Annotated in this window: 57 protein-coding genes (2 of these 57 only partly in view); 16 read left to right on the top strand and 41 right to left on the bottom strand. The window is 58.2% G+C overall.

Annotated features, from left to right (window positions below; all coding sequences use genetic code 11):
• The 3 genes in view from glpA to glpC are tightly spaced (each overlapping or abutting the next) and all read left to right on the top strand, a layout consistent with a single transcriptional unit that may run on beyond the window.
• A protein-coding gene (gene glpA, locus CWM61_RS08840) for an anaerobic glycerol-3-phosphate dehydrogenase subunit A (protein ID WP_100631087.1) crosses the window boundary here: on the top strand, positions 1 to 570 show its 3' end. It extends 1,053 nt beyond the left edge of the window; 570 of the gene's 1,623 nt are visible here — the last part of the coding sequence; the start codon falls outside the window, past its left edge; its stop codon occupies positions 568 to 570.
• Positions 560 to 1,819: a glycerol-3-phosphate dehydrogenase subunit GlpB gene (gene glpB / locus CWM61_RS08835; RefSeq protein ID WP_100631086.1), complete on the top strand. Its 1,260-nt coding sequence runs from the start codon at positions 560 to 562 to the stop codon at positions 1,817 to 1,819. The genes glpA and glpB overlap by 11 nt, the downstream gene beginning before the upstream one ends.
• Positions 1,816 to 2,994, top strand: coding sequence for an anaerobic glycerol-3-phosphate dehydrogenase subunit GlpC (glpC, locus tag CWM61_RS08830; protein ID WP_100631085.1), 1,179 nt, complete (start codon positions 1,816 to 1,818; stop codon positions 2,992 to 2,994). The genes glpB and glpC overlap by 4 nt, the downstream gene beginning before the upstream one ends.
• Positions 2,995 to 3,022: 28 nt before the next feature.
• On the opposite strand, the gene yfaU is transcribed toward glpC, so the two are convergent.
• The 7 genes from yfaU to CWM61_RS08795 form a co-directional block, all read right to left on the bottom strand.
• The gene (yfaU, locus tag CWM61_RS08825; protein WP_074387959.1) at positions 3,023 to 3,826 is read right to left on the bottom strand and encodes a 2-keto-3-deoxy-L-rhamnonate aldolase; all 804 of its coding nucleotides are present in this window, start codon (positions 3,824 to 3,826) and stop codon (positions 3,023 to 3,025) included.
• Between the two features lie 14 nt (positions 3,827 to 3,840).
• Positions 3,841 to 5,130 carry an MFS transporter gene (locus tag CWM61_RS08820; protein WP_074387958.1) on the bottom strand — a complete coding sequence of 430 codons (1,290 nt, stop codon included), beginning with the start codon at positions 5,128 to 5,130 and terminating at the stop codon, positions 3,841 to 3,843.
• A 42-nt stretch (positions 5,131 to 5,172) separates the two neighbouring features.
• Complete coding sequence (gene rhmD, locus CWM61_RS08815) at positions 5,173 to 6,378, bottom strand: L-rhamnonate dehydratase (RefSeq protein ID WP_074387957.1); 1,206 nt, start codon at positions 6,376 to 6,378, stop codon at positions 5,173 to 5,175.
• Between the two features lie 10 nt (positions 6,379 to 6,388).
• Entirely contained in the window at positions 6,389 to 7,174 is a 786-nt protein-coding gene (locus CWM61_RS08810) for an IclR family transcriptional regulator (protein ID WP_008803963.1), read from the bottom strand.
• A gap of 205 nt (positions 7,175 to 7,379) precedes the next feature.
• Complete coding sequence (locus CWM61_RS08805) at positions 7,380 to 8,576, bottom strand: nicotinamide mononucleotide deamidase-related protein YfaY (RefSeq protein WP_100631084.1); 1,197 nt, start codon at positions 8,574 to 8,576, stop codon at positions 7,380 to 7,382.
• 102 nt (positions 8,577 to 8,678) lie between these two features.
• A complete protein-coding gene (locus CWM61_RS08800) occupies positions 8,679 to 9,221 on the bottom strand; it encodes a YfaZ family outer membrane protein (protein WP_074387954.1) in 543 nt (180 codons plus the stop codon).
• 278 nt (positions 9,222 to 9,499) lie between these two features.
• Positions 9,500 to 10,441 (bottom strand): Rpn family recombination-promoting nuclease/putative transposase, encoded by a 942-nt coding sequence (locus CWM61_RS08795; RefSeq protein WP_100631083.1) that lies wholly within the window; start codon positions 10,439 to 10,441, stop codon positions 9,500 to 9,502.
• Between the two features lie 137 nt (positions 10,442 to 10,578).
• Here CWM61_RS08795 and nudI point away from each other — a divergent pair, with 137 nt between their 5' ends.
• Positions 10,579 to 11,004, top strand: coding sequence for a nucleoside triphosphatase NudI (nudI, locus tag CWM61_RS08790; RefSeq protein WP_074387952.1), 426 nt, complete (start codon positions 10,579 to 10,581; stop codon positions 11,002 to 11,004).
• A gap of 59 nt (positions 11,005 to 11,063) precedes the next feature.
• On the opposite strand, the gene menE is transcribed toward nudI, so the two are convergent.
• The 7 genes from menE to CWM61_RS08755 all read right to left on the bottom strand — a co-directional run bounded on the left by menE (position 11,064) and on the right by CWM61_RS08755 (position 18,668).
• Complete coding sequence (gene menE / locus CWM61_RS08785; RefSeq protein ID WP_100631082.1) at positions 11,064 to 12,440, bottom strand: o-succinylbenzoate--CoA ligase; 1,377 nt, start codon at positions 12,438 to 12,440, stop codon at positions 11,064 to 11,066.
• The gene (menC, locus tag CWM61_RS08780; protein WP_100631081.1) at positions 12,437 to 13,402 is read right to left on the bottom strand and encodes an o-succinylbenzoate synthase; all 966 of its coding nucleotides are present in this window, start codon (positions 13,400 to 13,402) and stop codon (positions 12,437 to 12,439) included. The genes menE and menC overlap by 4 nt, the downstream gene beginning before the upstream one ends.
• A complete protein-coding gene (gene menB, locus CWM61_RS08775) occupies positions 13,402 to 14,259 on the bottom strand; it encodes a 1,4-dihydroxy-2-naphthoyl-CoA synthase (RefSeq protein WP_032733386.1) in 858 nt (285 codons plus the stop codon). The genes menC and menB overlap by 1 nt, the downstream gene beginning before the upstream one ends.
• A gap of 14 nt (positions 14,260 to 14,273) precedes the next feature.
• Entirely contained in the window at positions 14,274 to 15,032 is a 759-nt protein-coding gene (menH, locus tag CWM61_RS08770; protein WP_100631080.1) for a 2-succinyl-6-hydroxy-2,4-cyclohexadiene-1-carboxylate synthase, read from the bottom strand.
• A complete protein-coding gene (gene menD, locus CWM61_RS08765) occupies positions 15,029 to 16,699 on the bottom strand; it encodes a 2-succinyl-5-enolpyruvyl-6-hydroxy-3-cyclohexene-1-carboxylic-acid synthase (protein WP_100631079.1) in 1,671 nt (556 codons plus the stop codon). Before menD ends, menH begins: the two co-directional genes overlap by 4 nt.
• Before the next feature lie 82 nt (positions 16,700 to 16,781).
• Complete coding sequence (gene menF / locus CWM61_RS08760; protein ID WP_100631078.1) at positions 16,782 to 18,071, bottom strand: isochorismate synthase MenF; 1,290 nt, start codon at positions 18,069 to 18,071, stop codon at positions 16,782 to 16,784.
• A gap of 135 nt (positions 18,072 to 18,206) precedes the next feature.
• Positions 18,207 to 18,668 carry a GNAT family N-acetyltransferase gene (locus CWM61_RS08755; RefSeq protein ID WP_100631077.1) on the bottom strand — a complete coding sequence of 154 codons (462 nt, stop codon included), beginning with the start codon at positions 18,666 to 18,668 and terminating at the stop codon, positions 18,207 to 18,209.
• Between the two features lie 57 nt (positions 18,669 to 18,725).
• On the opposite strand from CWM61_RS08755, the gene rnz reads away from it, so the two are divergent.
• Complete coding sequence (gene rnz, locus CWM61_RS08750) at positions 18,726 to 19,646, top strand: ribonuclease Z (RefSeq protein WP_100631076.1); 921 nt, start codon at positions 18,726 to 18,728, stop codon at positions 19,644 to 19,646.
• Between the two features lie 54 nt (positions 19,647 to 19,700).
• Here rnz and nuoN read toward each other — a convergent pair whose 3' ends face one another.
• From nuoN to CWM61_RS08670, 14 genes are all read right to left on the bottom strand, one after another.
• A complete protein-coding gene (nuoN, locus tag CWM61_RS08745; RefSeq protein ID WP_008803951.1) occupies positions 19,701 to 21,158 on the bottom strand; it encodes an NADH-quinone oxidoreductase subunit NuoN in 1,458 nt (485 codons plus the stop codon).
• 6 nt (positions 21,159 to 21,164) lie between these two features.
• On the bottom strand, positions 21,165 to 22,694 hold the full coding sequence (gene nuoM, locus CWM61_RS08740) for an NADH-quinone oxidoreductase subunit M (protein ID WP_061153795.1): 1,530 nt from the start codon (positions 22,692 to 22,694) through the stop codon (positions 21,165 to 21,167).
• A gap of 169 nt (positions 22,695 to 22,863) precedes the next feature.
• Complete coding sequence (gene nuoL / locus CWM61_RS08735; protein WP_074387944.1) at positions 22,864 to 24,705, bottom strand: NADH-quinone oxidoreductase subunit L; 1,842 nt, start codon at positions 24,703 to 24,705, stop codon at positions 22,864 to 22,866.
• A complete protein-coding gene (gene nuoK / locus CWM61_RS08730) occupies positions 24,702 to 25,004 on the bottom strand; it encodes an NADH-quinone oxidoreductase subunit NuoK (RefSeq protein ID WP_002913148.1) in 303 nt (100 codons plus the stop codon). Before nuoK ends, nuoL begins: the two co-directional genes overlap by 4 nt.
• A complete protein-coding gene (gene nuoJ / locus CWM61_RS08725; RefSeq protein ID WP_004201743.1) occupies positions 25,001 to 25,555 on the bottom strand; it encodes an NADH-quinone oxidoreductase subunit J in 555 nt (184 codons plus the stop codon). The genes nuoK and nuoJ overlap by 4 nt, the downstream gene beginning before the upstream one ends.
• 10 nt (positions 25,556 to 25,565) lie before the next feature.
• Entirely contained in the window at positions 25,566 to 26,108 is a 543-nt protein-coding gene (gene nuoI, locus CWM61_RS08720) for an NADH-quinone oxidoreductase subunit NuoI (protein WP_008803948.1), read from the bottom strand.
• A gap of 14 nt (positions 26,109 to 26,122) precedes the next feature.
• On the bottom strand, positions 26,123 to 27,100 hold the full coding sequence (gene nuoH, locus CWM61_RS08715) for an NADH-quinone oxidoreductase subunit NuoH (RefSeq protein ID WP_002913156.1): 978 nt from the start codon (positions 27,098 to 27,100) through the stop codon (positions 26,123 to 26,125).
• Positions 27,097 to 29,823: an NADH-quinone oxidoreductase subunit NuoG gene (nuoG, locus tag CWM61_RS08710; protein ID WP_100631075.1), complete on the bottom strand. Its 2,727-nt coding sequence runs from the start codon at positions 29,821 to 29,823 to the stop codon at positions 27,097 to 27,099. Before nuoG ends, nuoH begins: the two co-directional genes overlap by 4 nt.
• A 32-nt stretch (positions 29,824 to 29,855) precedes the next feature.
• A complete protein-coding gene (gene nuoF, locus CWM61_RS08705; protein WP_061153791.1) occupies positions 29,856 to 31,193 on the bottom strand; it encodes an NADH-quinone oxidoreductase subunit NuoF in 1,338 nt (445 codons plus the stop codon).
• Complete coding sequence (nuoE, locus tag CWM61_RS08700; protein WP_002913160.1) at positions 31,190 to 31,690, bottom strand: NADH-quinone oxidoreductase subunit NuoE; 501 nt, start codon at positions 31,688 to 31,690, stop codon at positions 31,190 to 31,192. Before nuoE ends, nuoF begins: the two co-directional genes overlap by 4 nt.
• A gap of 2 nt (positions 31,691 to 31,692) precedes the next feature.
• Positions 31,693 to 33,501, bottom strand: coding sequence for an NADH-quinone oxidoreductase subunit C/D (nuoC, locus tag CWM61_RS08695; protein WP_074387942.1), 1,809 nt, complete (start codon positions 33,499 to 33,501; stop codon positions 31,693 to 31,695).
• An 87-nt stretch (positions 33,502 to 33,588) separates the two neighbouring features.
• Positions 33,589 to 34,263, bottom strand: coding sequence for an NADH-quinone oxidoreductase subunit NuoB (gene nuoB, locus CWM61_RS08690; protein ID WP_002913178.1), 675 nt, complete (start codon positions 34,261 to 34,263; stop codon positions 33,589 to 33,591).
• Positions 34,264 to 34,278: 15 nt separating this feature from the next.
• Complete coding sequence (gene nuoA, locus CWM61_RS08685; RefSeq protein WP_002913181.1) at positions 34,279 to 34,725, bottom strand: NADH-quinone oxidoreductase subunit NuoA; 447 nt, start codon at positions 34,723 to 34,725, stop codon at positions 34,279 to 34,281.
• 649 nt (positions 34,726 to 35,374) lie between these two features.
• Positions 35,375 to 36,301 carry a LysR family transcriptional regulator gene (locus CWM61_RS08670; protein ID WP_100631074.1) on the bottom strand — a complete coding sequence of 309 codons (927 nt, stop codon included), beginning with the start codon at positions 36,299 to 36,301 and terminating at the stop codon, positions 35,375 to 35,377.
• An 875-nt stretch (positions 36,302 to 37,176) separates the two neighbouring features.
• On the opposite strand from CWM61_RS08670, the gene alaA reads away from it, so the two are divergent.
• Both alaA and yfbR read left to right on the top strand, forming a co-directional pair.
• Entirely contained in the window at positions 37,177 to 38,394 is a 1,218-nt protein-coding gene (gene alaA, locus CWM61_RS08665) for an alanine transaminase AlaA (RefSeq protein ID WP_008803944.1), read from the top strand.
• Positions 38,395 to 38,475: 81 nt separating this feature from the next.
• Positions 38,476 to 39,075, top strand: a complete 600-nt coding sequence (gene yfbR, locus CWM61_RS08660) for a 5'-deoxynucleotidase (RefSeq protein ID WP_002913188.1) — start codon at positions 38,476 to 38,478, stop codon at positions 39,073 to 39,075.
• Positions 39,076 to 39,120: 45 nt separating this feature from the next.
• Here the strand turns inward: yfbR and CWM61_RS08655 are convergent, their stop codons facing one another.
• The 4 genes from CWM61_RS08655 to yfbV all read right to left on the bottom strand — a co-directional run bounded on the left by CWM61_RS08655 (position 39,121) and on the right by yfbV (position 42,738).
• On the bottom strand, positions 39,121 to 40,953 hold the full coding sequence (locus CWM61_RS08655) for an SLC13 family permease (protein WP_008803943.1): 1,833 nt from the start codon (positions 40,951 to 40,953) through the stop codon (positions 39,121 to 39,123).
• Between the two features lie 76 nt (positions 40,954 to 41,029).
• Complete coding sequence (locus tag CWM61_RS08650; protein ID WP_064160840.1) at positions 41,030 to 41,689, bottom strand: sugar phosphatase; 660 nt, start codon at positions 41,687 to 41,689, stop codon at positions 41,030 to 41,032.
• Between the two features lie 11 nt (positions 41,690 to 41,700).
• Complete coding sequence (locus tag CWM61_RS08645; protein WP_012540982.1) at positions 41,701 to 42,195, bottom strand: YfbU family protein; 495 nt, start codon at positions 42,193 to 42,195, stop codon at positions 41,701 to 41,703.
• 87 nt (positions 42,196 to 42,282) lie between these two features.
• The gene (yfbV, locus tag CWM61_RS08640) at positions 42,283 to 42,738 is read right to left on the bottom strand and encodes a terminus macrodomain insulation protein YfbV (RefSeq protein WP_100631073.1); all 456 of its coding nucleotides are present in this window, start codon (positions 42,736 to 42,738) and stop codon (positions 42,283 to 42,285) included.
• Positions 42,739 to 43,076: 338 nt separating this feature from the next.
• Between yfbV and ackA the strand changes: the two genes are divergently transcribed.
• Entirely contained in the window at positions 43,077 to 44,279 is a 1,203-nt protein-coding gene (ackA, locus tag CWM61_RS08635; protein ID WP_100631072.1) for an acetate kinase, read from the top strand.
• A gap of 200 nt (positions 44,280 to 44,479) precedes the next feature.
• Positions 44,480 to 46,627 (top strand): phosphate acetyltransferase, encoded by a 2,148-nt coding sequence (gene pta / locus CWM61_RS08630; protein WP_074387940.1) that lies wholly within the window; start codon positions 44,480 to 44,482, stop codon positions 46,625 to 46,627.
• A 90-nt stretch (positions 46,628 to 46,717) separates the two neighbouring features.
• Here the strand turns inward: pta and yfcD are convergent, their stop codons facing one another.
• Genes yfcD through yfcF form a run of 3 tightly spaced genes read right to left on the bottom strand, consistent with a single transcriptional unit; the run spans position 46,718 to position 48,573 of the window.
• On the bottom strand, positions 46,718 to 47,263 hold the full coding sequence (gene yfcD / locus CWM61_RS08625; protein ID WP_012540981.1) for an NUDIX hydrolase YfcD: 546 nt from the start codon (positions 47,261 to 47,263) through the stop codon (positions 46,718 to 46,720).
• Positions 47,264 to 47,320: 57 nt separating this feature from the next.
• Positions 47,321 to 47,872, bottom strand: a complete 552-nt coding sequence (gene yfcE, locus CWM61_RS08620) for a phosphodiesterase (RefSeq protein ID WP_074387939.1) — start codon at positions 47,870 to 47,872, stop codon at positions 47,321 to 47,323.
• A gap of 56 nt (positions 47,873 to 47,928) precedes the next feature.
• Entirely contained in the window at positions 47,929 to 48,573 is a 645-nt protein-coding gene (yfcF, locus tag CWM61_RS08615; protein ID WP_061153784.1) for a glutathione transferase, read from the bottom strand.
• A 190-nt stretch (positions 48,574 to 48,763) separates the two neighbouring features.
• Between yfcF and yfcG the strand changes: the two genes are divergently transcribed.
• The 6 genes from yfcG (at position 48,764) to CWM61_RS08585 (ending at position 52,365) form a co-directional block, all read left to right on the top strand.
• Positions 48,764 to 49,393: a GSH-dependent disulfide bond oxidoreductase gene (yfcG, locus tag CWM61_RS08610; RefSeq protein WP_100631071.1), complete on the top strand. Its 630-nt coding sequence runs from the start codon at positions 48,764 to 48,766 to the stop codon at positions 49,391 to 49,393.
• 65 nt (positions 49,394 to 49,458) lie between these two features.
• Positions 49,459 to 49,821 carry a dihydroneopterin triphosphate 2'-epimerase gene (gene folX / locus CWM61_RS08605; RefSeq protein WP_002913200.1) on the top strand — a complete coding sequence of 121 codons (363 nt, stop codon included), beginning with the start codon at positions 49,459 to 49,461 and terminating at the stop codon, positions 49,819 to 49,821.
• Positions 49,822 to 49,839: 18 nt separating this feature from the next.
• On the top strand, positions 49,840 to 50,733 hold the full coding sequence (locus tag CWM61_RS08600; RefSeq protein WP_100631070.1) for a TIGR01777 family oxidoreductase: 894 nt from the start codon (positions 49,840 to 49,842) through the stop codon (positions 50,731 to 50,733).
• 210 nt (positions 50,734 to 50,943) lie between these two features.
• Positions 50,944 to 51,204 (top strand): hypothetical protein, encoded by a 261-nt coding sequence (locus CWM61_RS08595; protein WP_100631069.1) that lies wholly within the window; start codon positions 50,944 to 50,946, stop codon positions 51,202 to 51,204.
• 3 nt (positions 51,205 to 51,207) lie between these two features.
• Entirely contained in the window at positions 51,208 to 51,762 is a 555-nt protein-coding gene (locus tag CWM61_RS08590; protein WP_061153780.1) for a helix-turn-helix transcriptional regulator, read from the top strand.
• Between the two features lie 75 nt (positions 51,763 to 51,837).
• The gene (locus CWM61_RS08585; RefSeq protein WP_074387935.1) at positions 51,838 to 52,365 is read left to right on the top strand and encodes a GNAT family N-acetyltransferase; all 528 of its coding nucleotides are present in this window, start codon (positions 51,838 to 51,840) and stop codon (positions 52,363 to 52,365) included.
• A gap of 5 nt (positions 52,366 to 52,370) precedes the next feature.
• Here CWM61_RS08585 and hisP read toward each other — a convergent pair whose 3' ends face one another.
• From hisP to argT, 5 genes are all read right to left on the bottom strand, one after another.
• A complete protein-coding gene (gene hisP, locus CWM61_RS08580) occupies positions 52,371 to 53,144 on the bottom strand; it encodes a histidine ABC transporter ATP-binding protein HisP (RefSeq protein ID WP_008803931.1) in 774 nt (257 codons plus the stop codon).
• Positions 53,145 to 53,151: 7 nt separating this feature from the next.
• Complete coding sequence (locus tag CWM61_RS08575; RefSeq protein WP_061153778.1) at positions 53,152 to 53,868, bottom strand: ABC transporter permease; 717 nt, start codon at positions 53,866 to 53,868, stop codon at positions 53,152 to 53,154.
• A complete protein-coding gene (locus tag CWM61_RS08570) occupies positions 53,865 to 54,551 on the bottom strand; it encodes a histidine ABC transporter permease HisQ (protein ID WP_061153777.1) in 687 nt (228 codons plus the stop codon). Before CWM61_RS08570 ends, CWM61_RS08575 begins: the two co-directional genes overlap by 4 nt.
• A 66-nt stretch (positions 54,552 to 54,617) precedes the next feature.
• Positions 54,618 to 55,400, bottom strand: coding sequence for a histidine ABC transporter substrate-binding protein HisJ (gene hisJ / locus CWM61_RS08565; RefSeq protein WP_002913209.1), 783 nt, complete (start codon positions 55,398 to 55,400; stop codon positions 54,618 to 54,620).
• Positions 55,401 to 55,667: 267 nt separating this feature from the next.
• Entirely contained in the window at positions 55,668 to 56,450 is a 783-nt protein-coding gene (argT, locus tag CWM61_RS08560) for a lysine/arginine/ornithine ABC transporter substrate-binding protein ArgT (RefSeq protein WP_100631068.1), read from the bottom strand.
• Between the two features lie 40 nt (positions 56,451 to 56,490).
• On the opposite strand from argT, the gene CWM61_RS29115 reads away from it, so the two are divergent.
• Positions 56,491 to 56,652 (top strand): hypothetical protein, encoded by a 162-nt coding sequence (locus tag CWM61_RS29115; protein ID WP_012540975.1) that lies wholly within the window; start codon positions 56,491 to 56,493, stop codon positions 56,650 to 56,652.
• 65 nt (positions 56,653 to 56,717) lie between these two features.
• On the opposite strand, the gene CWM61_RS08555 is transcribed toward CWM61_RS29115, so the two are convergent.
• Positions 56,718 to 56,866: the 3' end of a UbiX family flavin prenyltransferase gene (locus CWM61_RS08555; protein ID WP_074387934.1), read on the bottom strand. Its footprint extends 436 nt past the window's final position; 149 of the gene's 585 nt are visible here — the last part of the coding sequence; its start codon lies off the right edge, out of view; it ends in the stop codon at positions 56,718 to 56,720.

Below are 56,866 nucleotides of genomic sequence, written 5' to 3'. Positions count from 1 at the left end.
AAGCTGATGACCTATCGCCTGATGGCCGAGTGGGCCAGCGACGCCGTCTGTCGTAAGCTGGGAAACACCACCCCCTGTACCACGGCCGAGACCCCGCTGCCCGGTTCACAGGAGCCAACGGAAAGTACCCTGCAAAAAATTATCTCCCTCCCCACCCCGCTGCGCGGCTCGGCCGTCTACCGTCACGGCGATCGCACTCCGGCCTGGCTTGGCGACAGCCGCCAGCACCGTAGCCTGGTCTGCGAATGCGAAGCCGTTACCGCTGGCGAAGTGAAATACGCGGTGGAAAACCTGGCGGTCAACACCCTGCTCGACCTGCGCCGCCGCACCCGGATTGGCATGGGGACCTGCCAGGGGGAACTCTGCGCCTGCCGCGCTGCGGGACTGCTGCAGCGCTTTAACGTCACGACTCCCGCGCAGTCATTAACCCAGCTCTCGGCATTTCTCAATGAACGCTGGAAGGGCGTTCAGCCCATCGCCTGGGGCGACGCGCTGCGCGAAAGCGAATTCACCCGCTGGGTCTATCTCGGCCTGTGCGGACTGCCACAGGAGCACCAGGATGAAGTTTGATTGCGCAATTGTCGGCGGCGGGCTCGCCGGCCTGCTGTGCGGGCTGGCGCTGAATCAGTACGGCCTGCGCAGCGTCATCATCAGCCGCGGGCAGAGCGCGCTGCATTTTTCCTCCGCGTCGTTAGACCTGCTCTCGGTGCTGCCCAACGGCGATAACGTTACTGACGTCGCACAAGGTCTGCAGCAACTCGCTGAACAGCTTCCTGAACACCCTTATTCCCGGCTCGGCGCCGAGGCGGTACTCGAATACGCGACACAGACCGAAGCGCTGCTGGCCGCCTGTGGCGCGGTGATGCAGGGCAATGCGCGCCAGCCGCATCAACGAGTGACGCCGCTGGGAACGCTGCGTCCGGCATGGCTGTCACCACAAGAGGTTCCGCTGGCGCCACTGCCGCAGCAAGGCGTCTGCCTGGTGGGGATCAGCGGCTTTGCCGATTTTCAGCCGCATCTCGCCGCCGCCGCGCTCGGTCAACACGGAGTTACCGCCGTGGCGGCGGAAATCGAACTACCGCTGCTGGATGTGCTGCGTGACAACCCCACCGAGTTTCGCGCCGCTAACATCGCCCGCGTGCTGGATGATGAGAATCTATGGCCGGCCCTGCATGCGGCGCTGCTGCCGCTGGCGCAGCAGCATGACCTGCTGATCATGCCCGCCTGTTTTGGCCTCGCCGACGATCGCCTGTACCGCTGGCTGCAGACGCGTCTGCCCTGCCCGCTGCGTCTGCTGCCGACCCTGCCGCCTTCGGTTCCCGGAATGCGTTTGCATTCTCAGCTGCAACGCCAGTTCATTCGCAGCGGCGGCACCTGGCTTGTTGGCGACGAAGTGGTGAAAATCAGCCATCGACAGGGCGCCGTCGAGGCCGTCTGGACGCGAAATCACGGCGATATTGCGCTGCGTCCGCGTTTCACCGTGCTGGCCAGCGGCAGCTTTTTCAGCAACGGTCTTGTCGCCACTCGCGATAGCGTGCGCGAGCCGATCCTCGGCCTCGATCTGCAGCAGACCCTGCCACGGGAAAGCTGGTACCAGCGCGATTTCTTCGCCTCACAACCGTGGCAGCGCTTCGGCGTGAAAACCGATGCCCTGCTGCGCCCCCTGCTGGGCGGGCAGCCGTTCCATAATCTGTTTGCCATCGGCTCATTGCTCGGCGGGTTCGATGCCATTCAGCTCGGCTGTGGCGGCGGTGTTTGCGCCGTCACCGCGCTGCACGCCGCCAGACAGATCCACGCCCTTGCCGGAGGCCGGCCATGAACGATACCCGTTTTGAAAGCTGCATTAAGTGCACGGTCTGTACCACCACCTGCCCGGTAAGTCGGGTCAATCCACGCTATCCAGGCCCGAAACAGGCGGGGCCGGACGGCGAACGCCTGCGTCTGAAGGATGGTGCGCTGTACGACGAGGCGCTGAAGTACTGCATTAACTGCAAGCGCTGCGAGGTTGCCTGCCCGTCGGATGTGAAAATTGGCGATATCATTCAGCGCGCCCGGGCACAGTACGGCCAGCAAAAGCCGACCCTGCGCGACGCCATCCTCAGCCATACCGACCTGATGGGCACCCTTTCCACTCCCTTTGCCCCCCTGGTCAACGCCACGACCGGTTTAAAACCGGTGCGCCGCCTGCTCGACGCGGCGCTTAAAATCGACCACCGACGCACACTGCCGAAATATGGCTTCGGCACCTTCCGCCGCGCTTACCGCCAGCTCGCGGCCAGACAGGCGCAGTACCGCGAGCAGGTGGCCTTCTTTCATGGCTGCTACGTCAACTATAACCACCCGCAGCTGGGTAAGGATCTGATCCGCGTCGTCAACGCGCTGGGTACCGGCGTGCAGTTGTTATCGAAGGAAAAATGCTGCGGCGTGCCGCTGATCGCCAACGGCTTTTTTGACAAGGCGCGTAAACAGGCGCAGAGCAACGTCGCCGCGATGCGGGAAAACACGCTGCCGATCATTGCCACCTCCTCGACCTGCACCTTTACGCTACGTGATGAATACCCCCATCTCCTCGATGTCGACAACAGCGATCTCCGCGATCGGGTGGAGCTGGCCACCCGCTGGATCTGGAAACAGCTGGATGCCGGCAAGACGCTACCGCTGCGCCGGCTGCCGCTCAAGGTGGTCTATCACACCCCGTGTCATATGGAGAAAATGGGCTGGTCGCTGTATACCCTTGAGCTGCTGCGGCTGATCCCCGACCTGCAGCTGGAGGTGCTGGATTCACAGTGCTGCGGCATCGCGGGCACCTACGGGTTTAAAACTGAGAATTATGCGGTATCCCAGGCTATCGGCGCCCCACTGTTCAAACAGATTGAGGAGAGCGGGGCCGACATCGTCGTGACCGACTGCGAGACCTGCAAATGGCAGATTGAGATGTCCACCAGCAAACGCTGCGAGCATCCGCTGACGGTACTGGCGCAGGCGCTCGCCTGAGCCCAGCGCCAGCCTCCGCCATCAATAGCTAATAGCTCGCTTTCTCCTGCGGCTGGGCGCTGACAGCTTTAAACATCGCCAGCCGGCGGTCCAACGCCTGGGTATACAGCATGGTATCCACCCCGACGGCGACGAAGTTGGCCCCCCAGACAAGACATTTTTCCGCCATCGCCGGGTCGACCGCCAGAAATCCGGCCGCTTTCCCCGCCGCGCGAATGCGCCGGATGCTCTGCTCGATCACCCGCTGCACGTCAGGATGGCTGGCATCGTCCGGGTGACCCAGCGAGGCGGAGAGATCCGCCGGACCAATAAACACCCCGTCAATGCCGTCTACCTCGAGAATCGCGTCCAGATTCTCCAGCGCGGTTCGGCTCTCAACCTGAATCAGCAGACAGAGTTCGTCATTCGCCTCCGCCATATAATTCTCCACCCTTCCCCAGCGCGCCGCTCTCGCCACGCCGGCGCCAACACCGCGGCTACCGGTGGGCGGATAACGGGTCGCCGAGACCACTTCCCGCGCCTGCTCGGCGGTATCGACCATCGGCACCAGCAACGTTCTGGCGCCAATATCCAGCACCTGTTTTATCAGGCTGCGGTTGCCCTCGACCGGACGAATGACCGGCTGGCTGGCGTAGGGGGCGATAGCCTGGAGCTGATGATAAAGGTCCTGAATAGTGTTCGGCGCATGCTCGCCGTCGATCAGCAACCAGTCGTATCCCGAGGTCGCGGCGATCTCGGCCATGTAGGAGGAGGTCGAGCTCAGCCACAGGCCGATTTGCGTCTCGCCGCGCAAGAGTCCCCGTTTAAAGGGGTTAGATAACAGTGCGTTCATCGCGATTCCTTAAATTAATGCTGTACGCTGCCGCGCTGGGGGACCGCGCGGGTGAGGCTTAATGAGAAGATGATGATCACCCCGACGATGGCGACGCCGGCCAGGGTTAACAGTCCGGCGGCGCTGCTGGCGAACAGGGTTTCGGCCTGCACGCGCACGATCGGCGCCAGAAAGCCGCCGATAGCGCCAAAGAGGTTAACGAAGCCAATCCCGGCGGCCAGCGCCGTGCCGGACAGCAGTTGCGTCGGCATCGTCCAGAAGACCGGCTGCACGGCAATCACCCCAACCGCCGCCACGCACAGCGCGATGATAGCCAGCACCGGCGCCACCAGTCCGGAAACAGCAATCCCGACCGCCGCCGCCAACAGCGTCAGCGCGGCAATATTGCGCCGCTCGCCGGTGCGATCGGAGTAGCGAGGAATAAGCCAGGTGCCAAACAGCGCCGCCACCCACGGGATAGCCGTCACCACCGAGGCAACGAAGCCGACTTTGGTGCCCAGCAGCGCGGCGACCTGGGTGGGCAGGAAGAAAATCAGGCCATAGACCGCCACCTGAATGGTCAGATAAATCAGCGCCAGCTGCCAGACCCGCCCGTTACGTAATGCATCGGACAGGCGCGAGGCAATCTTTTTCTCCTCCTCACGCGCCAGCTCGCCGATCAGCGCCTGTTTCTCCTCCATGCTCAGGAAGCGGGCATGCTGCGGCGAATCGTCCAGCCAGAAGAAGGTGAACGCTCCCGCGGCGACGGCGAGCAGGCCTTCAATCACAAACATCCAGAACCAGCCGGGATGGCCCATAAACCCATGCATCTCCAGCAGCGCACCGGATAAAGGCGATCCCAGCGTCAGGGCCAGCGGCGCCCCCATATAAAACAGCCCCATAATGCTGGCGCGGTTTTGCTGGGGAAACCACTGCGAAGTGAGGTAGATCATCCCGGGAAAGAAGCCCGCCTCCGCCGCGCCAAGCAGGGTACGCACCAGAAGAAACTTCGCTTCAGTGTCCGCCCAGGCCATCGCCGCCGACAGCACGCCCCACAGCAGCGTGGTGCAGCCGATCCATTTTCTGGCGCCAAATTTGCGCATCAGCAAATTGGCCGGCACCCCGAGAAAGGCATAAACCACAAAGAAAATCCCTGCCCCCAGCGCGTAGGCTTCGTTACTGAGTCCGGTATCGAGCTGGTACGTCTCCTTGGCAAAACCAATATTGGAACGGTCAAGAAACGCCAGCACGTACAGCGCCAGCATAAAGGGGATTAAGCGGGCGCGGTTTTTCTTCACCACGCTCTCCAGCAGAGTGTTACTCATCATAATATCCTCAGGCGCGGGCCGCCCGGCGGCCCGACGCAATCAGTGTTGATAAGGACGCTTCAGGTTGCAGTCGCGATTGAGCTCGACGCCAAAGCCGGGTTTATCCAGGACCGATTTATGAATGCGCCCTCTCTCCGGCACCGGCTCGCCGAGCAGGATCGGATCGAACTGCGGACGCAGCGTGGCGCAGTCCGGGCTGGTCATCAGAAACTCGCTGAACGGCGTGTTGGTGAAGGTGATCACCGCATGATGGGAGTAAACCGACGAGCCGTGGGGCACCACCAGCTGCCCGCGCGCTTTGGCGATGGCCGCGATCTCCACCAGGGTGGTTAAGCCACCGCACCAGCCGACGTCGGGCTGCATAATATCGATGCCGGTTTCCGACAGAGTGCGGAAGGACTGCAGCGTGCCGTGGTGCTCGCCGCTGGTCACCATCATCCCGGCGGGCGCCTGGCGCTTCAGCTCGCGATAGCCTTCATACTGCTGCGGCGGCAGGCACTCCTCGATCCACTTGAGGTTGTAAGGGGCGCAGGCATGGGCAAGTTTGGTGGCATAGTTAACGTCCTGGCTCATCCAGCAGTCCAGCATTAACCAGAAATCCGGGCCGCATTTTTCGCGCATATCCGCCACCATGGCGACGTCTTTGCGGATCCCGGCGTCGCCATCGTGCGGCCCCCAGTGGGTAGGCATTTTACCGCCGATAAAGCCCATCTCCTGCGCCAGGTCCGGACGCGCGCCGGTGGCATAGAACTGGATTTCGTCGCGCACTGCCCCGCCCAGCAGTTTGTAGACCGGCAAGCCGACCACTTTCCCGAACAGATCCCACAGCGCCAGGTCGACACAGGAGATGGTGTTCATCACCAGGCCGCCGGATCCCGCGTAGTAAAGGGTGGCGTTAAGCATCTGGTCATGGATCAGCTTGATATCGCTGACGCATTTGCCTTCGATAAAGCGGTTGAGATGTTTTTCCACGATAAAGCAGCCCATCTCCCCGGCCGTCGACACCGCAAAGCCGGTCTGCCCGTTCTCGGCTTCCACTTCCACAATCAGCGTGCCCAGCACGTTGATGCCAAACGACTGGCGGGACTGCTCATACTGTTTATATTTGCTCATCGGGGTGGCGATATGATCGTCAATCCAGTGGTTAGCTCCCTGGTCGTGGTAATCGCCACCACCGGCGCCCAGCTCTGCCGTCGCGCCGCCGATGAACCAGGCACGGACGTGTTTAATTTTCGGTAGGGTCATGATGTTCTCCTTATGATGAGGCGAGTTGTTCGAAGGGGCTTTTCCACCCCAGCAGACGGGAAATATCTTTCGCGCAGGCAATCGCCTTACCGGCCAGATAATCGCGATTGTCTTCATTGATTTGCAGACGGGTGCCCACCACCGAGATGGCGGCGGTCAGGTCGTTATTGGCGTTAAACACCGGGGCAGCCACGCAGCGCACATCCGGATAGTCCTCGCCATTATCAAAGCTCCAGCCTCGGGCGCGAATGCGCCCCAGCTCCTCCCGCAGCTGTTGAGCATCGGTGATGGTCGTTGGCGTGGCCCGCTCCCACTGCAGGTCGTCGATAATCGACGCCTGAACGCTGGCGGGCTGCCAGGCCAGCAAACATTTGCCGATCCCGGAGCGGTAAAGCGACAGGCTCTTACCTTCGTGCGAACGCACGCTAATGGTGGCGGGGGACTCAATTTTCAGAATGTAGTAGGCATTACCCTGATCGATGATGCCCAGATGGCAAAGCAGGCCGCACTCGTCCATCAGCCGGGTGAGGCGCGGACGCGCCAGCTCGCGCAGGTCCATTTTGCTCAGCGCCTGCCCGGCCAGCTCCACCAGCTTGGTCCACAGGCAGTAGTTATCCTGATTATCCATACTGATGAAGCGCTGTTTTTTCAGCTCGCCCAGCAGCAGATAAACCGTGCTTTTCGGGATCCCCAGTTCGGCAATGATGGTGGCTGCGCTGCAGGGGCCAATGCGGCTGATTAAATTGAGGATCTCAATCGCGCGGGTTAGCGCCGGGACTTTCGTTGATTCCAACATACTGGACTCCAATCCTGAATACTGGAATCAGTGTTGCGATTGTGCGGGCGGTAAAGTGTGAGCGGCATCGCGGGGCAATCGTTTTCCCGTATGCTGGACGATGTAGTGCAGAATATTGCGACCTAACGCACAGATTTTTTTCAGGAGAGTACAACAGGCTGGACAACCGGCGCCCGGGAGAAGCCCGCGCGCCGGGGGAAACGACTTACAGCGAGAGGGAATCCACCACGTTAATCCAGCCATGTTCGCTGGCCAGCGGTTGACCATTCAGCCAGCGACGCAGCATGTTTAATGCCATCATGGCGCAGACTTCCTGGCGTACCGCCAGGCTGTGGCGGGTGACGCTGAACTTTACCCGCAGCGCGAAGGTACCGTCAGGGGTGGCCAGGGCCACATTGAGATGATCGTTCTCCTGGCCGCTCACCGCCAGGGCCAGACCGGCAAAATGGTTTATGCGCCGCTCGGCCGCCCAACGAGCCGCCTGCGCCAGCGTCTCCTCCTGCGCCGGGACCACTTCGCTGGCCAGCAGCGGCGCGCCGGCGCGGGACAGCTGCAGCGCCAGCAGGCCGCCGGTAAACTGCTCGCTGAGCGTCAGGCTCAGCTGTCGCTCCTGCAGGCAGCGCGCAATCTGCGCCGGTAACCCTTCCGTGCCTTCGTAAATCAGACTGTCGCCAGCCACCTTGCGGACTTCCGGCCACAGGGCCAGCATGGCGTCGCGCTGGTCAGCCGGTCCGGTTAGCTTGAGCTCGATAATCGGCATCGACGAGCGGTAGCCCATCACCACGCCCGGGGGCAGCGTCAACGGATTGAGGCTTTGCGCCAGCTCGCTCTCCGAGCGGCCAAAGGTGGTCAAACGCAGGCATACCGGTGGATCGGGTAGCGTAAAGCGCTGACGCAGACGCGGTAAAATCTCCTGCTCGACCATCACCTTAAATTCAGAAGGTACACCGGGGGTGAAAAACATCAGGCAGCGGTTGAGCTCAACGGCAAAACCACAGGCCGTGCCGACCGGGTTATTGATCATCTCGGCGCTGGCGGGGATTTCCGCCTGCTTGCGGTTACTTTCCGCCATCGGCCGCCCGCGTTCGGCAAAGAAGCGGGTTATCGTCTCCAGCCACTCCGGATGCAAAATAAGCCCTTCGCCTTTCGCGGTAGCCGCGGCCAGCGCGCTCAGGTCGTCGCTGGTCGGCCCGAGGCCACCGTTGACGATCAGCACATCGGCTTGTTCGCTGCGTTCGCGAAGAATCGCCACCAGCGCATCGAGATCGTCGCCGACGGTATTGCGGCGCGTTAACGGTAACCCCTGATTAAAAAAGAAATCCGCCAGCCATGCTGCATTGGTATCAACGATTTGACCATGCAACACTTCATCGCCAGTGGACAGCATTTCCACATTCAACATTGCTCACTCCTTGCCTGCCAGATGGCAAATACTATAACGCAAAGCGGGATGCTGACGAGGAGGAAAATCTGGCGCGGCAAGAGGATACCGCGCCGGAGGAGATTAGAAGCTGGCGCTGGCGCCGATGTACGGGCCGTCGGCGATGGTGTTATCGCGGTTGCCATCTTTGCCCGCCAGGTTCAGATAGCGATAGCCTGCCTGGATGCTGAGCGGACGCATGATGGTCCAGCTGGCGCCGACGTTAGCTTCCTGATAGCTGTCAATGCCGCTGGAGAGGGAATCCGGAGAGTAGTAGTAGTCGCCGTACAGGCGGAAGCTGTCGCCGATTTTCCACTGCAAGCCGCCGCCGACCGCTGCCGCATAGCCTTCATCGCCCTGTTTCGGATTGGTGTAAACGCCTTTGCCGCCCACGGTCGCGAGGAACGGCCCCAGCGGAATATTGAGTCCCAGGCCTAAACCCGCGGCGTCGCCGTCGTTATCGCTGTGCAGCCAGTTACCGGAGATGGCAAGGCCGGTAGACTCCGTGCCAAACCCGACGCCAAGATTGGTGTAATGCTCGCCTGCTTCACCGGTAACGCTAATCGCATGGGCCGCGGAAGAAACCAGCATGACGCCAGCCAGCGTCATAAAAATGCTTTTTTTCATTATTTACTCTATCCAGAAAATTAAAATCAAAGAAGTCCCGAAAAAACCTGAAAATTCTACTGCGCACCTGTCAGGAATCAATGACCTGGCGAAATGATTTTTCACAAGAGTGTAACCAGTTGCGTTTTTTTACGGCATCGGGCGTTGCCAGAATGACGAACCGCCCATTCAGCGCCATGAATATTCATGCTTATTATGATTAACACTGATACATTGACGAAAACAGGGAACTGACGCCGCACGATCGGCGCGGCGCGGCGAGGTTGAAAAGGAAATAATTAATGCTGCAGCAGAGCCAGGCGCTCAGGTGCCAGACCGGTCAGTTTCGCCACCAGGGGCAGGTCAAGCCCGTTAGCCAGCATCGCCCGGGCGATACGCTCCGCGGTCTGCTGCTCACCTTGCTCGATACCCTGCTGTAGGCCTTGTTCGAGACCTTGCTTTAACCCTTGCTGATGGCCGCGATCTTCCAGAAACTGGGCAATATTCATGAGCGTCTCCTTATGCGGCCGCCGGGGTACGCTTTGCGCAAGATGGCGCAAAAAAGCGACCGGATCGGCGGCATTTCCTGCCTGTAACAGATAGTGCAGCAGCGTCTTTAGCTGCCTGCGGCTAGTGTATCCCAGTGCTAACAAGCTGACCAGTTGCTCGTGCAGGTCCATCATGTCGCGCTGGCGGATATGCTTCTGCAGCAGCTCCAGCATCGCCACGCGCCGGTGGCGCATGATTTCATCATCCGGGGTGGTGGTGATATCGATTAAGGGAAAATCATCACCATAGATCCGCCGCGCAACGTCCGGATCGGCAAAGCCTGCCAGCCAGCACATCGGGTAAGGCCAGGGCGAAACGCTGCCATGATAAAACAGCAGAGGGATAACCAACGGCAGCTGCGTATGCCCCTTATCCAGATGGCGCTGCATCGCGGCGATAGCATAGCGCATCAGGCGAAACGCCATGTGGCGGTCCGCTGAACTTTGATGCTCAATCAGCAGATAGATATAGCCCTCACCCACCTGGGTGTGTAGCGAATAGAGGATATCGGAATGACTCGCCCGTAGCTCATCGTCAATAAAGCTCCCTGACTCCAGTTGCAGCGTATTCAGGTTGCATAACGCGCGCAGCGGTGCGGGGAGATGTATGTCAAGGAAGTCCTTTGCCGTCGCCCGGTGCGACAACAGGTGTTTAAATACGGCGTCATGCGGGGAATGGGGCGCCCTTTCCATGGCGAAACTCCATGCGATTATTTTCACCTAACTTAACACCCAACAGGGCCAGGGCCGCATTTCGCTTGCGGTTTACCGAGGCGGCTCGCAAACTATTTCATCGGCATACTGCCCCATCCCTCTGAAGGAGAAAAACCATGCGCCAAAGGACGATTGTTTGCCCGCTTATCCAGAATGAAGGTCATTATCTGCTCTGCAAAATGGCCGCCGACCGCGGGGTTTTTCCCGGGCAATGGGCCTTATCCGGCGGCGGCGTGGAGCCAGGAGAACGTATTGAAGAGGCGCTGCGGCGGGAAATTCGCGAAGAGCTCGGCGAAAAACTCATCCTTACCCATATCGCGCCGTGGAGCTTCCGCGATGATACCCGCGTCAAAACTTACCCGGATGGTCGGCAGGAAACGATATATATGATCTACCTGATCTTCGACTGCGTCAGCGCCAATCGCGACGTGACGATCAACGAGGAGTTTGACGAATACGCCTGGGTCAAAGCCGAAGATCTCAAAAACTACGATCTTAATGCCGCCACCCGCGTTACTCTCAGCCAGAAAGGGCTACTTTAAGTCCACGACATACCGCATTCAACCCACCCAGCGTTTTGCCGCGGAATAAGTGCGGGTGGCTACGATACCGTTGTATACGTCTGCTGTCTGGCCCACTCGCGCAGCGCCTGGCGGGAAATCTTAATCCCACCGTTCTTTAACGTGTCCGGCAGCCGTAGCCAACGCACTGGCTGCTGGAAGCGCGCTAACCGCTCAGCGCTCCATGTCGCCAGCGCGCTCAACTCGCAGCCGTCATCGCATTCCACCACCGCGACCGGGCGTTGACCATATTCGACATCATCCAGCGGTACAATAAACGCCTGTTGTACCGCTGGATATGCGAGTATCACGCGCTCGACCTCTTCCGGTTGAATACCTTCGCCGCCGCTAAAAAAAAGATTATCCAGTCGCCCAACAACCGTCAGCCGACCATTGTGTAATTCCCCGCGATCGCGTGTCGCAAACCAGCCTTCATCATTGGTTAATGGCAATAACTGACCGTCGCGCCAGTAACCCGCCGCCATACTCGACGCCCGCAGCCAGATCTCACCGGCGACAATTTTCACCTCCCTCCCCGGCAGCGGTTCGCCCACATCCGCCGCGCCGTCGGCCACTTTGGCACAGACCGTGGAAGCGAACTCGGTGAGGCCGTAGCCGCAGAAACTGCGTATTCCCTGCGCGAGGGCACGCTCAGTCAATTCGACCGGGATCGCTGCGCCGCCGAGCAGCACCGCCTTGAGGGAGACCGCAGCATTATCATTCAGCAAGCGCCACAGTTGAGTCGGCACCAGCGAAGCATGGGTACAGCCCTGCAGCATCTGCGCCAGCGGTTGCTTGTCGCGCACCGTCATTCGCGCGCCGGCCAGCAGCCAGCGCCAGATGATCCCCTGCCCGGAGACATGAAACAACGGCAGCGACAGCAGCCAGTCGTCTTCTGCGGCAAACGGCATCAGCGCCAGCACGCCAGCGGCGCTGGCCAGATGGGCGTTGGCGCTATGTACCGCCGCTTTCGGCAGGCCGGTTGAACCGGAGGTCAACGTCATCGACACCAGCCGATCGCCATGCCAGCAAACGGCACAGGCGCCTTCTGCCACCTGCAGAGTTAACGCCGGTAAATTCCCCGGCAGCGTTTCACCGTTAAGCACCAGTTGATGCTGGACGGTTAACGCAGGCAGCAGTTCCTGCAGCAACACCTCTGGCAGCTGCGGATTCAGCGGCAGCACCCGCGCCCCGCACTGCAGCAATGCCAGCCAGGCGAGTAGCGTCTCTGGCTGGTTGTAGGCCCGAAGCGCCACGCCCTGACCTTCCATAACGCCCTGTGCGGCAAAGCCGGCCGCCAGCGCGTCAATCCGCGCGCATAGCTCACGCCAGGTCAACGCCTGGTCATTCAGGCGTAGCGCCTGCGACTCGCCGCGTAACTGACGCCAGTGGCGCCACGGCCAGTCGGAAAACATCACAGCAGTTGCTCCAGCTCATCAGCATTGAATATTGGCAGCGTACTCTCCGGCCACGCCCGCACCAGCTGCGCGCCCATCAGCGCCAGCGTATCGAGTCCGGGGATGGTCTGCGGCGTCAGCCAGGCGGCAACCCGCGCCAGCTGGGTTAACCCGAGGCTGGACTCGATTGACGAGCTAATCACCGCGCTCAGCCCCAGGGCGTGTGCCGCGGCGACCTGTTGCTGAACCTTTTGCACACTGCCGGTCAGCGTCGGTTTGATCACCACCGCGCGCACGCCGGGCTCCGCGACAAAGCGGAAATCCGCCTCGCGCAGGCTTTCATCCCAGGCGATAGCGATCCCCGTCTCGCGGCTAAAGGCCCGCGAGTCCTCCCGCGTTTTGCAGGGTTCCTCAAGAAACGCAATGCGTTGGCGATACGCGGGATTGACGTATTTGGCGAACTGCTGCGCTTTAAGCGGCGTCCACGCCCGGTTGGCATCCAGCCGCAGCTGGAGATCGGGGATGGCTTCCAGTAGCAGATTAACCACCATACCGTCGCGTACCGCCTCCCACAGCCCCACTTTCACCTTAGCGACTTTCTCGCCGGGCATCGCCGCCAGTTTGGCGAACAGCTCATCCGGATCGCCGGAACAGAGCGGCGCCGCGCGATAATCCGCTGCCTGCGGTAGTTCGCCGTAAAGCTCCGCCTGCGCGCAGCTAATACCAAACGCGACAGAAGGCAGTGTGGGAAGCGGCGGTTCCGCGCCGTCGCGCCAGGCCTGCGCCCACGCCAGCAGCGCCGTTTGCGCGTCTTCCAGCGTCTCGTCACTGAATCCCGGCAGGGGAGAAATTTCCCCCCAGCCCTCCCGTTCATCCTCCTGCAGGCGGATGAACAGCCCGTCGCGGGTTTTTAACCGCCGTTCGCGCAGAACCACGCCCGCGTCCATTGGTATCTGCCAGCGGTAAACCTGCGAAACGCGCATTATGGATTCCGTTTAAATTTGCTGAAGTCCGGCTGACGTTTCTGGTTGAAGGCGTTGCGCCCTTCCTGCCCTTCTTCCGTCATGTAGAACAGCATGGTGGCGTTGCCCGCCAGCTCCTGCAGACCGGCCTGGCCGTCGCAGTCGGCGTTCAGCGCCGCTTTCAGGCAGCGCAGCGCCATTGGGCTGTTTTGCAGCATTTCACGACACCAGCGCACGGTCTCTTTTTCCAGCTCCGCCAGCGGGACTACGGTATTCACCAGCCCCATGTCCAGCGCCTGCTGAGCGTCATACTGACGGCACAGGAACCAGATTTCGCGCGCTTTTTTCTGCCCGACGATACGCGCCATATAAGAAGCGCCCCAGCCGCCATCAAAAGAGCCGACTTTTGGCCCGGTCTGGCCGAAGATGGCATTGTCCGCCGCGATGGTCAGATCGCACATCATGTGCAGCACGTGGCCGCCGCCGATAGAGTAGCCGGCGACCATTGCCACCACCGGTTTCGGGCAGGTGCGGATCTGGCGCTGGAAATCGAGCACGTTGAGATGGTGAACGCCGGAGTCGTCCTGATAGCCACCGTAGTCGCCGCGGACTTTCTGGTCGCCGCCGGCGCAGAAGGCTTTCTCGCCTTCACCGGTCAGCACGATGACCCCGATATTGTCGTCATAGCGGGCATCCGCCAGCGCCTGAATCATCTCTTTGACGGTCAGCGGGCGGAAGGCATTGCGCACCTGTGGGCGGTTGATAGTGATTTTGGCAATCCCGTCAGTCGATTTTTGATAACGAATATCGGTATAGCCTTCTGAGCAATCGTGCCATTCAACGGGGGCGTAAAGCATTGCTTCATCAAGAGAGATCATAGAATGTCCTTCAGTTAACTTGCCAGAATCTGCGCCAGACAGGCAATCACCGCGGCGGGGTTGTCCCGGTGCGCGTTGTGTCCGGCATGGTGAATGATATGGGTATCGGCAGCGAGCGCTTGCGCGATGGCGCGAAACTTCGCGTCGCGTTCGCCGCAGAGGTAGTGAAAAGGAAAATCGCGAGCCTGCAGAGGCGCGCGCAGATCGGCCTGCCCGGCAAGGGAGGTTGCCTGCAGCATCGCCGCCAGCGTAGCGCCGTTATTGCGGCGACGTAGGGCGACCAGTGACGCGCGCTGCGCCGCATTCAGCGAAGCGAAAACCGGCTGCTGATACCAGTCGGCGAAGACCTGCGCTAACGGTTCGCGGCGAAAACGTTCTGCCCAGGCGCTGTCATTGCTGCGTCGCGCCAGCCGCGCCTCTTCATCCTGCAGGCCCGGGTGTCCGCCCTCGACAATCAGCCCGCGCAGTCCCGCACGCGGCTGGCAGGCGAAGTTCATCGCTACGCGGCCGCCCAGCGAGTAACCAATCAGCCAGTAGCTAAGGATGTTGTAACTATTAAGCGTACCCTGCAGCAGGGTATTGACCCCGGCAAAGTCCTGTACCGCGATATCCGCGGAGCCACCGTGGCCCGGCAGATCGAGATACAGCCGCGGCCAGGCGGGAAAAGCGTCGCCCACATCACGCCACTCGTCGCGGTCGCCGGAAAACCCGTGCAGGAACACCAGCCAGGGATAGCCCGGCTGCCCGCCCTCAACCACTGCGTTTAGCGTCACAGGCGGCTTACCTGCGCCAGCAGCTGCTGGAGAGTCTGCGTACCGTCGGTCTCGTTAACCACCAGCTCAATCACCGTCGCCCCCGCCCTGCGCCAGGCACCAGCTAGCGCTTCATCCAGCGACAGCCAGTCATCAGGGCAATGATAGGCCAGGCCGAACATCGCCGCCGCGTGGCTAAAATCAACATCCTGCGGCATTAAGTAGAACTGGCGACGCTCGTCCTCCGGCGTCGGTAGCATGGAGAAAATCTGTCCGCCGTTGTTATTCACCACGATCAGCACCAGCGGCGCCGACGCCTGGCGCAGCAGGGCCAGCGAGTTGAGATCGTATAAGGCCGACAGATCGCCGACGATCGCCAGCGTCGGCCGCGCACTGGCGCGCTGCACGCCGGCGGCGGTGGCGATTAAACCATCAATCCCGCTGGCGCCGCGGTTGCTGTAAACCGGATACCCGGCCGGTAGCTGCGCCAGGGCGTCGATCAGGCGCACCACCAGGCTGTTACCGACAAACAGTTGCCCCTGCTCCGGCAGATAGCGCCGAATACGCTGCGCCAGCTGCGCTTCGCCAAAAGGCTCATTGCTGGCAACCGCCGCCTCCCACGCCTGGCGGGACAGCTCAGGGATCACCGTCGCCCACGGCTGACGTTTTTCCGCCGGATGCAGCTCAAGCCAGCGCTCAACGCTGGCGAGCAGACGGCGGCCGCGGTGCTGCGCCGGGTCAAGGCGGCCTGGCAGATTATCCACCAGCCAGTATTCATCCGGCTCGCAGGTGGCCTGCCACTGGAGGACACGTTTGCCGGTCAGGCTGCTGCCGAGCTGCACCACGATCTGCGCCTGCGCCAGTTCGCTGACCGCTTTACCGTTGCCCAGCCACAGGTCGGCGCACGGCAGCGGCTGCCCGGTTTGCGACAGGACATCGCCGATCAGCGGCCAGCCCAGGGTTTGCGCCCACTCGGCCACTTTTTTACCTTCAGCCGCGCTCATTCTGCCCGCCACGACGACGCCGCGTTTTTGCCGCCAGAAGAACCAGTCGCGCTGTTTCTCACTCTCCATCTGTAGCGCCTGACGCAGCCAGGGTTTATCGCTCTGCCACCAGTTGCCGAGCTGCTGCTGCCACTCCACGCCGGTCTCATCCATATCGCCATACAGCGGTTCGGCGAACGGGCAGTTGATATGCACCCCGCCGGCGTGCAGCTCGCCCAGCGCCTGGTCGATGGTCGAGACCAGCCAGCGGGCAGGAATATCCTGCGAGGGACGTGGCAAGGAGATCGTTTGCGAAGGGTGAGAAGCAAACATCCCCGGCTGGCGGATCGCCTGATTGGCGCCGCAGTCGATCAGCTCCGGCGGGCGATCGGCGGTCAACAGGATCAGCTTTTCACCGGTCAGCCCCGCCTCAATCAGCGCCGGATAGAGGTTCGCGGTGGCGGTCCCGGAGGTGACTATCACCGCCACCGGCTGCCGGCTGGCCTTCGCCAGGCCGAGCGCCAGATGGCCGAGACCACGTTCATCGAAATGGGTGTGATGAATAAAAGCGCGGTTTTCCGCCGCCGCCAGGGTTAAGGGTGTCGAGCGCGAGCCCGGCGCGATGCAGATATGCTGCACGCCGTGACGCGTTAAAGCTTCCAGGATCACCGCCGCCCAGCGTCGGTTAAATGCGCTTACTGACATGAAATTGTCCGGTATCAAATATTGATGCTAAGTATAGATAAGGCAAAGTGACGACGTTTTGATATGCATCGTCATTCCCGCCTTATGGACACAGCAGCGAGCGCAGCCCGGCCGCTTTGTTGTCAATCTCCTGCCACTCCTGCTGCGCATCGGAGCCGCTGACAATCCCCGCTCCGGCATACAACCGCAGGGTGTCGTGGTCCACTTTTGCCGAACGTAGCGCCACGCAAAACTCGCTTTGCGCCAGCGACAGATAGCCGGCGGACCCGGCGTACCATTCGCGGGCAAAGGGTTCATGGCGCTGAATGAACGCCAGCGCCGCCCGACGCGGCAGGCCGGCCACCGCGGCGGTGGGCTGTAGCTGCAGCAGACAGCGGCTATCGTCAGGCTCCGCCAGCTCGGTCCAGATACAGCGTCTGAGATGCTGTACCTTACGCAGCCTCACCACCTGCGGCGGCAGGACGTCCAGCGTCGAGGCCTCACTCTGCAGGCGCTGGCAGATATCCTCCACCACCAGCATGTTTTCCCGCTGGTTTTTGTCGTCTTTCATCAACCAGTCGGCCAGCTGCTGCGCCTTCGCGTCTTCCTGATGGTTCGCGACGGTCCCCGCCAGCGCTTCGGTGCGCAGCAGCGCGCCGCGCCGGCGCCACAGCCGTTCCGGCGTGGAACCGAAAAATGCTTGCCGGGCATTGAACGCCATCAGGAAATGAAAACAGTTAAGATTGCTGCGGCGGCTGGCCGCCATGATGCTCACGGCGTCCAGCGGGGCGGCAAACTGCAGGTCGGTTGCCCGCGCCAGCACCACTTTATCCATCTCACCGGCACTAATCGCTCGGGTCGCTCGCGTGATCATTGCCTGCCACTGAGGATAGTCGGATGAGTGGCGCTCGCTCAGCAGCGGCGGTATGGCGCCGGGTGTCGCCTGGGCGGTGGTCAGGCTGGCGAGAAAATCGCACGCCGTCGCGGCATCGTCGCGCAGAGAGATATCACTGTGCAGTACCAACCGCAGCATGGCCCTACCGCCGCACCGACGCCACTCCAGACGCGGCAGCACCAGGCTACCCTGCTGCGGTTCAAACGCATTCAGGCCGCAGATGCGCAGATCCTGCTGCCCGGTCTGGCGTAAAAAGCGGTTGGCCGCGTCGAGCGAGGGAAAGGTTTTTACCGCCCCCAGCGTCGCCAGCTCTTCATCGCCATTGCGCTGCTGCCAGTAAAACTGCGGCCACTGCGTCTGCTGGCCACACCACAGCAGCGGATCGAAGGCATCATTCAGCGGAAAGGTAATATCGATAATTCGCGTGCCGGGCGAGTCTGGAAAAGACTCACCCAGGCCGTCTTGCAAACGGGCCAGCGCAGTGGAAACAGACAGCACGCAAACCTCCACGGTAGTAAAACCCCACATTATAAGGGGTTCGACGGCGGAATAGCAGTACCCATGACGAGGGAGCGGATTTTATCTTACCCGCCCGCCAGGCCAGAATCGTATTCGAACGCAGGAATTAAGGGGTCAGACAGCGCGGTTTTCTCGCGCCATTCCGATGTGGGGGATGCCGTCCTCATCATAGACCTCGGTCACTGACGTAAAACCGAAGTGCGCGTAAAAAGATTGCAGGTGTGCCTGTGCCCCGAGGTAAATTGCCTTTTGTGGCCAGTGCTGCTGACAGCTGGCCAGCGCCTGCTCCATCAGCTGATAGCCGAGCTTCTCACCGCGGGCGGCCGGGCTGACGATGACCCGGCCAATCACCACCGGCGCAAACTCCTCTTCGCTTTTGAGGATCCGCGCGTAGGCCAGCAGTTCGCCATCGCGCCAGCCGAGCAGATGGCGATTTTCACCGACCAAATCATCGCCGTCGACATCCTGATAGGCGCACTGCTGCTCCACGACAAAGACTTCACTGCGCAATTTCAGCAGCGCATACAGCTGGGGAATGGAGAGTTCACTATGGTGGAGATCCTGCCAGGTCATCATCTGTAGCTCCTTATTGATATACTGATACTTTGCGACTCGCCCTGAGGACACTGGACGATGGAATTAACTTTTTTAGGAACATCCGCCGGGGTGCCGACCCGTACGCGTAATATGACGTCGATAATACTGAATTTGCAACAACCCACCAGCGCTGAAATGTGGTTGTTTGACTGCGGTGAAGGGACCCAGCATCAGTTTCTTCGCACGCCCTATCACCCCGGCAAACTGAATAAAATTTTCATCACTCATCTGCACGGCGACCACCTGTTCGGCCTGCCCGGCCTGTTGTGCAGCCGCTCGATGCAGGGGAACTCTCTGCCCCTCACCCTCTACGGGCCAAAAGGGCTCAAAGAGTTTGTTGAGACCGCGCTGCGTCTGAGCGGTTCGTGGACCGATTATCCGCTCACCATCATCGAAGTCGGCCCTGGACTGGTGTTCGACGAAGAGGGCTATCGGGTGACCGCATTCCCGCTCAGCCATCCGGTGGAGTGCTACGGCTATCGCATTGAGCAGCATGACAAGCCCGGCACGCTCGACGCCGCCCAGCTGATTGCCGATGGCGTGCGCCCGGGGCCGCTGTTCCATCAACTCAAGCGCGGACAGCGCGTCACGCTGGAGGATGGTCGGGTCATTGATGGCAGCCGCTATCTGGGGCCAGCGACGCCGGGTAAAACACTGGCGATTTTTGGCGATACCGCCCCCTGCCCTGAGGCGCTGGAGATGGCTCGCGGGGCGGATGTGATGGTCCACGAAACCACCCTTGAGCAGGCGATGGCGGAGAAAGCCAATAGCCGCGGCCACTCCTCAAGCCAGCAGACCGCGGCACTTGCCAAAGAAGCGGGGGTCGGCACGCTAATCGCCACCCACTTTAGCTCGCGCTACGATGCCGAAGGCTGCCTGCGTATGCTGGCGGAATGCCGGGAGATTTTCGCTAATACGCTACTGGCGGAAGACTTTATGGTCTACAAGGTGGAATAAAACTCGGGCATAAAAAAACCGCCATCTCGGCGGTTTTTTGGTTTGTCACCCAACTTACATCAGCGGCGTCGCCAGCTGCACGATGCTAATCAGCGGCTGCGGCCAGATACCGAGCACCAGTACCAGCAGGGCAGAGATCAGCACCACAATACCGCCAGCGCTGTACTGCCAGTTCGACGGCGCATCGCGGTTCAGTTGCTCCGGTGCGCTCAGGTACAGACTCACCGCCACGCGCAGGTAGTAGTAGAGACCAATCGCCGAGCCGACAACCACCGCGGCAACCAGCCACCACAGGTGCGCATGCACACCGACAGCCAGCACGTAGAACTTACCGATAAAGCCGAGGGTCATCGGGATACCGGCGAGGGAAAGCATCATCACCGTCATTACCGCGGACAGAATCGGACGGTGCCAGAACAGACCGCGGTAGGAGAACAGCGAATCCGCATCCGGGCCGCGGTACGGGCTGGACATCAGGCTGACCACGCCGAACGCGCCGAGGCTGCTGAACAGGTAACCGGCCAGGTAAACGCCCACGGCTTCCATCGACATTTCGCCGCTCTGCAGGGCGATCAGCGCCACCAGCAGATAACCGAGGTGGGAGATGGAAGAGTAACCAAGCAGACGCTTAATGTTAGTCTGGCTCAGCGCCATCAGGTTACCGAAGATGATAGAGGCGAAGGCGATAAGCCCCAGCACCACGCGTACCGCTTCGCTGTTGCCCACCGGCATGTACAGGAACAGACGCATCACCACGCCGAAGATAGCAATCTTGCTGGCGGTCGCCAGGAAGGTGGAGACCGGCGCAGGCGCGCCCTGGTAAACGTCCGGCGTCCACAGGTGGAACGGCACCAACGACAGTTTAAAGCCAAGACCGACAATCATCAGACCGAGGCCCGCCAGCAGCAGCGGCTCGTGCAGCGTGTTGTCAGCCAGGCTTTTGCCCAGCGCGAGGAAGGACAGGTTGCCGGAGTTCGCGTACACCAGCGCCATACCGAACAGCAGGAAAGACGAAGCTGCCGCGGAGAGGATAGTGTATTTGATGCTCGCTTCCAGCGAACGCTTCTGGCGGAAGGCGTAGCCGACCAGGCCGAACAGCGGTAGCGAAATCAGTTCGATACCGAGGAACAGCGCCGCCAGATGATTCGCACCGGCCAGCAGAATGCCGCCCAGCGCGGCGATCAGCACCAGCAGGTAGAACTCTTCTTTGTTGTCCTTGTAACCCTCAAGCCACGGGTAGGCGAAAGTACAGGTCGCGAGGCTCGCCAGCAGCACCAGCCCGGTGTAGAGCATGGCGTAGCCGTCAACGCGGATCATCGGCGTGACGTCCATCGCCCCATTCTGGCCGACGAACCAGAGCGAGACCAGCGCAGCGTTAAGCCCGAGAACCGACAGCGTGGCATTGAGAAAATGATTGCGTCGCCACGCAATGGAGAGCATCACAACCACCACCGTCAAGCCGACGATCAGCAGCGGTAGCAGTGCGATCAGTTGTTGTGGAGTTATTGTCATGGCGAATTACGGCCTTGTAGTAGAAACAGAATTAACAAACCACTGCTGAATGTTGCTCATCGCAGCATGCGAGGTGTCGAGGATCGGCTGCGGGAAGAAGCCCAACAGCACCAGCAGCACCACCAGCAGCAGGATGATAGACAATTCACGCAGGGACATCCCCGGCAGTTCTTTCGCCGCGATTTCGCTTTTCGCTTTACCGAAGTAAGCGCGATGCAGCATCGACAGCGAGTAAACGGAAGCGAATACCAGACCAAAGGTCGAGATAACCGTGATCACCGGCACCACTTTATAGCTGCCGAACAGGATCATAAATTCGCCGACAAAGTTACCGGTGCCCGGCATCCCCAGGGTGGCGACGGCGAAGAACATTGACATTGCCGGCAGCCATTTAATTTTGCTCCACAAACCGCCCATCTGACGCATATCGCGGGTGTGCAGACGTTCGTACAGCTGGCCGCACAGAATAAACAGACCCGCCGCGGACAGACCGTGGGCGATCATCTGGATCACCGCCCCCTGATAAGCCAGCTGGCTACCGGTGTAGATAGCAATCAGCACGAAGCCCATGTGGGAAACGGAGGTATAAGCGATCAGACGTTTGATATCGGTCTGGGCGAAGGCCATCCACGCGCCGTAGAAGATACCGATCACGCCCAGCCACATGGCGATGGGCGCAAATTCGGCGGAGGCGTTCGGGAACAGCGGCAGCGCAAAGCGCAGCAGACCGTAGGCCGCGGTTTTCAGCAAGATGCCCGCGAGGTCGACGGAACCGGCGGTCGGCGCCTGGGAGTGGGCGTCCGGCAGCCAGCCGTGCAGCGGTACCACCGGCATTTTCACCGCGAAGGCGATGAAGAAGCCCAGCATCAGCAGGTATTCCACGCCGTGGGACATCGGCGTTTTCAGCAGATCTTCATAGTTGAAGGTCCACACGCCGGTGGCGTTGAAGTGGACGAAGGCCAGCGCCAGAATGGCGATCAGCATCACCAGACCGCTCGCCTGGGTATAGATGAAGAATTTGGTGGCCGCCGTGATACGCGTTTTACCGTCAGAGGCTTTGTGGCCCCACAGCGCGATCAGGAAGTACATCGGCACCAACATCATTTCCCAGAAGAAGAAGAACAGGAACATATCGATGGCGAGGAATACGCCGATGACGCCGCCCAGGATCCACATCAGGTTGAGGTGGAAGAAGCCCTGGTACTTTTCGATTTCGCGCCAGGAACAGAGCACCGCCAACACGCCGAGCAGGCCGGTCAGCACCACCATCAGCAGCGACAGACCGTCAATCGCCAGATGGATACTAATGCCGAAGCGTGGGATCCACGGCAGCACGAATTCCGACTGCCATTGCGGAATACCCGCGGATTGCGTCAGAGAATAGCCGCCCTGCATCCACAGCTGCAGGCCAAGCACCAGCGTCAGTCCCATGGTAATCAGCGCAATCCAGCGCGGCATTTTCACGCCAAAGCGTTCAGTCTGCCAGCACAGGAAGCCGCCGATAAAGGGGATTAATATTAGCCAGGGTAATAACATGGCGATTTTTATTCCTTGTTAAAGTCCCGTTCAGGACCGATTTTCAACGAATTCGACTACATTCACGTTTGAGTGCGGTTTGTTGTGTCGGGTGGCGCTTCGCTTACCCGACCTACGGTTTCGTAGGCCCGGTAAGCGAAGCGCCACCGGGCAAAACCGCGCGCTCAAATCAACGCAGTACCATCAGCAGAGCCAGCACCACCACCGCGCCAATGCTCATTGAAGCCACATACCAGCGCAGATAGCCGTTCTCGCTCACCAGCAGACCTTTGCCTGCGAAACGGGACAGAATCGCTGGGATATTCATCAACGAGTTCAGCGGATCGCTCTTCAGCAGCCAGGCAATCCCTAAGAAAGGTTTCACGAACACCTTGTCGTATAACCAGTCGAAACCCCAGGCATGGAACCACCAGGTACCGAAGAAGCGGCCAGGCGCGCTGTTGGCGATGGAGGTCACCAGCGTACGTTTGCCCAGCCACAGCCATGCGGCGATCAGGATGCCGGCAATCGCGATAATCCCGGAGGCAAGTTCCAGCGTCATGACACTACCGTGCGCAAGCTCAGTGGTCTGCGGCAATACGCCCTCCAGCGGCGGCACAATCAGCGCGCCAACAAAGGTGGACAGCACCAGCAGCACGATCAGCGGCAGATGATGGGTAATCCCCTTCCCTGCGTGCGCGTGAATTTGCTCTTTACCGTGGAACACGATGAAAATCATACGGAAGGTGTACAGCGAGGTCATAAAGGCGCCGACCAGGCCCGCCACCATCAGATTGATATGGCCGTTGGCCATCGCGCCTGCCAGAATCTCATCCTTACTGAAGAAGCCTGCGGTGATAAGCGGCAGAGCGGACAGCGCCGCGCCCCCCACCAGGAAGCAGACATACACCAGCGGAATAGATTTGCGCAGGCCGCCCATCTTGAAGATGTTCTGTTCGTGATGGCAGGCCAGAATGACCGAGCCAGACGACAGGAACAGCAGCGCTTTAAAGAACGCGTGGGTCATCAGGTGGAAAATCGCCGCATCCCATGCCTGTACGCCCAGCGCGAGGAACATGTAGCCAATCTGACTCATGGTCGAGTAAGCCAGCACACGTTTGATGTCGGTCTGCACCAGCGCGGCGAAGCCCGCCAGCACCAGCGTTACCGCACCAACGATACCCACCAGATGCAGCACTTCCGGCGTCATCAGGAACAGGCCGTGGGTACGGGCAATCAGGTACACGCCCGCGGTCACCATGGTGGCGGCGTGGATCAGCGCGGAGACCGGCGTCGGGCCAGCCATCGCATCGGCAAGCCACGTTTGCAGCGGCAGCTGAGCGGATTTACCGACCGCGCCACCGAGCAGCATCAGCGTCGCCCACTGCAGCGTGGTGCTGCCGTTAGCGAAGTGCTGCGGCGCCAGCTCTACCATTTCACGGAAGTTCAGGGTGCCCAGTTCGTTATAAAGAATGAACAGCGCGAAGGCGAGGAACACATCGCCGACGCGGGTGACCACGAACGCTTTCATCGCTGCGGCATTGTTCTTCGGATCGGTGTAGTAGAAACCGATCAGCAGGTAAGAACAGAGGCCCACACCTTCCCAGCCGAGGTACATCAACAGCAGGTTATCGGCCAGTACCAGAACGACCATGCTGGCGATAAACAGGTTGGTGTAGGCGAAAAAGCGAGAGTAGCCCTCTTCGCCGCGCATGTACCAGGAGGCGAACATGTGGATCAGGAAGCCGACGCCGGTAACCACGGAAAGCATGGTCAAGGACAGGCCATCCAGCACCAGGTTGAAGCCGATGTTAAAATCACCGACCGACATCCAGTTCCACAGCGGTACGCTGACCGCTTGTTTGCCGTTAGCGAAAAAGTCGACGCCGACGTACGCGGTGACCAGCGCCGCCAGGCCTACCGACCCCATGCCAACGGTGGCGGAAAGGTTTTCCGACCAGCGTCCGCGGGAGAAGGCCAGCAGCACAAAGCCAATCAATGGCAAAAGAATGGTTAAGGCAAGCATGTTCATCCACGCAACTCACTTACTGAATCGATGTTCAGGTTCTGGCGGCGACGATGGAGCTGCAGCAGCAGCGCCAGGCCGATACTCGCTTCCGCAGCCGCGAGGCTGATGGCGAGGATATACATTATCTGACCATCTGCCTGGCCCCAGTAGCTACCCGCTACCACAAAAGCCAGCGCGGCGGCGTTAATCATGATTTCCAGGCTAATCAACATAAACAGCAGATTGCGGCGGATCACCAGCCCCGTCAGACCAAGCACAAACAGGATGGCCGCGAGGATCAGTCCATGTGTTAAGGGGATCATGCGTGTTCCTCCGTTTTTCTTTTGTCGCTGTCGTTCACGCGGTTGCTCAGCACCTCGCCGGCACGCTCTTCGCGGCCGATGTGGAAGGCGACCACCAGGCCCGCCAGCAGCAGCATGGAGGCCAGCTCCACCGCCAGGACGTACGGCCCAAACAGCGCAATACCCACTTCTTTGGCGTTGATCGCCGCGCCGTCGATACCCTGGTCGTTAATACCCAGGATGGCGTAAACGATAACCACCAGCAGCACTGCGGAAAGGATGGCCGGGCCAATCCAGATCCCCGGCTGCAGCCATTTGCGTTCCTGTTCGATCTCGCTGCCGCCCAGGTTGAGCATCATCACCACAAAGACGAACAGCACCATAATGGCCCCGGCGTAGACGATGATTTCCAGCGCACCAGCAAAGTAAGCGCCCAGCGAAAAGAACACCCCGGCAATCGCCAGCAGCGAAATAATCAGGTACAGCAGCGCATGCACCGGATTGGTGTGGGTGACGACCCGCAAGGTTGCGAGGATGGCTATCAGGCCACAGATATAAAAAGCGAATTCCATTGCCCTCTCCTTACGGTAACAGGCTCTTGACGTCGATTGGCTTAGCTTCGTTTTCCGCTTCACCTTTATCTTTGCCGTCGATTGCCATACCCGCCATCCGGTAGAAGTTATATTCCGGGTATTTGCCCGGACCGGAAATCAGCAGATCCTCTTTTTCGTACACCAGATCCTGACGCTTGTATTCACCCAGCTCGAAGTCCGGGGTCAACTGGATCGCCGTGGTCGGGCACGCTTCTTCGCACAGGCCGCAGAAAATGCAGCGCGAGAAGTTGATGCGGAAGAACTCAGGGTACCAGCGGCCGTCTTTGGTCTCTGCTTTCTGCAGCGAGATACAGCCCACCGGGCAGGCTACCGCACACAGGTTACAGGCAACGCAGCGCTCTGCACCGTCCGGATCGCGGGTGAGCACGATGCGTCCGCGATAGCGCGGCGGCAGATAGACCGGCTCTTCCGGATACATCCGGGTTTCACGTTTGGCGAAGGCATGCAGGCCAATCATCCAGATACTACGGACCTGGGTGCCGAACCCCACCAATAATTCTTTTAAGGTCATGTTCAATTCACCCCTTATTGCGCCTGCCAGAGAATGACAGCCGCCGTTACCAACAAGTTGACCAGCGTTAACGGCAGGCATACCTTCCAGCCAAAGGACATTACCTGGTCATAGCGCGGACGCGGTAATGATGCGCGGATCAAAATGAACATCATCATGAAGAACGCGGTTTTCAGCGCGAACCAGATGAAAGGAGGTAACCACGGGCCATTCCAGCCGCCGAAGAACAGCGTGACGATCAGCGCTGAAACGGTGACGATACCGATGTATTCACCCACGAAGAACAGACCGAATTTCATGCCGGAATATTCAATGTGGTAACCATCAGCCAGTTCCTGCTCCGCTTCCGGCTGATCGAACGGGTGACGGTGACACACCGCCACGCCAGCGATGGCGAAAGTCACGAAGCCGAAGAACTGCGGGATGACGTTCCACAGATGCGCCTGGTTGTTGACGATATCGGTCATATTGAATGACCCCGCCTGCGCCACCACGCCCATCAGGGACAGACCGAGAAACACTTCGTAGCTCAGGGTCTGCGCGGAAGCACGCATTGCCCCCAGCAGCGAGTATTTGTTGTTGCTCGACCAGCCGGCGAACAGCACCGCATAGACCGCCAGGCCTGCCATCATCAGGAAGAACAGGATGCCGATGTTCAGGTCAGCCACCACCCACGTCGGGCTGACCGGCACGATAGCAAAGGCCAGCAGCAGCGAGGTAAAGGCTATAACCGGCGCCAGAGTAAAGATCACGCGATCGGAGAAGCGCGGGATCCAGTCCTCTTTGAAGAACATCTTGATCATGTCGGCGACCAGCTGCAGCGAACCGCCCCAGCCGACGCGGTTAGGTCCGTAGCGGTTCTGGAACAGACCGAGCAGACGACGCTCGCCGAAGCTCATGAACGCGCCACAGGTGACGACCACCAGCAGAATGACCACGGCCTTCAGGATGCTTAACAGAATGTCGATAAGATCCGGCGTTAACCAGCTCATGCTTTCGCCTCCTGCAGTGAATCAATACGCGATCCGGTCAGCACCGGCGCAATGCCAGGCATCCCCATCGGTAAGCCAACCTGTCCTGCGGTCAGCCCTTCAGAGATAACCAGCGGCAGACGCAGGGTCTGGCCTTCCACGCTAAAGGAGAGCGTTGCCCCCGCGTTAACGCCCAGCTTCGCGGCATCCACCGGGTTCAGCTTAATGTACGGCTCAGGCATTCGGCTCTCGAACACCGGCGCGCGCTGAGACAGCTCATCGCTGCCAAACAGATGGTAGTACGGCGCGATACGCCATTTGCCCTCTTCCGCCTGGAAGCTGGCCGGCACCGCGGTGAAGTACTCCAGCCCGTTGGCGGACGCTTCAAACAGTCGAACGCCCGGATCGCCGTGGCGCAGTTTCCCGCCCACTTCATCCTGGAACTTGTTCCATGCCTGCGGGGAGTTCCAGCCCGGCGCCCAGGCGAACGGGATCTGCGAACGCGGTGCGGACGGCTGGTTGTTCCCTTCCATTGAGAAGGCGAACATCGTGTCTTTATCCTGCGGCTGACGCGGCTCATGCACGCTGATGTTGGCGCGCATCGCCGTACGGCCGCTGTAGCGGTGCGGTTCACGCGCCAGCTTCTGGCCGCGAATGCGGAAGGTCGCATCCGGCGCGGCATCTTTAATGCCTGCCAGCTGCGGCAGTGCGGTAATCGCCGCATCGATGACATGGTCCAGCTGCGTCCAGTCAACCTGACGGTTGTTGACGGTGCTGTGCAGCGAATGCAGCCAGCGCCAGCTCTCCAGCATCACGGTTTTCGCGTCGTAGTAAGCCGGGTCGTAGACCTGGAAGAAACGCTGAGCGCGGCCTTCGTTGTTCACCACGGTCCCGTCGCTTTCCGCAAAGCTTGCAGCAGAGAGCACCAGGTGCGCTTTGTCCATAATCGCGGTGCGCTGATGGTCAACCACCATCACCAGCGGGGCTTTCGCCAGCGCAGCGTCAACGCGCGCGGCGGAAGCATGACGGTGAAGGTCGTTTTCCAGCACGATAACCGCGTCGGCGGCGCCGCTTTCCAGTTCGTCCAGCGCCTCTTCAAGCGAGCCGCCGCCGATCATGCCCAGACCGACGCTGTTCACCGCGCGGGCGACCATGGTCACGCCGACGTCGGCGCCGCGGCCTTTCAGGGCTTTTGCGACGTTAGCGGCGGCCTGGATGATCTCCATGCTGCCGGCGTTGGTTCCGGAGATAATCAGTGGTTTTTTCGCCCCGGCCAGCGCCTGGACAATCACGTCAACCTTACCCTTCAGGTCCTGGCTCAGGCCATCAACTGCCGGCGCGCTGTCGTCCAGCGCATGGGCGATAGCGAAGCCCAGACGCGCCTGATCTTCCACCGGCGCGCGGTAGGTCCACGCGGCAATGTCATCCAGGCGGGTGTCATCGATGTTGGTGACGAATAATGGGTGCTTGGCGCGCTGCCCGATGTTGAGGATCGCGGCGATCTGCCAGTCGGCTACTTTCTGCGCCGCTGCCATTTCGCGTGCTTTCCCTTTCACCGCCTGGCGGACTGCCAGGGCCACGCGCGCGCCGGTCTGGGTAATGTCCTCGCCCAGCACCAGTACCGCATCGTAGGATTCGATATCGCGCAGGCTTGGGGTATGGATCCCGCCTTCACGCAGCACTTTCAGCATCATCTGCAGGCGCGCTTGTTCGCCTTTGGCGATGCCGGTATAGAAGTTGTCGGCGCCCACCAGCTCGCGCAGCGCGAAGTTGCTTTCGATGCTGGCGCGCGGGGAGCCGATACCGATCACTTTCTTCGACTGGCGCAGAATATCCGCCGCCCCCTGCATCGCCTGCTCGGCGTTGAGGGCAATCAGATCGTCGCCGCGGCGCTGAACCGGCTGACGCGGACGGTCTTTCAGGTTCACGTAGCCATAGCCGAAACGACCGCGGTCGCAGAGGAAGTAGCGGTTCACGGTACCGTTATAGCGGTTTTCAATACGACGCAGTTCACCATAGCGTTCGCCCGGGCTAATGTTGCAGCCGATGGAACACTGCTGGCAGATGCTCGGCGCAAACTGCATGTCCCACTTACGGTTATAGCGCTCGGAGTGCGTTTTGTCGGTGAAGACGCCGGTCGGGCAGACTTCCACCAGGTTGCCGGAGAACTCGCTTTCCAGGGTGCCATCTTCCGGGCGGCCGAAGTAGACGTTGTCATGCGCGCCATAGACGCCCAGATCGGTGCCGTCGGCATAATCTTTGTAGTAGCGCACGCAGCGGTAACAGGCGATGCAGCGGTTCATTTCGTGCGAAATAAACGGCCCCAGATCCTGGTTGCGGTGGGTACGCTTGGTGAAACGATAGCGGCGGAAGCTATGGCCGGTCATCACCGTCATATCCTGCAGGTGGCAGTTGCCCCCTTCTTCACAGACCGGGCAGTCGTGCGGGTGGTTAGTCATCAACCACTCCACCACGCTTTCGCGGAACTGCTTCGCTTCGCCGTCGTCAATAGAAATAAAGGTGCCGTCGGATGCCGGAGTCATACAGGACATCACCAGGCGACCACGCGTGTCTTCCGCGTTCTGATATTGCTTCACCGCACACTGGCGGCAAGCACCAACGCTCCCTAGCGCCGGGTGCCAGCAAAAGTAGGGAATATCAAGACCAAGAGAGAGACAAGCCTCTAGCAGGTTGTCCGCCCCGTTGACCTCGTATTCTTTGCCGTCTACATGAATCGTAGCCATTTGCGTGCTTCCAAAAATAAAAAACCTTTAGATTACCAGCGCGTCTTAAGCAGGTTCGGCTGAATACCGTTAATTGCATGGGTATTGCTAAACTGCTGCTTAATGCCAGCCTCGAATTCTTCGCGGAAATATTTAATCGCGCTCTGCAGCGGTTCGACCGCACCCGGCGCGTGTGCGCAGAAGGTTTTACCCGGGCCCAGGAATCGACAGAGTTGCTCAAGCGTTTCGATATCGCCAGGCTGGCCTTCGCCGCGCTCCAGGGCGCGCAGGATCTTCACGCTCCACGGCAGTCCATCACGGCACGGCGTACACCAGCCGCAGGACTCGCGGGCAAAGAACTCTTCAAGGTTGCGCACCAGCGAGACCATGTTGATCTCGTGGTCAACGGCCATCGCCAGCGAGGTGCCCAGACGGCTGCCCGCTTTACCAATGCTTTCGAACTCCATCGGCAGATCGAGGTGCGCTTCGGTCAGGAAGTCGGTCCCTGCTCCACCCGGCTGCCAGGCTTTAAACTTCAGGCCATCGCGCATGCCGCCGGCGTAATCTTCGAGGATCTCACGCGCGGTGGTGCCGAACGGCAGCTCCCAGACGCCCGGATTCTTCACCCGGCCGGAGAAGCCCATCAGCTTGGTGCCAGCATCTTTGCTGGTGGAAATGTTCTGGTACCACTCGACGCCGTTGGCGAGGATCGCCGGCACGTTGCACAGGGTTTCCACGTTGTTGACGCAGGTCGGCTTGCCCCACACGCCGGAGCTCGCCGGGAACGGCGGCTTGGAGCGCGGGTTAGCACGGCGACCTTCCAGGGAGTTGATCAGCGCCGTCTCTTCACCGCAGATATAGCGCCCTGCCCCGGTGTGCACGAACAGTTCGAAGTCAAACCCGGTGCCAAGGATGTTTTTCCCCAACAGGCCCGCTTCGGTGGCTTCGGCAATCGCGCGACGCAGATGCTGTGCCGCTTCGATATATTCGCCGCGCAGGAAGATGTAGCCGCGGTACGCTTTCAGCGCAAACGCGGAGATCAGCATGCCTTCCACCAGCAGGTGCGGCAGTTGCTCCATCAGCAGACGGTCTTTATAGGTGCCCGGCTCCATTTCATCGGCGTTACACAGCAGGTAACGGATGTTCATGGATTCGTCTTTCGGCATCAGGCTCCACTTCAGACCCGTGGAGAAGCCCGCACCGCCGCGCCCTTTCAGGCCAGCGTCTTTTACCGCATTAACGATTTCATCCGGCGCCATCCCGGTCAGGGCTTTACGTGCCCCTTCGTAACCGTTTTTGCTGCGATACTCGTCCAGCCATACCGGCTGCTTGTCGTCGCGCAGACGCCAGGTGAGCGGATGCGTTTCCGCAGTACGAATTACGGTTTTCATTTGTACTGCTCCAGCAGGTCAGGAATTGCCTCCGGCGTCAGATGACTGTGAGTGTCCTCATCAATCATCATGGTCGGTCCCTTGTCGCAGTTGCCCAGGCAGCAGGTCGGCAGCAGCGTGAAGCGGCCATCGAAGGTGGTCTGCCCTGGCTTGATATTCAGCTTCTTCTCAATGGCGGCCTGAATACCCTGATAGCCGGTAATGTGGCACACCACGCTGTCGCAGTAGCGGATCACGTGACGGCCAACCGGCTGGCGGAAAATCTGGCTGTAAAATGTTGCCACGCCTTCGACGTCGCTGGCCGGGATCCCCAGCACATCGGCGATCGCATAGATCGCGCCATCCGGCACCCAGCCGCGCTGTTTTTGGACAATTTTCAGCGCTTCGATGGACGCCGCACGCGGGTCTTCGTAGTGGTGCTTCTCGTGCTCAATAGCCTCACGCTCAGCCGCACTCAGCTCAAAAGCCTCGGTTTGTGGTTGTTGATTCTCGTGCATAATTAGCGGTCCACGTCTGACATAACAAAATCGATACTACCCAGATAAACGATCAGGTCGGATACCAGGCTGCCGCGGATCGCCGACGGGATCTGCTGCAGATGCGCAAAGCTCGGCGTACGCACGCGGGTACGGTAGCTCATGGTGCTGCCGTCGCTGGTCAGGTAGTAACTGTTAATCCCTTTGGTCGCCTCAATCATCTGGAAGGATTCGTTGGCCGGCATCACCGGGCCCCACGATACCTGCAGGAAGTGGGTGATCAGGGTTTCGATATGCTGCAGCGTGCGCTCTTTCGGCGGCGGCGTGGTCAGCGGATGATCCGCTTTGAACGGGCCTTCCGGCATGTTATCGAGGCACTGCTGAAGAATGCGCAGGCTCTGGCGCAGCTCTTCGACTTTCAGCATCACACGGGTGTAGCAGTCAGAAACGCCACCGCCGGTCGGGACTTCGAAGTCGAAGTTTTCGTAACCAGAATAAGGACGCCATTTACGCACGTCGAAGCCGATACCGGTGGCGCGCAGGCCTGCGCCGGTGGTGCCCCACTCCAGCGCCTCTTTGGCGGTGTAAGCGGCTACGCCTTTGGAACGGCCAATCAGAATGGTATTGCGCAGCGCGGCTTTCTCGTAAGAATCCAGACGCTTCGGCATCCACTCGAGGAATTCCCGCAGCAGGCGATCCCAGCCGCGCGGAAGATCGTGGGCAACGCCGCCGATGCGGAACCACGCCGGGTGCATACGGAAACCGGTGATCGCTTCCACCAGATCGTAGATTTTCTGCCGGTCGGTAAAGGCGAAGAAGACCGGCGTCATCGCGCCGACGTCCTGAATAAAGGTCGAGATATACAGCAGGTGGCTGTTGATGCGGAACAGTTCGGACAACATCACGCGGATCACGTTGACGCGATCCGGCACGGTGATCCCGGCCAGTTTTTCCACCGCCAGCACGTACGGCATCTCGTTGACGCAACCGCCGAGATATTCGATACGGTCGGTATACGGGATGTAGCTGTGCCAGGACTGGCGTTCGCCCATCTTCTCGGCGCCACGATGGTGGTAACCGATGTCCGGCACGCAGTCGACGATCTCTTCGCCATCCAGCTGCAGAATAATACGGAATGCACCGTGGGCAGACGGGTGGTTCGGACCGAGGTTGAGGAACATGAAGTCCTCGTTGTCGGTGCTGCGCTTCATGCCCCACTCTTCCGGTTTGAAGGTCAACGCTTCCATCTCCAGATCCTGCTTGGCTTTGGTCAGCTCAAACGGATCGAATTCGGTAGCGCGCGCCGGATAGTCTTTACGCAGCGGGTGGCCTTCCCAGGTCGGCGGCATCATGATGCGGCGCAGATTCGGGTGGCCATCGAAGGTCATGCCAAACATTTCCCAGGTTTCACGCTCATACCAGTTGGCGTTGGGGAACAGTTTGGTGAAAGTCGGCAGATGCAGATCGTTTTCAGACAGCGCCACCTTGAGCATGATGTCGCGGTTGCGGTCGATAGAAATCAGATGATAGAAAACGGAAAAATCCGCGGCGGGCAGGCCATCGCGGTGCGTGCGCAGACGTTCGTCCATGCCGTGCAGATCAAACAGCATCACGTAAGGCTTCGGCAATTTCTTCAGGAAATCACCCACCTCAAGCAGTTGCTCACGCTTCACCCACACCACTGGTACGCCGGTGCGGGTTGGCTGAACGGTAAAGGCATCCGGCCCAAAGCGGTTGCGCAGTTCGCCGATCACCGGGTCATCGAGGTGATCGCGGGTTTGCCAGGCTGGTGCGGCGTCATGCGCGGTTAAATCGGTCATATTGTTCACCATTGCAAAAGGTCCGTGGTGACTGCCGGGCGAGACTTCGCGTTGTTGTAGATTGATTTGCGAAGTGGTATTCCCGCCCGCAGGCGCAAATTAAATCTCGTCCGGCGTCCGCAGATTGGTCACTGCAATACGTTCGCCGCGTTTACGCTCGCGTTCCGACTGCATATTGGCGCGATAAACGCCCTGATCGCCAACCACCCATGAGAGCGGACGACGTTCTTTACCAATGGACTCCTGCAGCAGCATCAGCGCCTGCATATAGGCCTCCGGACGCGGCGGGCAGCCCGGGATGTACACGTCGACCGGAATGAATTTATCCACGCCCTGGACGACAGAATAGATGTCGTACATGCCGCCGGAGTTAGCGCAGGCGCCCATGGAGATCACCCACTTCGGCTCCAGCATCTGATCGTACAGACGCTGAATAACCGGCGCCATTTTGGTAAAGCAGGTTCCAGCGACCACCATCAGGTCCGCCTGACGCGGAGAGGCGCGCAGAACTTCTGCCCCAAAACGCGCAACGTCATGCACCGCAGTGAATGACGTCACCATTTCCACATAACAGCAAGAAAGGCCGAAGTTATACGGCCAAATTGAGTTCTTACGGCCCCAGTTCACCATGTCATGCAGCGCGTGCTCGAGTTTCCCCATATACACGCTTTTATTGACTTCCTGCTCCAGGGGGTCGGTGACGATCTCCTGTTTCTGCAGGGGGTAACGGTCGTTCTCACCGTTAGGATCTATGCGGGTGAGCGTATAATCCATCTTATTGCCTCGCTTTTACTGCATATGACGGTTAGTGGGACTGTCTGTTTCCGGATTAACCAGCGTGCGACGGGAACGCGCAGGCGTCCAGTCCAGTGCGCCGATGCGAACGAGATAAACCAGACCAGCCAGTAGCACTAAAATGAAAATTGCGGCTTCCACAAAGCCGACCCAGCCGCTCTCGCGGATAGAAGTCGACCATGCGTAGAGATACAGGGCTTCCACGTCGAAGATAACGAAGAACATGGCAACCAGATAAAACTTCGCAGAAAGACGTAAGCGGGCCGAACCAACGGAGTCGATCCCCGATTCAAACGGCGTGTTTTTGCTACGCGCGCGCGCGCGACCGCCAAGGTACCAGCCGCCGACGAGCATGAGGCAGCACAGGCCGATAGCGATGATGAGAAATATAGCGAATGCCCAATGATGAGCGATGACTTCAGTGGATGTTGACATACGCATTGCTTAACCAAAAAAGTGTAGCGCCAAAACCCTCTGCTCTTACTGGCAGATGAACGCCACAGCGTTTCACGGGAGGAGTAAAAAAACCGTGCAAAAAAGCGTCCCTGGTTGATGTGAGAAGCCCAGATGCCGTGGCTTTTTACCCCTTTCTTTAACCTTTTGTCAACTTTAACAAAAGTTTTCATAACATTAATTTACATTGGAATCTTTTCATTAACATTAAATGCCCTTTTATGCGAAATAACCTTGCATACTGTTCGGTTTTAGTGTTGTTGAATCGTGTCCGTTTCCGTCGTAAATCAAAAATCCCTTCTATTTTGACAGGATTTAGCCTCGATTCCTCCCCCCAAAGAGGGGTATTTTCTTGATCTGTGACACGGTTTTGTTAATTACCCCAGGAAATCGGCAACAATCCGTCCGGTTTTTTAACATTAGCAGGAAGTGTTGAAAGTGCAGGGAAAAGTCGACAAGGTGAGCGCTCGGTCACGCCAATACGCTGATTTTTCAGGAAAGAAATAAAAAAAACATTCAAAACATCAATAATAGTGCAAAAAAAAGAGCCACCAGGCGGGAAACCCTCCCCTGAGGCTCTTTTTGCCCACTTACATTCTGTTACCAGTTTTTGTGATCTTTGTTAGCAAAATTGCCCTTACAAAATGAAGGTGTTATCTCCCTCTTCCGGGGTAAGTGCCGGCCCCGTTCGCCAGGGGTCGCTCTCCTGACTCAGCGACTGAAAAATCACCTGCGGCAGCTCGCTCGCTGTCTGTGGATTGCAACTGACCACATACCGGGTATCCGGCAGGCCCGGCAATCCATCGCTGGTGCCAGCCACGCGCAAATCGGGGCTCATCATTTCGACGGGTCGCGCGGTGACGCCCAGCCCGGCTTTAACCGCCGCTTTCACCCCGGAGAGAGACGAAGCGCCATGGGCCAGATGCCACGAGACGCGGGCAGCCTCCAGCGCGGCAATAATATCCTGGCGGAATGGGCCTGGCTCTTCGAGCAGGATCAGGGGAATAGACTCCCCCTTCGCCAGCACATATTCCGCCGCACAGTACCAGAGGGTCGGTGACGTTCTCAGGGTGAAAGAGGTAAAGCCGGGAGGCTGATGGGTGGTCAACGCCAGATCAATCAGCCCCTCGGCCAGCATCGTCATAATTGCGGCATGAGGATGGACTTTGATCTCCAGCGTCATTCTGGGATAGAAGCAGCCGATGCGGTTTAACAAAAACGGCAGGATGGTATCAGCCGTTTCTTCCGAGGCACCGATGGTCAGTCCCCCCTGCAGGCTGCCATACATTAACGACATGCAGGCTTCATCGTTAAAGCGCAGGATTTTGCGAGCATACCCCAGCAGCTGGATCCCCTGCTCAGTGAGCAGTTTATTACGCCCGTGACGGGCGAAAAGCTCTTTGCCAACCAGTTGCTCGAGGAGTTGCATTTGCTGGCTGACCGCGGACTGGGTACGACACACTGCGGCAGCGGCAGCGGCGAAGGTGTTCAAATCAGCGACTGCCACAAAGGTGCGCAGCAGATCGAGATCAAGGTTGAGTATCGGACGTGTTGTATTAATCATATTTCTTCACTTACAGGTGGCTAACGCTGACCTGCCTTGTTGATGCTTTACGCCAGGTTTCCGGCTATTCCCTGAGCCTCGTGCTCACCGTCAGATGGCGGATAAACAACTGGACGAACGTTATTACATGCTAAAGTACTCGTCTGGGCAAATGCGCAGAACCACGGAGTAATATATTGTTCGTATTTCTCATTGTTATTTATTACCACGGTCAGTCAGGCGTCATACGTCGCGCCGGAAAAGCGGCCAGTGGCGGTGAGAAAGCCTCTCTTCCACCGCACGTTTACGCAGGGAAGGATGAACAATAAAATTCTGCAATAACAATATATTAAGTATCAATCCAACCGGAGTGCTTACCGGCTATCACTGATATTAACGGCGATATTCTAACCGATTCCCGTCCTTTTTATAAGCCTAAATAAGGATTAACTCAGATAATTTTAAATTTTTTTCAACATTTTATATAAATTAACAAACTTCAGATTATTACCTGTCAAAAATAATAATAATGCACTCGCACGCTGTTTTTTATTGATATTATTTAACATCAAAATTACAAATGAGCCGATATTGCATTAAGGATAGCGTTTTTTAGCCCACCAACATTCTTCGTTCGCCCCTCCCCCTCACAAACAAACCAGATAAATGATGGCAAAAACGACATATCGCCTACATATACGACCAAAAAACCACCATAAACAGGTATAAGATACAATCTAAAGCCACAAGCGGCAGATAAATCAATTACGCTTAAAATCCTGTGTTAGCAAAATCTTCTCCTGCAAAGCCTTCAAAACAGCGGGGATGCGGAGTACATTGTTCCGTGCTGACTTCCACGGCAGGGAGTGGCGATAACAGCTAAAAGGTCAAGATTCATGTCCCCCATCGAAAAATCCAGCAAGTTAGAGAACGTCTGTTACGACATCCGTGGCCCGGTTCTGAAAGAAGCGAAACGTCTTGAGGAAGAAGGCAATAAAGTTCTGAAACTGAACATCGGCAACCCGGCGCCATTCGGCTTCGAGGCCCCTGACGAGATCCTCGTCGACGTCATCCGCAATCTTCCTACTGCCCAGGGTTACTGCGATTCGAAAGGGTTGTACTCGGCGCGCAAAGCCATTATGCAGCATTACCAGGCCCGGGGAATGCGTGATGTCACGGTAGAAGATATTTACATCGGCAACGGCGTGTCCGAACTGATTGTGCAGGCGATGCAGGCGCTGTTAAACAGCGGCGATGAGATGCTGGTTCCCGCGCCGGACTACCCGCTGTGGACGGCGGCGGTGTCGCTTTCCAGTGGCAAAGCGGTCCACTATCTGTGCGACGAATCCGCTGACTGGTTCCCGGATCTTGACGATATCCGCGCAAAAATCACGCCGCGCACCCGCGGGATCGTGATCATTAACCCCAACAACCCCACCGGCGCGGTCTATTCCAAAGAACTGCTGCAGGAGATCGTCGAGATCGCCCGGCAGCATAACCTGATTATTTTCGCCGATGAGATCTACGATAAGATCCTCTACGACGAAGCCCAGCATCACTCGATTGCTGCTCTGGCGCCGGATCTGCTGACCGTGACCTTTAACGGACTGTCGAAAACCTACCGTGTTGCCGGCTTCCGCCAGGGGTGGATGGTGCTGAATGGCCCGAAAAAACACGCGAAGGGCTATATCGAAGGCCTGGAGATGCTGGCGTCGATGCGTCTATGCGCCAACGTGCCGGCACAACATGCTATCCAGACGGCGCTGGGCGGCTACCAGAGTATCAGCGAATTCATCATCCCCGGCGGGCGCCTGTATGAACAACGCAACCGCGCCTGGGAGCTGATCAACGATATTCCGGGCGTCTCCTGCATGAAGCCAAAAGGCGCGCTGTACATGTTCCCGAAAATTGACGCCAAACGCTTCAATATTCACGACGACCAGAAAATGGTGCTCGACTTCCTGCTACAGGAGAAAGTACTGCTGGTACAGGGCACCGCGTTCAACTGGCCGTGGCCGGATCATGTGCGCATTGTGACGCTGCCTCGCGAAGACGACCTGGAGATGGCGATCTCCCGCTTTGGCCGCTTCCTCTCCGGCTACCACCAGCTTTAATCGCTCCGCCGCCGGCATTTGCATCCGGCGGCGATCCCTGCGCACAATGGAACCCGATGTTGTCACTGATTAAGGGTTCCTATGAGTCAGAGTCATTTCTTTGCCCACCTCTCCCGCCTGAAACTGATCAACCGCTGGCCACTGATGCGCAACGTGCGCACCGAAAATGTCTCCGAACACAGTCTGCAGGTGGCGATGGTCGCCCATGCGCTGGCGGCAATTAAAAACCGCAAATTTGGCGGCCAGGTCAACGCCGAACGTATCGCCCTGCTGGCGATGTACCATGACGCCTCCGAAGTATTAACTGGCGACCTCCCTACCCCGGTGAAATATTTCAATTCCCAGATTGCCCAGGAATATAAGGCGATTGAGAAAATTGCTCAGCAAAAGCTGGTGGATATGGTCCCTGACGAGCTGCGCGATATTTTCGAGCCGCTGATTGATGAGCATCACTACAGTGAGGAAGAGCAGTCGATCGTTAAACAGGCTGACGCCCTCTGTGCTTACCTGAAGTGCCTCGAAGAGCTGTCTGCGGGTAACAACGAATTTCTGCTGGCCAAAGGCCGTCTGGAAAAGACGCTGGCGTCGCGGCGAAGCGCAGAGATGGATTACTTTATGCAGGTGTTTGTCCCGAGCTTCCAGCTGTCGCTGGATGAAATAAGTCAGGATTCGCCACTGTAATTTTTCAGGCCGGGCAGCGGTTGCGCCCTACCCGGCCTGACACCCTTAAAACGGAAACAATACCGGGATCAGCAGTACGCAGACCACCATCACCAGTACGGTGAAGGGCACGCCAATCTTCACAAAGTCGCTGAAGGAATACTTACCCGGGCCAAGCACCAGGGTGTTGACCGGCGAGGAAACCGGAGTCATAAACGCTGCCGAAGCCGCCATCGCCACCACCATGGCAAAAGGATAGGGCGACACCCCCATCGACTTCGCCGCTGCCAGGGCTATGGGCGCCATCAGGACCGCGGTCGCGGTATTAGAGATGAACAGACCTATCGCCGCGCACATTACAAACAGGCAGCCGAGCATCAGATAAGGCCCCTCGCTTCCGGCGACGTCCATCAGTCCCTTGACTACCAGATCTACCCCACCGGTTTTCTGCAGCGCCAGGGCAAACGGCATCATCCCGACAATCAAAATAATGCTCGGCCAGTGGATCGCCTTATAGGCGCTTTCGGCGTTGATGCAGCGGAATTTGCCCATCAGCAGGCAGGCGATGATCGCGGCAATCGGATTGGGAATTTCATCGGTGAGCATCAGGGCTACCATCAGCACCAGACAGAAAATCGCGTGCGGAGCCTGGCTGTGCGCCGGCGAAGCGTCATCCACTTCAACCGGCATATTGAGCACCACGAAATCCCGCCCACGCTTCGCCAGCAGGGCAATTTGCCGCCAGTTGCCGACCACCAGCAGGATATCGCCGAGCTGCAGCGGCTCATCGACCACGGAACCATCCATCGCCTCGCCATCGCGCTTCATGCCGACGATATTGAGACCAAACCGGGTGCGGAACGCTATCTCACGCACCGTTTTCCCAATCATCTCCGAATCCGGGATCAGCGACACCTCCGCCATGCCCACATCCAGCGCCTGATCGGCAAAATACTCGCCGCGCAGCACCATCGGCTCGAGCATCTGCTCACCACAGAACTGGCGTAAGTCGACATCGGAGGCGGACATATCGATCAGCAGGACGTCGCGGGCGCGGAATTCCGATACCCCGTTGACGTTAACAATCACCCTACGGAATCGCCGCCAGCGTTCGACGCCGATGACGTTGGCACAGTACCGCTCACGCAGTTTTAAATCATCAAGACGCTGGCCGATCATCGGCGAACCGGGACGGATCGCCAGCCGGCGGGCGCGGCCAGTGAGGTGATATTCGCGGATCAGATCGCGGAAGGTGCTTCTTTTACGGCCATCGCGCGCGGATTCGCCATTCTCTGTCTTCAGCATAAAGCGCACCGCCAGCATATAGACGATGCCAAGGATCAGCACCACCAGGCCAATCGGCGTGACGCTGAAAAAACTGAAGCCGTGCAGCCCTTCGCGCAGTAGTTCACTGTTGACGACCAGGTTGGGGGGCGTTGCGACCAGGGTCATCATCCCGCTGATAAGTCCGGCAAAGCTCAGCGGCATCATCAGCCGCGAGGGAGAGGTATTCATCCGCGCCGACACGCTGAGCACTACCGGAATGAAAATGGCGACCACCCCGGTTGAACTCATAAACGCACCCAGCCCGGCGACGGTGAGCATCAGGTAAACCAGCATCTTGGTTTCGCTGTTGCCCGCCACACTCACCAGCCACGCCCCCATCTTGGTGGCCACCCCGGTACGCACCAGGCCATCACCGATAATAAACAGGGCGGCAATCAGGATCACGTTAGGATCGCTGAACCCGGAAAAGGCTTCATTCAGCGTCAGCGTGCCGCTGAGGACGAAGGCAACAATGACCATCAGGGCGATAGCATCCATGCGCACCTTGCCGGTAGCAAACAGCACAACCGCGATAGCCAGAAGGGATAAAACCCAAATCAATTCACCGTTCACAACGTTTCCTTGTCACAAGTGGGAGTCGACATAGTGGCATAAAAAAGCCCCGGCAACGCGGGGCGAAATCATACGTTTACGCTTTAAGACGCACATTAACATAGCCGTCCGTCTGACGTTCGACCACCAGATCGTCCAGGCTGCTCAGCACGAGGTCGGCTTCATCCAGTCGAGGGGCATCGACAGGCACGTTGACCGCGATGGTGCGACACCCCGCCGCCAGGCCGGAGAGCAGCCCCGCCGGCGCATCTTCTACCACCGCGCACTGATCGGCCGGTAGTCCCAGCCGCTCGGCGCCCAGCAGATAGGCGTCCGGCGCCGGTTTTCCGTGTTTTACCTGCTCAGCGGTGATGAAGACCTCCGGCATTGGCAGGCCTGCCGCGCGATGACGCGCGTGGGCAACCGGCACCGACCCGGAAGTGACAATCGCCCATGGGATCCCAGCCTCATTGAGGGTACTCAGCAGGGTTAACGCCCCCGGCAGCGCGACAATGCCCTCGATATCAGTGGCTTCAATCTGCTCGAGGAAGCGGAATTCGGCCTGGATATCCTCCTCGCTACGACCCGGCATAAAATGGCGAATAGAGGTAATGGCCTGCTTGCCGTGAATAAAACTGAGAATTTCATCATGGTCAATGGCGAAACGATCGCCCCACTTACACCATGAACGCTCCACCACCGGCAAGGAATCCACCAGCGTCCCGTCTAAATCGAACAGGAAACCTTTACACTGCACGGGCACCTCCCTCAGGCATTGATAATTTGGTTAATTTCATTACTGCTCAGGTGATACTGGCGCGGACAGGCGTGCCAGACGCTCAGCATCCGCTGATATTTCTCCCACATCGGGGTCTGCGAGTTAAAGCCATGAGTGCCGGCGTCAAAATGGCTGTAGCGGCCTTCAATATTGACCATAAAGCGTACATAGCCGAGAAAACGCGCTTCGGTGGCGGCATCAAATCCGAGGAAGGTAACCCGACGCTCGTCGATACCCGCCGCGTCTTTCAGGTTGGTCCAGGAGACATGTAGCGCGTGGTACATCTCCATGATATCGATAACGGTACGGCAGGTTTCTTCCGTCAGCTGGCCAAACTCGCGGTCCAGTTCGCGCATCTGCAGCCCATACCCACGCTCAATGATGGTCTGCAGACGACGGTAGCGTTCCGCATTGTCCGGGTCGAGCATCGTCATCATTTTGTACTGATTGGATAAAATCAGACGCTGCGCATTGGTCATTTCCATGTTGTGACTCCTGTAGCACGGTAGGGCGTGAAATAAAGAAGGCGCATAAATCATGCGCCTTCTTTTATATGCGTTTTCCGTAGTGAATTACAAATCATCAAGGAAAGTTTTATCCAGTTGTTTGAAGGCGCGCTTAAGCGTGTCAGCCAGCGCCTGATAATCGGGCTTGCCTTCGACCGGCGCCAGCGCCTGCCCCGCCTCCTGCAGTTTGCCGCGCACTTCGTAAAACCAGTTAAGAATGGAGGGCGGCAGCGGCGTCACCGAACGCTTACCCAACCACCATAATCCCTGCATCGGCAGGCTCAGGGCAAACAGCGCGGTGGCGACAGCGGGACCCAGCTGGCCGCCCAGGGCTATCTGCCAGCACAGCGTAAAAATGGCGATCGGCGGCATGATACGGATAGCATAGCGGGTGGCACGAATAATGCGGTTTTCGATAAACACCGGCGCGAGGCGCTTGTCGAGAGGCCAGGTCTTTGCGTAATGCTGCCCGCGGTTGAACAAGCGAAAGAAGCTAACGGGGCGTTTCTCAGGGGTCGACATGGCTTTACCTCAACTTTACATATAAAACTTAAAAAATTCGTGCAAAACACCAACTATGCATGACAACGTTCAAAAGATTTTGGCAAAGGATGCCGCAATCAGGTATCCTGTGCCCGCCTGAAAGGGCGGATAGACTCTTTTGCCAGGCTAGTCAAATTATCGCATATTCTGCCATTGGCTGAAAATTATGCAAAATGGCATAAAATCAAATGTACTTCTCTCATCGTGCCCGAAAACAGAACAAGGCATGATGTTAATCATAAATGTCGAGGTCATCCTGCGCTACGCTAATGACACACTGACGTTTTTTTAGCCACGTATCATAAAAAGGTACTTCCATGTCGAGTAAGTTAGTACTGGTTCTGAACTGCGGTAGCTCCTCTCTGAAATTTGCTATCCTTGATGCCGTTAACGGTGACGAATATCTGTCCGGTTTAGCGGAATGCTTCCACCTGCCGGAAGCCCGTATCAAATGGAAAATTGACGGCGGCAAACAAGAAGCTGAATTAGGCGCCGGTGCCGCGCACAGTGAAGCACTGAACTTTATCGTTAACACTATTCTGGCACAAAAACCAGAACTGTCTGCTCAGCTGACCGCAATCGGCCACCGTATCGTACACGGCGGTGAAAAATACACCAGCTCCGTGGTGATCGACGAGTCTGTGATTCAGGGTATTAAAGACGCTGCGTCCTTCGCACCGCTGCATAACCCGGCACACCTGATCGGCATCGCTGAAGCGCTGAAATCCTTCCCGCACCTGAAAGACAAAAACGTGGCAGTATTCGATACGGCATTCCACCAGACCATGCCGGAAGAATCCTACCTCTACGCCCTGCCGTACAGCCTGTATAAAGATCACGGCGTTCGTCGTTACGGCGCGCACGGCACCAGCCATTTCTATGTCACTCAGGAAGCCGCTAAGATCCTGAACAAGCCAGTGGAAGAACTGAACATCATCACCTGCCACCTCGGCAACGGTGGTTCTGTTTCCGCTATCCGTAACGGTAAATGCGTTGATACCTCCATGGGTCTGACGCCGCTGGAAGGTCTGGTGATGGGTACTCGCTCAGGCGACATCGACCCGGCTATCATCTTCCATCTGCACGACACCCTGAGCATGAGCGTTGACGCGATCAACAAAATGCTGACCAAAGAGTCCGGCCTGCTGGGTCTGACCGAAGTCACCAGCGACTGCCGCTACGTGGAAGACAACTACCAGGAAAAAGCGGATGCTAAGCGTGCAATGGACGTTTACTGCCACCGTCTGGCGAAATACATCGGCTCCTACACCGCGCTGATGGACGGCCGTCTCGACGCCGTTATCTTCACCGGTGGTATCGGTGAAAACGCCGCGATGGTGCGTGAACTGTCGCTGGGCAAACTGGGCGTACTGGGCTTCGAAGTTGACCACGAACGTAACCTGGCTGCCCGTTTCGGCAAGTCTGGTTTCATCAACAAAGAAGGCACCCGTCCTGCCGTGGTTATCCCGACCAACGAAGAACTGGTCATCGCGCAAGACGCCAGCCGTCTGACCGCTTAATTCCACACCGCCAGCCATAACCTTCAATAATTCGAGCTGCAGGAAGGCGGCGACGCAGCAAATCCCCGGTCACGTACACAGCGTACGCGACCGGGGTGAGCAAGTAGAGCCAACGCGCATGCAACTTGAAGTATGACGGGTAGCTGGTGGTGCTGTTTTGTATCCCGCCTGATACTGGCGGTAACGAAAGAGGATATACCGTGTCCCGTACTATCATGTTAATTCCTACCGGTACCAGCGTAGGCCTGACCAGCGTCAGCCTCGGTGTGATCCGTGCTATGGAACGCAAAGGCGTTCGTCTGAGCGTCTTTAAACCTATCGCTCAGCCGCGTTCCGGTGGCGATGCGCCAGACCAGACCACCACCATCGTTCGTGCCAGCTCCTCCACCACCACCGCCGCTGAACCGCTGAAGATGAGCCACGTTGAATCTCTGCTCTCCAGCAATCAGAAAGATGTGCTGATGGAAGAGATCATCGCCAACTATCACGCGAACACCCAGGACGCGGAAGTGGTACTGGTGGAAGGTCTGGTGCCGACCCGTAAGCATCAGTTCGCCCAGGCGCTGAACTTTGAAATCGCCAAAACGCTGAACGCGGAGATCGTCTTCGTGATGTCGCAGGGCACCGATACGCCAGAACAGCTGAATGAGCGTATTGAACTGACCCGCAACAGCTTTGGCGGCGCGAAAAACACCAGCATTACCGGCGTTATCGTCAACAAACTGAATGCACCGGTCGACGAGCAGGGCCGTACCCGTCCTGACCTGTCCGAAATCTTCGACGACTCGTCGAAAGCGAAAGTCGTGAAGATCGATCCGGCTCAGCTGCAGAAAGGCAGCTCCCTGCCGGTGCTGGGCGCGGTGCCGTGGAGCTTCGATCTGATCGCCACCCGCGCGATCGACATGGCGCATCACCTGAATGCCACCATCATCAACGAAGGCGACATCAACACCCGTCGCGTGAAATCCGTGACCTTCTGTGCGCGCAGCATCCCGCACATGCTGGAGCACTTCCGCGCAGGCTCGCTGCTGGTCACCTCGGCAGACCGTCCTGACGTGCTGGTCGCGGCCTGCCTGGCCGCGATGAACGGCGTGGAAATCGGCGCCATTCTGCTGACCGGCGGCTATGAAATGGACTCGCGCATCAGCAAGCTGTGCGAACGTGCCTTCGCCACCGGCCTGCCGGTGTTTATGGTCAATACCAATACCTGGCAGACCTCCCTGAGCCTGCAGAGCTTCAACCTCGAAGTACCGGTTGACGATCACGAGCGCATCGAGAAAGTTCAGGAATACGTGGCCAACTACATCAACGCCGACTGGATCGAATCGCTGACCGCGACCTCCGAACGCAGCCGTCGTCTCTCCCCGCCAGCCTTCCGCTACCAGCTGACCGAGCTGGCGCGCAAAGCCGGCAAACGCGTTGTCCTGCCGGAAGGCGACGAACCGCGTACGGTGAAAGCCGCCGCTATCTGTGCGGAACGCGGCATCGCCACCTGTGTGCTGCTGGGTAACCCGGATGAGATCAACCGCGTTGCCGCAGCGCAGGGCGTTGAGCTGGGCGCGGGTATCGAAATCGTCGACCCGGAAGTGGTTCGCGAAAGCTACGTGGCTCGCCTGGTCGAACTGCGTAAGAGCAAGGGCATGACCGAAGCAGTCGCTCGCGAGCAGCTGGAAGACAACGTGGTTCTCGGCACCCTGATGCTGGAACAAGACGAAGTCGACGGCCTGGTGTCCGGCGCGGTTCACACCACCGCCAACACCATTCGTCCGCCACTGCAGCTGATCAAAACCGCACCGGGCAGCTCGCTGGTCTCTTCCGTATTCTTCATGCTGCTGCCGGAACAGGTTTATGTCTACGGCGACTGCGCGATCAACCCGGATCCGACGGCAGAACAGCTGGCGGAAATCGCCATTCAGTCCGCTGACTCCGCGATTGCCTTCGGTATCGAACCGCGCGTAGCGATGCTCTCCTACTCCACCGGTACCTCCGGCGCGGGTAGTGATGTTGAGAAAGTCCGCGAAGCGACCCGTCTGGCGCAGGAAAAACGTCCTGACCTGATGATCGATGGCCCGCTGCAGTACGACGCCGCCGTCATGGCTGACGTGGCGAAATCCAAAGCGCCGAATTCGCCGGTTGCTGGCCGCGCGACCGTGTTCATCTTCCCGGATCTGAACACCGGTAATACCACGTACAAAGCGGTACAGCGCTCTGCCGACCTGATCTCCATCGGGCCGATGCTGCAGGGTATGCGCAAGCCGGTCAACGACCTGTCTCGTGGCGCGCTGGTTGACGATATCGTCTACACCATCGCTCTGACCGCGATCCAGTCAGCTCAGCAGCAGAATTAATTCCCCGCTGAGATAAAAGCAAAAGGCAGCCAGATGGCTGCCTTTTTTCATCAGGAGGCGAGCAGCTGTTGCTGCTGCGCGATGGCGATATTACTCGCCCTCTTCCGCGTCATCATACTCATTACCCGCATTACGGGTCATCCACAGCGCCAACGCTTTCAGCGAGTCCGGCGTGAACTCATCGCAGCGGGCAGTGATCTCTTCCGGCGTTAACCAACACACCTCGCTTACCTCTTCTTCCTGCAGCGCAAATGGCCCATGCGAGACGCAGCTGAACAGGCTTCCCCAGACGCGACAGAACTTATCTTCATAATAAAACTGACCGTGATCGGCAAACGGTACTCCCGCGATGCCTAACTCTTCTTCGGCCTCGCGACGGGCAGACTCCAGCAGTTGCTCATCGGCCTGAACGACGCCGCCGGCGGTCGCATCCAGCATGCCCGGATGAAAGTCTTTTGTCTCGGTGCGTCGCTGCACCAGAATTTTCCCCATTCCGTCGTGAACGACGATATAGGTCGCCCGGTGACGCAGGCACTGCGCGCGCATCTGCTCGCGGCTGGATTGTGCTATCACCTCATTGTTTTCATTAACAATATCGACCCATTCTGTGCTTGCCAAATGATTCTGTTCCGCCATCAGGAAACCTTACTTTGAAAGCGCTCTCGCGGCGCGTCTTTATGATTGAGGGCTAAATTACGGGTAAATTGCGACCTCTGCAATAACCTGATTATCATTGAGTGCTAAAACCTGCAGACGCCCCTCATCCAGCAGCCCATAGCTGGCGGAATATCCCCCTTTCGGGATACTCACTGAGCCTGGATTAAACAGGTAGATCGCACCGCGTTTTTCCGCGACCGGAATATGAGTATGGCCATAAGCCAGAACATCACCAGCGTCCAGCGGCGGCAAATTTTCCGGGCTATACAGATGGCCATGGGTCAGAAACAGGCGGTAGCGTTCGCTGAGCACCTGTTGCCAGGGCGCGGTCATAGGAAAACGAAGCAGCATCTGATCCACTTCGCTGTCGCAATTGCCGCGAACGGCAATAATGCGCTCCGCCACGCTGTTAAGCCGCTCGGCCACCTCCGCCGGCGCATACCCTTCCGGCAGCGCATTGCGTGGCCCGTGATTGAGCACATCGCCGAGAATAATAAGCCACCTGGCGCCGCTTTGCGCGAACCGTTCAAGCACGCGTTCCGTAGCGGGCAGCGAACCATGAATATCGGAGGCAAACATCAGTTTCATAGATTCCATCTCCACTGGTTACGATGCCACTATGATAGCGGAAGCGCGGCGGGCGATCAGCCTGCGCGTTTGGCGGAAAGCGCCACGTAACGCTGGATTGAAGCCCGCTGCCACTGGAAAGTCGCATAATCGGCCAGCGCCTCCGGCACCTCATCGCCATTGAGAACCAGACGATTGAGCATCAGCGCCAGGTCGGCGTCGGCAATAGACCATTCGCCAAATAAATTTTGCCCGCCGTGGGCCAGTAGCGTAGCGGCGGTAGCAAACAGTTTTTCCGCAGATTGCTTGCCTGCCTCGCTGAGGGCCGGCATTTTCACCCCGCCAAACACCACGGCGGTGGATCGCTCTTCACGAATCGGCACCAGATCGCTGCGCAGCCAGGCCTGGATCTGCCGGGCGCGGGCGCGTTTTTGCAGGTCATGCGGGTAAATGCGCTCCCACTCCGGCGGGGCGAAACGCTCATCCAGATACTCGGTAATCGCCGAGGACTCGCTCAGCGCGAAATCATCAACCTCCAGCAGCGGTACGCGACGGGTGGCGGCATAGCCCGTCCAGCCAGCCTGCAGATGTTCGCCGCGGTTCAGATCGACGGTTTTAAGGCTAAAAGGCAGGCTTTTTTCCTGCAGAGCGACATAGACAGACATCACATACGGTGAGAAAAAATCGGCATCGGACCACAGGGTAATCACAGGCTGGCTCATGGCTTCCTCAAGGGTGGTAAACAGGACAATAAGCCAACATAGCCTGGCTTGCCGGCGATGTCACTGCTCGTCCGCGCGTCAGCATCAAGTGGCTGCCTCCAGAGCGACGCGCCGCTCGCGGATTTCCTCCCGGGTTGCGCAGCTTCACCTATACTCGAACAGTTTGCGACCCACGACGGCGGGAAATATTATGATCGATCTCTACTATGCACCCACCCCAAACGGCCACAAAATCACCCTGTTTCTCGAAGAGGCGCAGCTGGCCTATCGGCTAATTCGGGTCGATATCGGCAAAGGGGAACAGTTTCATCCGCAGTTTCTGGCGATTTCGCCGAATAACAAAATCCCGGCGATTGTCGACCACATGCCTGCCGATGGTGGAGCGCCGTTGAGCGTCTTCGAATCCGGTGCCATCCTGCTCTATCTGGCGGAGAAAAGCGGCAAGCTGCTGAGCGGTGAACTGCGGGAGCGCTATATTACTCTGCAATGGCTATTCTGGCAGGTCGCCGGTCTTGGGCCGATGCTGGGGCAAAATCAGCATTTTACCCACTCGGCGCCGCAAACAGTGCCCTACGCCATTGAACGTTTTCAGGTGGAAACCCAGCGACTGTACCGGGTTCTCAATCACCGCCTCGAAGCCAGTCCATGGCTTGGCTGCGACCATTACAGCATCGCCGATATTGCCGCCTGGCCCTGGGTCAACAGCCATGTCCGACAGCGTATCGATCTGGCGAACTATCCGGCGGTACACAACTGGTATGAGCGCATTAAGCAGCGGCCGGCGACGGTTGAAGCAATGCTAAAAATTCAGCCTTATTAACCCCCTGCTCGCCCGTCGCGCTTTGTTGTATGATTGCAGGACTTACAACACGGAGGAAGCCTGCAATGTCTCAACCAGACGCCATTATTCGTATTAAGAACCTGCGCCTGCGTACTTTTATTGGAATTAAAGAGGAAGAGATCGCCAACCGCCAGGACGTGGTGGTGAATGTTGCGATTCACTATCCCGCCGATAAGGCACGCGACAGCGAAGACATCAATGATGCGCTGAACTACCGCACCATTACCAAGCGCATCATCAGTCATCTTGAGAATGGCCGTTTCTCGCTACTGGAAAAATTAACTCAGGATGTGCTGAATATCGCATGCGAACATCACTGGGTCACATATGCTGAAGTGGAGATCGATAAACTTCATGCGCTGCGCTATGCCGACTCGGTGTCGATGACCATGAGCTGGCGGCGATAACGATGTCAGGGAGGTGGTATGAAGATCCTGCTTACGGGTGGCACGGGCCTGATTGGCCGACATCTGATACCCCGGTTACTGGAGCTGGGGCATAGCGTCACGGTATCCACACGGCATCCAGATACCGCCCGCGCCCGCCTCGATCCGCGCGTCACGCTGTGGCGCGATTTCGAAGGCCATCACCACCTCAACGAGATTGATGCCGTCATCAATCTGGCAGGCGAGCCCATTGCTGATAAACGCTGGACGGCCGAGCAGAAACAACGCTTGTGCCATAGCCGCTGGGATCTCACTCAGCGGCTGGTTGGCCTGATCCACGCCAGCGACACGCCTCCCTCCGTGCTGATCAGCGGGTCCGCCACCGGCTACTATGGCGATCTCGGCGAGGTGGTGGTGACCGAAGAAGAGCCACCGCACAATGAGTTTACCCATAAGCTCTGCGCCCGCTGGGAGCAAATTGCCTGCAAAGCGCAAAGCGAACAGACCCGCGTCTGCCTGCTGCGCACCGGTGTGGTACTGGCCCCGCGGGGTGGTATTCTTGGCAAAATGACGCCCGCCTTTAAGCTCGGCCTCGGCGGGCCCATCGGCAGCGGCAGACAGTACCTGGCCTGGATCCATATCGACGATATGGTTAACGGCATTCTGTGGCTGCTGGATAACGATCTACGCGGCCCGTTCAATATGGTTTCTCCCTATCCGGTGCATAACGAACAGTTCGCCCACGCGCTGGGTCATGCGCTCAATCGACCAGCCATTTTCCGCGTTCCTGCCGCCGCTATCCGCCTGCTGATGGGTGAATCCGCCGTCCTGGTGCTCGGTGGCCAGCGCGCGCTGCCTAAGCGTCTGGAAGCCGCTGGCTTCGCCTTCCGCTGGTACGATCTGGACGAAGCGCTCAAGGATGTGCTGGGATAATGGCTAAACGGGGGAGCATTGGCTCCCCTGATTCCCTCCAACTGGACACTACCTCGCAACGTTTTTTTCTTCTGTTCCCTTCACCGCGTTGATTGTGAAGTGTATTCCAACGTCAAATGACTTCTTCTGCCATAACGTCCTGGCGATGCTTTTATCGCCAAAAATGTTGACGAACGTCAACACTCCTTTTATTCTGAGCAGGACATCGCGATGAAGGAACATCCGGACAAACATATCAGGGCCGCCATCGCCAGAGCGTTGGCGGAGGGCTGGATAGTGATACCCGCGGGCAGAAGCAGCCACTGCTTTGCGCGGCTGATTTGCGGGATAGCCGAACACCGTCAGCACATGATGAGCATATGGTCGACGCCTGCGCCGCCTGAAAATCATGCCCGGCAGATCATCAGAATGATCGAACGCTGCTCGCTTTCAGCGACGGACCGTATCACGCACACGCATAAGGAACGCTAAACGATGCCGCTTTTTAATTTTACGCTGACGCTTTCCGGCGTCACCAGCCAGACGCCAGGACTGGAAGATGCGCTCTTTGCCGCTGGCTGTAGCGATGCGCTGATCTGCTTCTACGGCACTGCGGTCTACCTGGAATTTGACCGCGATAGCGAATCTCTCGAGCAGGCAGTACTGTCCGCGATCCGCGACGTTGAATCCGCCGCGCTACCCCAGGTCCGTGTGGAATCGGTAGATTCAACGCTGGTGGGGCTGAGCGATATCGCCGAGCTCACTGGCGTCTCCCGCCAGGCTATCGCCATGCTAAAAGAAGGCACTCGCGGTAGTGGGCGTTTTCCCGGGCCGGTCCAGCGGGTTACAGGCAACTCCCCGCTATGGCGCTGGAAAACCGTCGTTGACTGGCTGGTCGCGGAGAAGCGCCTCGCCGCCGATTCTACGCTGGTGGCTCATGCTCAACTCCTGGATAGCCTCAACCTGGCGCTGCAGCTTCGTAGTATCCCGGACAACCAGCGCGTACAGGGACACCTGAAACTCCTGAGTTCATCGCCAGCTGGCCGCTGACTGGCCGGTTCGCCGGTGTAATCAGAAGAAGCAAAGTGGTAAGGTGGACCTTCCTTTCTCCGTATTGACTGCTTTATGACGACAATAACCACGCTGCGCCTTTCGCTTACCCACTTTGTTGCCGCCGACTGGCCCTTTTTTCTGCGCCTGCGTCAGGATCCGCAGGTGATGCGTTTCATGGGGGAAGTGTTAAGCGAGACGGCGCTGCGCAGCGTGTTTGCCAGCCGCTGTGCCGATCCCGGGGTGTTTGTTTTGCGAGATAAACGCGGCGACGCACTGGGCGATATTGGGCTACGCATCAGTCCGAAAAATCCGCACGAGGCTGACGTCGGCTACGCCCTGCTGCCGCAGGCCCAGGGAAAAGGCTACGCCAGCGAAGCGCTGCGTGCGATCTGCGATTATGGTTTCAGCACGCTGGGCGTGCAGGCCATCAATGCCTGGGTGCTGGGAGAAAATCGTGGCTCATCGCGTCTGCTGGAGAAACAGGGCTTTGTGCGCACCCAGGTGCTGGAGAAAGCCTATCATCTGAACGGCGTCGATTACGATGACTGGATCTATCGGCTGGAGCGTGAATCTCACCCGACGCCCACAGACGCCGGGTGAAGCATTTATTTCAGCGAACCTTTCAGAAACTGCTGCAGGCGCGGGCTTTTCGGCGCGCCAAACAGCGCGTCCGGATGCCCTTCTTCTTCAATTTTGCCCTGATGCAGGAAAATAACATGCGAAGAGACGTGGCGGGCAAAACCCATTTCGTGGGTCACCACCACCATGGTTTTTCCCTCTTCCGCCAGCTGCTGCATGATACGCAACACTTCGCCCACCAGTTCCGGATCCAGCGCTGACGTCGGCTCATCAAACAGCAGCACTTCCGGCTCCATCGCCAGCGCGCGGGCAATAGAGACACGCTGCTGCTGGCCGCCGGAGAGATGTACCGGGTATTTCGCCTGCTGACGTTCGTCAATCCCGACCTTGGCCAGGTATTTTACCGCGCGATCGCGCGCTTCCTGTTTGCTTAAGCCCAGCACCTGAATCGGCGCCTCCATGACGTTCTCCAGCACCGTCATATGGCTCCACAGATTGAAATGCTGGAACACCATGGTCAGGCGAGTACGCAGCAGACGCAGTTGGTTCTTGTCAGCCACCTTCAGCTGGCCGTCTTTATCCCGCACCAGGCCAATATTCTGGCCACTGACGACGATCGTGCCCTCGCTCGGTTTTTCGAGGAAGTTAATGCAGCGCAAAAAGGTGCTTTTCCCTGAACCCGATGAACCGATGATACTGATCACGTCCCCGGCTTTCGCCTGCAGGGAGACGCCCTTCAGCACCTCGTGTTCTCCATAGCGTTTGTGCAGATCGATAACGTTTAATTTATTGTCGGACATGGCGTTCTCAATGCGTCGAAGAAGGTTTGATATGCTGCAACCAGCGCTTTTCCGCTTTACGGAACAAGCTAATCAGCACATACGAGATAATTAAATAGAGCACCGCGGCGATGCCAAAGGCAGTGAACGGCTGATAGGTCGCGGAGTTAATATCGCGAGCGATTTTCAGCAGATCGGGCACCGTAGCGGTAAACGCCAGCGCGGTGGAGTGCAGCATGAGGATCACTTCGTTACTGTAGGCTGGTAGCGCAATGCGCAGCGCGGAAGGCAGAATAATGCAGCGGTACAGTTTGACGGACGAGAAGCCGTAGGCCCGCGCCGCTTCAATTTCCCCGGCAGGTACTGAGCGGATCGCCCCGGCGAAAATTTCAGTGGTATAGGCGCAGGTATTCAGGGTTAACGCCAGCACCGTGCAGTTTAGCCCGCTGCGGAAAAAAGCGTTCAGCAGTTCCGTGCCTTTGACGATTTCCAGGGTATACATGCCGGAGTAAAAAACCAGCAGTTGCACATACAGCGGCGTGCCGCGAAAGATGTAAGTGAACAGCCAGATGGGGAACTGGATAAATTTATTGCTTGAGACGCGGCCGATCGCCAGAAACACCGCCATAACGCCGCCCATCACCACCGAGGCGATCAGCAACCATAAGGTTATTGCCACGCCGGTAAAGCGATAGCCGTCGGTCCACAGCAGTGATTTCCAGTACTCCTGAATAATTTCAATCACAGGTCAGCCCTCTTCACGCCAACGGTATAGCGGCGTTCGAGCAGCAGCAGTACGCCATTAGAAAGGGTGGTAAACACCAGATAAATCAGGCCGCAGACGATGGCGAAGTAGAACGGCTGCCAGGTGCTTTTCCCGGCCAGCTGCGTGGCTTTGACCACATCCTCCAGACCCAGCAGCGAGACCAGCGCCGTTGCCTTGAGGATAACCTGCCAGTTGTTGCCGATCCCCGGCAGCGCGTAGCGCATCATCGCCGGGAACAGAATACGCCGGAACGTCTGCCCGCCGCTAAAGCCGAATGCGGTAGCCGCTTCGATATGCCCCTTTGGCACCGCAAGATAGGCGCCGCGGAAGGTTTCCGTAAAATAGGCGCCATAGATAAAGCCGAGGGTGATAATCCCAGCGATCATCGGATCGATATCAAACTGCGTCATGCCCAGCGCATCAGTGACGCTGTTTAGCGCAATCTGCAGGCCATAGAAAATCAGCAGCATCAGCACCAGGTCGGGGACGCCGCGAATCAGTGTGGTATAGCCTTCAAACACCAGCGCCAGAGGACGATTGCTCGATAGCTTCGCGCCAGCGCCGGCCAGCCCGATCAGGATCGCAATAACGACCGAGCTGAGCGCAAGCTCCAGGGTGACGAGCGCACCCTGCAAAATAACTTGTGAAAACCCATACAGCATGCTGCCTACCCTGTCTGTCATTCACCACTGCGCGTGAAACGCACGCGCAGTGGTGAGGCGTGAGAATTATTCGCCGTATACGTTAAAATCGAAGTATTTTTTCGCCAGTTTGTCGTAGGTGCCGTCCTTACGCATCTCTGCAAACGCCTTATTCAGCGCTTCACGCAGTTCGTTGTCTTCCTTACGCAGCCCCATACCGGTGCCGACGCCGAACAGCTTCTCATCTTTAATCGACGGTCCGCCAAACTGGTAATCTTTACCGATAGGCTGTTTAAGGAACCCTTCACTGGCCGCGACCTCATCCTGGAACGCGGCGTCGATACGGCCGGCGGTCAGGTCGGAATAGATATTGTCCTGCCCCTGATAGGAGACAATTTCGATACCTTTCGGCGCCCAGTGCTCATTGCCATAGGTTTCCTGAGTCGTCCCCTGCAGCACGCCCACGCGCTTACCTTTCAGCGTGGCCAGATCCGGCGTTACCGGGCTGCCCTTTTTCACCACCAGACGCGAATCTGCCGCGTACAGCTTGTCGGTGAAGGCAATTTCCTGCTGGCGCTTTTCGGTAATCGACAGCGAAGACATAATCGCGTCGATTTTCTTGGCTTTTAAGGAGGGGATCAGTGCATCCAGCGGGTTTTCAACAAAGGTACATTGGGTATTAATACGCTTACACAGCTCTTTTGCCAGATCGATATCAAAACCCACCAATTCCCCCTGCGCATTCTTCGATTCGAAGGGGGCATAAGTCGGATCGGTGCCAATACGAATTTTTTGCGGAATGGCGGCAAAGACCGTGGAAACGCTGGAAAGGGCCAGCGCTAAAGAGAGAGACAACGCCAGTTTTTTCATAACTATCCTCGACAGACTGTCATTCTAACGGGTTTATTAGAACTATTTACGCCAGTTATCGTGCCATTATTCGCCCCTTGAGGGCAAAGATTTATGCACCAGAAAGGCCGATTTTTTGCATCAGAAACGCTTAACTATGCATTTTTTAGCCAAAAAACTGGCTGCTTTTGCACTGAAATGATCCACAGCGTTTTTTGTTGCACCGTTCTGGGGCAGGATCACGAGTATGGCGTCAGGCCCACACTATCGTGCGGGCCTGCAGCAGTCTTAGTCGCCGTAAACGTTAAAATCGAAGTATTTCTTCGCCAGTTTGTCGTAGGTGCCGTCTTTACGTATCTCGCCCAGCGCTTTATCAAACGCGGCTTTCAGTTCGACGTCGTCCTTACGCAGGCCGATACCGGTACCGTCGCCAAAGTACTTTTTATCTTTCACCGACGGGCCGGCGAAGGCGAAATCTTTCCCGGCAGGCTGTTTCAGGAAGCCTTCGCTGGCGGCGACTTCATCCTGCAGCGCCGCATCCAGACGGCCTGCAGCAAGGTCTGAATAGATCAGATCCTGGTTCTGGTAGGCCACCACGTCAACGCCCTGGCTACGCCAGCGGTCGTTGGCATAGGCTTCCTGAGTAGAACCTTGCAGCACCCCGACGTGCTTGCCTTTCAGCGCCTCCAGCGTCGGCTGGATCGGCGACCCTTTGGCGGCGATCAGACGCGAGTCAGCGGCATAAAGCTTGTCAGAGAAGGCGATCTCTTGCTGACGCTTCTCGGTGATGGAGAGCGAAGAGATGATGGCGTCAATTTTCTTCGCTTTGAGGGAGGGGATCAGGGAGTCAAAATCACTGCCGACCCAGGTACATTTCACCTTAATTCGGGAGCACAGCTCATTGCCTAAATCGATATCAAAACCAACAAAGTCCCCTTTTGCGTCTTTCGACGAAAATGGCGCATAGGTCGCGTCAGTGCCAATGCGAATGCTCTGCGGCAGAGCAGCAAACACGCTCGCCGTGCTGCTCATTCCCACGAGTAAAGAGAGAGCCAGAATCGTCTTCTTCATACAGTACCCTTAAGTGTCGTGATGTGGTGCGTTGCTTGTTATGGTGATTGCCGATCAATCCTGCAGTTTTTGTGCCATCTTCCCGGTGCGTGCCGGGAACAGGGTTAAATTTGTTAAAATAAAGTTGCAGGATTGTCTTGGAAGGGAAGATACCAGCATTACTGGCGAAACCGCAGTGCCTCAGCGCAAAAAGACGAAATAAATGTCGAGGATTTGATCGGGACGACAAATTTGCACCACCGAGGCGCAAGCGTACATTGAATGCACTTATTTAGTGCAATCCAGTGTCCCCTGCCAGCGGGTAAACAGGTCTTGAGACAGGCTAATATCGAACTGATCGAGCACCCGATTGACGGTCTGGTTGATGACATCATCCAGGCTTTGCGGCCGGTGATAAAAGGCCGGCACCGGTGGCA

Source organism: Klebsiella sp. K-Nf6 (assembly GCF_002806655.1).
Taxonomy (GTDB): Bacteria; Pseudomonadota; Gammaproteobacteria; order Enterobacterales; family Enterobacteriaceae; genus Klebsiella; species Klebsiella variicola.
This window is presented reverse-complemented; position numbering and strand designations above follow the sequence as displayed.

Coding starts and splice junctions, on each gene's coding strand:
- glpB (WP_100631086.1), top strand. CDS start 560: ATGAAGTTTGATTGCGCAATTGTCGGCGGCGGGCTCGCCGGCCTGCTG.
- glpC (WP_100631085.1), top strand. CDS start 1,816: ATGAACGATACCCGTTTTGAAAGCTGCATTAAGTGCACGGTCTGTACC.
- yfaU (WP_074387959.1), bottom strand. CDS start 3,826: ATGAACGCACTGTTATCTAACCCCTTTAAACGGGGACTCTTGCGCGGC.
- CWM61_RS08820 (WP_074387958.1), bottom strand. CDS start 5,130: ATGAGTAACACTCTGCTGGAGAGCGTGGTGAAGAAAAACCGCGCCCGC.
- rhmD (WP_074387957.1), bottom strand. CDS start 6,378: ATGACCCTACCGAAAATTAAACACGTCCGTGCCTGGTTCATCGGCGGC.
- CWM61_RS08810 (WP_008803963.1), bottom strand. CDS start 7,174: ATGTTGGAATCAACGAAAGTCCCGGCGCTAACCCGCGCGATTGAGATC.
- CWM61_RS08805 (WP_100631084.1), bottom strand. CDS start 8,576: ATGTTGAATGTGGAAATGCTGTCCACTGGCGATGAAGTGTTGCATGGT.
- CWM61_RS08800 (WP_074387954.1), bottom strand. CDS start 9,221: ATGAAAAAAAGCATTTTTATGACGCTGGCTGGCGTCATGCTGGTTTCT.
- CWM61_RS08795 (WP_100631083.1), bottom strand. CDS start 10,441: ATGGAAAGGGCGCCCCATTCCCCGCATGACGCCGTATTTAAACACCTG.
- nudI (WP_074387952.1), top strand. CDS start 10,579: ATGCGCCAAAGGACGATTGTTTGCCCGCTTATCCAGAATGAAGGTCAT.
- menC (WP_100631081.1), bottom strand. CDS start 13,402: ATGCGCGTTTCGCAGGTTTACCGCTGGCAGATACCAATGGACGCGGGC.
- menB (WP_032733386.1), bottom strand. CDS start 14,259: ATGATCTCTCTTGATGAAGCAATGCTTTACGCCCCCGTTGAATGGCAC.
- menD (WP_100631079.1), bottom strand. CDS start 16,699: ATGTCAGTAAGCGCATTTAACCGACGCTGGGCGGCGGTGATCCTGGAA.
- CWM61_RS08755 (WP_100631077.1), bottom strand. CDS start 18,668: ATGATGACCTGGCAGGATCTCCACCATAGTGAACTCTCCATTCCCCAG.
- rnz (WP_100631076.1), top strand. CDS start 18,726: ATGGAATTAACTTTTTTAGGAACATCCGCCGGGGTGCCGACCCGTACG.
- nuoN (WP_008803951.1), bottom strand. CDS start 21,158: ATGACAATAACTCCACAACAACTGATCGCACTGCTACCGCTGCTGATC.
- nuoM (WP_061153795.1), bottom strand. CDS start 22,694: ATGTTATTACCCTGGCTAATATTAATCCCCTTTATCGGCGGCTTCCTG.
- nuoL (WP_074387944.1), bottom strand. CDS start 24,705: ATGAACATGCTTGCCTTAACCATTCTTTTGCCATTGATTGGCTTTGTG.
- nuoK (WP_002913148.1), bottom strand. CDS start 25,004: ATGATCCCCTTAACACATGGACTGATCCTCGCGGCCATCCTGTTTGTG.
- nuoJ (WP_004201743.1), bottom strand. CDS start 25,555: ATGGAATTCGCTTTTTATATCTGTGGCCTGATAGCCATCCTCGCAACC.
- nuoI (WP_008803948.1), bottom strand. CDS start 26,108: ATGACCTTAAAAGAATTATTGGTGGGGTTCGGCACCCAGGTCCGTAGT.
- nuoH (WP_002913156.1), bottom strand. CDS start 27,100: ATGAGCTGGTTAACGCCGGATCTTATCGACATTCTGTTAAGCATCCTG.
- nuoG (WP_100631075.1), bottom strand. CDS start 29,823: ATGGCTACGATTCATGTAGACGGCAAAGAATACGAGGTCAACGGGGCG.
- nuoF (WP_061153791.1), bottom strand. CDS start 31,193: ATGAAAACCGTAATTCGTACTGCGGAAACGCATCCGCTCACCTGGCGT.
- nuoE (WP_002913160.1), bottom strand. CDS start 31,690: ATGCACGAGAATCAACAACCACAAACCGAGGCTTTTGAGCTGAGTGCG.
- nuoC (WP_074387942.1), bottom strand. CDS start 33,501: ATGGTGAACAATATGACCGATTTAACCGCGCATGACGCCGCACCAGCC.
- nuoB (WP_002913178.1), bottom strand. CDS start 34,263: ATGGATTATACGCTCACCCGCATAGATCCTAACGGTGAGAACGACCGT.
- nuoA (WP_002913181.1), bottom strand. CDS start 34,725: ATGCGTATGTCAACATCCACTGAAGTCATCGCTCATCATTGGGCATTC.
- CWM61_RS08670 (WP_100631074.1), bottom strand. CDS start 36,301: ATGATTAATACAACACGTCCGATACTCAACCTTGATCTCGATCTGCTG.
- alaA (WP_008803944.1), top strand. CDS start 37,177: ATGTCCCCCATCGAAAAATCCAGCAAGTTAGAGAACGTCTGTTACGAC.
- yfbR (WP_002913188.1), top strand. CDS start 38,476: ATGAGTCAGAGTCATTTCTTTGCCCACCTCTCCCGCCTGAAACTGATC.
- CWM61_RS08645 (WP_012540982.1), bottom strand. CDS start 42,195: ATGGAAATGACCAATGCGCAGCGTCTGATTTTATCCAATCAGTACAAA.
- yfbV (WP_100631073.1), bottom strand. CDS start 42,738: ATGTCGACCCCTGAGAAACGCCCCGTTAGCTTCTTTCGCTTGTTCAAC.
- ackA (WP_100631072.1), top strand. CDS start 43,077: ATGTCGAGTAAGTTAGTACTGGTTCTGAACTGCGGTAGCTCCTCTCTG.
- yfcD (WP_012540981.1), bottom strand. CDS start 47,263: ATGGCGGAACAGAATCATTTGGCAAGCACAGAATGGGTCGATATTGTT.
- yfcE (WP_074387939.1), bottom strand. CDS start 47,872: ATGAAACTGATGTTTGCCTCCGATATTCATGGTTCGCTGCCCGCTACG.
- yfcF (WP_061153784.1), bottom strand. CDS start 48,573: ATGAGCCAGCCTGTGATTACCCTGTGGTCCGATGCCGATTTTTTCTCA.
- yfcG (WP_100631071.1), top strand. CDS start 48,764: ATGATCGATCTCTACTATGCACCCACCCCAAACGGCCACAAAATCACC.
- folX (WP_002913200.1), top strand. CDS start 49,459: ATGTCTCAACCAGACGCCATTATTCGTATTAAGAACCTGCGCCTGCGT.
- CWM61_RS08600 (WP_100631070.1), top strand. CDS start 49,840: ATGAAGATCCTGCTTACGGGTGGCACGGGCCTGATTGGCCGACATCTG.
- CWM61_RS08595 (WP_100631069.1), top strand. CDS start 50,944: ATGAAGGAACATCCGGACAAACATATCAGGGCCGCCATCGCCAGAGCG.
- CWM61_RS08590 (WP_061153780.1), top strand. CDS start 51,208: ATGCCGCTTTTTAATTTTACGCTGACGCTTTCCGGCGTCACCAGCCAG.
- CWM61_RS08585 (WP_074387935.1), top strand. CDS start 51,838: ATGACGACAATAACCACGCTGCGCCTTTCGCTTACCCACTTTGTTGCC.
- hisP (WP_008803931.1), bottom strand. CDS start 53,144: ATGTCCGACAATAAATTAAACGTTATCGATCTGCACAAACGCTATGGA.
- CWM61_RS08570 (WP_061153777.1), bottom strand. CDS start 54,551: ATGCTGTATGGGTTTTCACAAGTTATTTTGCAGGGTGCGCTCGTCACC.
- hisJ (WP_002913209.1), bottom strand. CDS start 55,400: ATGAAAAAACTGGCGTTGTCTCTCTCTTTAGCGCTGGCCCTTTCCAGC.
- argT (WP_100631068.1), bottom strand. CDS start 56,450: ATGAAGAAGACGATTCTGGCTCTCTCTTTACTCGTGGGAATGAGCAGC.
- CWM61_RS29115 (WP_012540975.1), top strand. CDS start 56,491: ATGGTGATTGCCGATCAATCCTGCAGTTTTTGTGCCATCTTCCCGGTG.